The sequence below is a fragment of the Paenibacillus sp. YN15 genome (assembly GCF_003285005.1).
GTDB lineage: Bacteria > Bacillota > Bacilli > Paenibacillales > NBRC-103111 > Paenibacillus_AR.
In genome coordinates, this window is the sequence record NZ_QMFA01000052.1 from 1 (window position 1) to 49,221 (window position 49,221).

Sequence of the window (49,221 nt, forward strand, 5' to 3'; positions counted from 1 at the left end):
TTTGGCTACTCTTTTTTTATTCTCATGTACACGGATTTCCCGTGGTAAGCTCGATGCAACGCTAGTGTCCTACGATTCGTTAGATTTTAAACAGGCTCACCTATACTCAAATAACGATGCATAGATTCGTTAGAGCTCAGCCTCGTTTTACTTTATTCCTCTCCCTTTTCCACAAATGCCTGCAGGAGAGACAGCTTTTCGTCCCAATAGGCTTCAAAGAAAACCAGCCACTCCCTGACTTCCGCCAGGGGCTCCGGCCGGAGCCGGTAGCGCGTCTCCCTTCCGGCCCTCCGGGAGCGGACAAGCCCCGCATCGGACAAAACATGCAGATGCTTGTTCACCGCCGTGCGGGACATGGGAAAATGCTCCGTAATGGCGGCAATGGGCATTTCCTCATTAGCCAGCAGCTTCAGCAGCCTGCGGCGGGTGGGGTCCGCAATGGCCTGGAAGACATCATGCCGCAGAGCGGGTGCAGGCACCGTCAGGCCTCCACATACTCAACAAGATTCTTCTTGACAATGCTCTCCCAACCGCCATCCATAATGCCGCGGATAACCGGATGCGGCTGGCCGAACTCGGTAAGCTTGTCCGCCTCCCAACCCGAATGGACCAGAGTAAACTCGGTTTTCCCATCCTCCAAGGCCTTCAGCAAAAACTCCAAATGCCAGTCCTTCCCCCAATCAAAGCCCAACCGGTTAGGCGGATCAAGCTCCGTCACCTTGCAGGGCGAATCGCCAAACTGACCCGACTTGAGCACAAATTCATGCCCCACCACCGGCTCGAAGGTATTGTCCATCCACCAGGCCGCAATACCCCGGGAAGTAGCCACAGCCTTCCACACCTTCTCGACAGACGCGTTCAAAATAACCGTTTTACGAACTTCCGGCAATGTTCCCTGACGCTGCATATATGCTCCTCCTCTAATTATGACACCTTTTGGTTTCACAAACATAATAACACCTTTTGGTTTCATATTGCAAACGGCGGATTAATTTTATTTTCCGCTGGACATTTTATGAAGGTACCTTTATAATTCATAATTGTAAGGTACCTTACTATCATAAAACGAAAAGGAGAAGATGGCAATGAACACAAACTCAACTGATTTATTCGAGCTGTTTACCAGGCTGAATTGGCTGCTGCACCGGTATCACCAGCGGAATCACCGGCACTTCGGCCCCATGGGCGACCCCCACCGCGGACAAGGGCGCATTCTCGCGCTGCTGAAGCTGAAGCCGGAAATCAGCCAGAAGGAGCTCTCCGAGATTCTTGATATGCGCTCCCAATCCCTGGGGGAAATGCTGGGCAAGCTGGAGAAAAGCGGCTACATCACCCGGGCCCCCTCCGAGGCCGACCGCCGTGTAATGGAGATCAAGCTGACAGAAGCAGGCAAAGCCGCCTCCTTTCAAAAAGACCAGCATCTGGATAAGGAAGCGCTGTTTACCGGCCTGAGCGAAGAGGAGCAGGAGAAGCTGGGTGAATATTTAAGCCGGGTCATTTCCACACTGGAGCAGCTTTTGGGCAACAGCGGCAGCGAGTCCGATTTCCCGGAACGCCCGTCCTTCGATCCCCATTCCTTCGGTCCCCACGGCGGCAAACACGGCCATCACCGCCATTTCGGCGGCGAGGAATTTGGCGATCACCCCCGCAGGGGAAGAGGCGGGTTCCCGTTTGACGGCAGAGGCATGGGATGGGGCCGGGGCAAAGGCATGAAATGGGGACCCGGCAGAGGTGAGGACCCGTTCTCCGAAGCTCCCCAACAGCCTGACTCCCCTCCGGAGCCCCGGAACCAACCGGAAAATCCGGAGCAGGATTAACAACAAGGAAAGGATGTCTTCCCCATGGCCCATGCCGAAAAAGACCCCATGTACTACCTGGAACAAGCTCCTGTTCCCAAAGCCATTGCCCATATGACCATCCCGATGGTATTGGGCATGGTGGTGAATCTGATTTACAACCTGGTGGACGCTTATTTTATCGGGCGGCTGGATAACACGGCCATGCTGGCCGCCCTTTCTCTTGCCCTTCTGTTTACTGCCGTCCTGATGGCCATCGGCCAGATTTTTGGAATTGGCGGCAGGCCTCCTCGGTCAACTATTACCTTTCCCTATTGTCCGGACTGCTGTTTATGCTCCTTTGCCTTCCTTTTTTGAACCCGGTGCTGCATCTGCTGGGAGCCCGGGGAGAGGCGCTTGTTTACACCAAGGACATTTGGTCCATGCCCGTCTCCGAAGCTTGCGCCTGCCTGATCGGCCTTGGCCTCTGGCTTGGCTCCAGAAAGCAAATGTTGGGCGACGACGTTTCAGCCGCCGCCCCGTCTGCCCAGGCCGGTTAGCCCGGCCACCGGTAAGAAGGAGCATAACGAAGCATGGCCTGGAAAAGCACGCTCCATTGGCGCAAGCTCAGGGACGCCGCAGATTGGTCCCGCTCCGCCTCCGCTTCCTTCAGGGCGAGCTTCATTTGAGCCGCCGTAAAAATCACCCGCAACGGCTCATGGATAGGATGCCCCGCCGCCTTCAGGAGAAATCCGGCAAAGGTACAGAAACGCCGGTATTGCCCCTGGGGCAGCAGAGGCTGCTTCCTCCGCTCCACATAGAGAATGCTGCCATCCACTCCGGGCGGCGGCGAAAAGCAGGTCCGCTCTACCCGTCCCCTTTTCTCCATAAGATAATTCATTCTCCATGCAATGATCCGCGGGTCCGCACAGCCCGGTGCAGTAAACCGGACGGCGGCTCCTTTTTCCACGATAAACGCCCCCCGCAGCAAATTCCCGTTCCCCCATCCCAGCAGCTTGTCCAAGGCTTCGGTGGTTATGGCAAAGGGCAGATTGGCGACTGCGCAAAAAGGCTGTCCGGGCAGCTTCATGGTTCTGAAATCCCCCTGATAAACCGTGATATGGGGATAATCCGCCGTCTTTTCCCGCAATATCCGTACAAATCCCGCGTCCTGCTCAATAGCGATCACCTTGCCGGCCACGGCGGCAAGCGGCAGAGTCAGCGCCCCTTTCCCTGCGCCAATATCCAGCACCGTATCACCGGGACCAAGCCGCGGCAGACGGATCAAGGCTTCAATGGTCTTCCGGTGATGCAGAAGATGCTGCCCGGAGAAATTGGGCATGGCTTGGGCCGTGCCTTTTTGGCGTTTGTCCCGGTTCTGACTCCGACTCTGCTCCCTGTTCTGGCCCCTGCTCTGTTTCCCGCCCCTGTTCCTGTTCATCTTCATAGTAAGTCCCTCCCCGCAAATGTGTGAAAACAAAAAAAGCAGGCATCTGCCTGCTGCGGGAATAACGATGGTTTGGGCCATTGCTGAAGAAGACGTACCCGAATACACCCCACCCTATCCAATGGGTGCGGCAGATGGCAGGCCAGCTACAGGATCTGCCGCTTGCCAATAAAAAAAACGCCAAAAAGAGGCAGACCTGTCGTCCCCTCTCCCGGCGTTTCATTCCTCACGGGTTATCCTCAAATGGGCAGACCGATTCCGTTTGCTCCGCGTGCAGGCAGAGCCCTTGTACATGTTTAGTTGCCGGAGCAATGTACAAAACGAAATCTTCCGTAATTTATCGCACCCATGTGAGAACAACCCTCCGTTCCTGTAGATGGTTGCAGCATACCATGCAAGCGTCCCTGCGGACAAAGGATTGTTTGATTATACTTGTTTATTCGGCCAGCTTCAGCACCTCGGTCAGCATCAGAATCGGCAGCGCCTGCCCGTAGGTCATGGGACACAGAGGGATATTGCGGTAAGCGTCCAGGGTCGCTCCCATGCCGGTTCCATAAGAGACATTCTCTACTGTTCCATCCTCGCCGATTTCCCGGATCACAGCCTCCGCCGCTTTTTTGCCCACCTCCAAAAAACGGGACTCCAGATACCCCAACCGGACAGCCTTCAGAATCCCGTAGGCAAATCCCGCCGTAGCCGAGGTTTCCACATAGCTGTTGGGATCATCCAGCAGAGTATGCCACATGCCGCCTTCATGCTGGAGCCGCTCCAGGGCAGCAGCCTGGGCTTGCAGAGCGTCCAGCAGGAACCATTTGACCCCCGAATCCAGCTGCTCGGCAATGTCCAGATAGTCCACCACCCCTGCCGTATACCAGCAATTCCCCCGGGCCCACAGCGCCTCGGCAAAATGGTGGCGGCCCTGGAAGGTCCAGCCGTGGAACCACAAACCGGTTTTGCGGTCCGTCAAATATTTGATGTGAACCAGGAATTGCCGCACGGATTCAGCCAGATAATCCTCCCGGCCAAACAGCTTGCCCGCCCTGGCCAGAAACAGCACCGTCATAAACAGAGTATCATCCCAAAGCTGCCCGTCATTGGCGACGCCGGATACAATATGCTGCAAGCCCTGATCCTCTGTGCGGGGCATACGATCCATAATCCACTGGGCCCACTCCCGGCACAATGCCAGGAAATCCTCCCGGCCGGTTTCCTCGGCAATAAAGCTCAAGGTCAGCATCGGGCACATGGTGTTCACATTCTTTTCCGGCAGCCCTCTTGCGAGATTCCCCTCAAACCAGCTGACGAGAAAATCCCGCACCTCCGTCTTGCCTGTTTCCCGGTAATACTTGTACAAGCCGTACAGCCCCACCCCCTGGGCCCATTCCCAGGTGTCCATGCTGATAATGCTGATGGGGCATTCCTCCTTGATCCCCGTTTCATTGCCCAGATGCTGCATCTTGGCGGCCACCTTATCGGTTAACGCGCAGATTGCACTTCGCTCCATCGCCATACTCCCCTTTTCCTCTTGGATGCTTCCATTATATCGGGGGACCGGATTTGAATTATTGCATTAATGGGGGATTTTCTTGCTTTTTTGTGATACGCTATAAAAGCGACGTGAGGAATGCGGAACAGGGGAGCCTATGTGAAAATGGACAAAATCAGGAACACCTACACCGAGGACATCCGGCTGGAGCATAATACAGGCGCCGATTGGACCATGGATTATTACCATTTTCATAATGTGTATGAGCTTTATCTGGTGGTCACCCCGGGGGCGGAGATGTGGGTGGGAAACAAGCAGTATCTGTTGGCTCCCCATGACCTGCTGCTGCTGGGGACCAACGATCTGCACCGCTCCATTATTCATGACCGGAGCCGCTACGAGCGTTATATTCTCTACTTCAACCCCTTCTATATCACGTCCATGAATACCGGCGCCACGAATTTGCTGGAAAGCTACGTCCGGCTGCGGGCAAGCGGCACCCACCGGATCAACCTGGGAGGTGAACATGCAGCACGGCTAACCGCCATGCTTCAGGAGCTGGGACGGCTTCTTACGGAAACGGGCTTCGGTGCCGATGTCAGAAGGCAAATCCAGCTGGCTCTTATTCTCCTTGAGCTGGAGGCCATTACCCGGCCCGCCGCTTCACGCGGGAAAAGCCCTGAGCCTTCCCCTCCCGGCTATCCTATGCTGAAGCCGGTTCTCGACTATGTGGACGCCCATTATCCCGAGGAGCTTGGCACAGAGGAAATCGGCCGGCTGTTCAGCTTTAACCGGCATCAGCTGAATGAGCTGTTCCGGGCCATGACCGGCTTGTCCTTTCATCAATACCTGGTCCAGTATCGGATTGTAAAAGCCAAGGAATTCCTTGAGGCGGGGAACGTCTCCACAACAGAGGCTTGTTTGGAAAGCGGTTTCCGGGATTATTCCCATTTTATCCGGACCTTCAAGGAGCTGGTGGGGATGCCGCCGGGAAAATACGCCAAGCAGGCCAACGCGGGAAAGCGGCAGCGGACCTGAATAGCTATGGAGACAGGCAACATACAAAAATTATGGCGGCGCAACAGCGCCGCCGGGCAAAGGAGAGGTTGGACTTGCTATATAGAGGCGTTGAACTGCCGGATATATTAGCGGATGCGGAAGGAAAGAGGATACAAAACGCAAGTGATTGGCAACAGCGAAGAAGAGGCGAGCTGCTGGAGCTGTTCCGCAAGCATGTATACGGGAGAGCGCCGATTGAAAAGCCGGACCGGATGAGTGTGGCTTTGAACAGTTCCGATTTGATGATGGACAACCGCGCGATCCGCAAATGCAGCACCATTGCAATTGAAGGTCCCGGCGGCAAGCTGGCTATTCCGTTTACCGTATTTATTCCTGCCAACGCCAACCAGCCTGTGCCCTTGTTTTTATTGATCAACAACCGCGGGCCTGATGCCGCCGATCCCAACCGGAATGTAAAAAGCGGGTTTTGGCCCGTGGAGCAAATCATCGAGCGAGGTTATGCAACGGCTGTTTTTCATGTGAGCCATCTTGATCCGGATGAGCATGACGGCTTTCAAAACGGGGTGCATGGTGTTTTTGACAACAAGGGAGAGAGATCAGGCGATGCCTGGGGGACAATCGGCGCTTGGGCTTGGGGAGCCTCCCGGGTGCTGGATGCCCTGGAGCAGGATCAGGCTGTCGATGCAAACCGGGTTGCTGTAATCGGACATTCCCGCGGGGGCAAAACAGCGTTGTGGGCGGCAGCCCAGGATGAAAGGTTCGCCATGGCCATAAGCAATAATTCAGGCTGCACAGGAGCCGCCATCTCCAGACAAAACCAGGGGGAGCAAATTGAAGCTATCAACGAAAGATTTCCCCATTGGTTTGCCGCCAACTACAAGCGGTTTAACGGAAAAGAATCCGAGCTGCCCATCGATCAGCATATGCTGCTTGGTCTGATCGCCCCGCGTTTGCTGTATGTCTCCAGCGCATCAGCGGATGCGTGGGCTGATCCTGCAGGCGAATACAGCTCGCTGTGCTTTGCGGAAGAGGTCTACAGGCTGTACGGATTCCAGGTTCAGTCTGCCGCCGAAATGCCGGAAATCGGCATGCAAGTCAGCACGGAGCGGACGGGTTATCATCTTAGAGAAGGCGGCCACGACCTGACCGAGTGGGATTGGCAACATTTTATGGACTTTGCGGACAGCCGATTGAGGAAGTGAGCGTTGAAAAATAAAGCTGGCAGGCTGTTTCAATCTCCCCCAAAACGGGTAATGAATAGGAGTTTTTTCAACCTGGAAGGAGGCGACTGAATGAAGACGTTTATTTGGCTCTTGTTAAGCTTGCTGCTGGGATTGCCCGCCACAACAGACTACAACAACGCACCGCCATCGGACATTCCGTTACCGTCCCCCTCAGCTGCCGCGCCATCCGCAGCGCCAACCGGCCCGCCCGCTCCATCCCCCAGCCCCTCGGCTAAACCGTCCGTCGGGGGAATTGTGAAGGAGGAGGTGATTTCCTCTTCTCCGGATGTGCGCAAGCTGACCTTCAAAAGCAACGCGCTGGGCAAGGACAAGCGGTTTAATATTTATCTGCCGCCCGGCTATTCCTCCGGAAGCGACGCCTATCCCGTGCTTTATATGATCCACGGCACCGGCAACAACGAGAACCAGTGGATGCCTGATCTGGGCCTGGACACAGCAGCGGACAAGCTCATCGGCGAGAACCGGATTCGGCCGCTGATTATTGTGACTCCCCAAATCGACAGCAGCTATGGCCTCAATTCCGAGGAAAAGGGCCTTTATAGCGACTATCTTACCCAGGATCTTGTCTCCTTCGTAGACAAGCATTTCCGCACCTTGCCTTCACGGGAGGACCGGTACATAGGCGGTTTGTCCATGGGCGGCTTTGCCGCATTGAACAATGCCTTCCGGCATCCTGAGCTGTTCAGCAAGGTCGGCGGCCACAGCCCCGCCCTATGGATGGACTATTGGGCGGATACGGGAGATTTGCAGGCTTGGCTCTACCCGGACGAGGAAACCCGGAAAGCCCGGGACCCGCTCAGTCTGGCTGAAACAGCCGACTTTGAGGATCTGACCGTATTTCTCGATTCCGGCAAACACGACGGCTACCGCTTCTACGAAGGCTCGGAGCTGCTTTACAACAAGCTGCTGGAAAAGGGAATCCAGGTGGAATACCACCTCTGGGACGGCGAGCATACCAAGAACTATTGGAGCAGCCACACGGAGGATTATCTGATGTTTTTTGCAAGTCCGTAAGCCAGCTGCACGGGGGAGCCTGATCTTCCGACCGACTGAAATTCCCGCAAAAAAAACGGTCCTCACCTCCTTGACCGAATCGGTTCACAGAGCGATCCTTAGCTCATCGACCGATTCGGTCTATTCTGTTTTTTAGCTCCGGAGTTAGTGTGAAGTTTTTTTACACAACTATCTTGACACCTGAGGATTAACAGCTATAATAAAACTAACAAAAGGCAATAACCTATCAACAAAAGTAATATAAACTTACATCACTTGCTTTTGTAAGGGTGTGGAGCAATGGGACTATCCGAAGGCGAGATCAAGCAGGAGATTCTGAGGATTTACAACGCGATAAATAAGCGGATATTTAACGTGGGTGTAAAACAGCAGAAGGTTGATTTCGTGGACAACAAGATTCTGATTATGTCCCTGAACAGCAGAGTTCCCATTCTTAAGCTGCTGGACAGCGGCCACTCCTTTGCCACCCGCCAGATTGACCATCTTCTGTTCCAGGAATTCAAGAAGCAGATCAAGCAGGCTTTGGAGGAGCGTTTCCAACTGAATATTCTTGCCATTCTCAAAGACTATGATCCTGAGACCGAGTTTTCCGGTACGGTTGTTGTCTTGGAGCGTGACATCAGCGCATGCCTGAACGAACCATCCGAACTCCCCTGAAGGAGAGCGGCCGGATATCGTCAGTTTAGCCCCCACGACAGGATTGTCGGAGAGGACTGGACTGGCGATTTTTTATTATCCATATATGTGTATGGATGGTGGTCCGGGAATATTTTATTACAAAAAAAGGAGTGAGGTCCGTGAGCTACAAAATCCAGATTTCCGGAGTCAGCAAAACCTTCCGCAGAGGCGGCCAGGAAATTTCCGCCATGAAGGAAACCAATCTGTCCATTGAAGAGGGACGGTTTGTCAGCATCATCGGCCCCAGCGGCTGCGGCAAATCCACGCTGTTCAACATCATTGCCGGGCTGACTCCCCCCTCCACCGGAGAGGTGATTGCAGACGGGCGCAATATTGTGGGCAAGGCCGGTTATGTGGGGTATATGCTGCAAAAGGATATGCTCCTGCCCTGGCGGACCATTCTGGACAATATTGTCCTCGGCATGGAAATCCGCGGGGTGTCCCGCAAGGAGGCCGTCAATCGCGCGCTTCCGCTGATGGAGAAATACGGGCTGAAGGGCTTCGACAAGCATTATCCCAAGGAGCTGTCAGGGGGGATGCGCCAACGGGCGGCGCTATTGCGCACCCTGCTTTACGACCGGGATATTATTCTCCTGGACGAGCCCTTCGGCGCTCTGGATGCCCAAACCCGGCTGGCCATGCAAAATTGGCTCCTGCAAATCTGGGCGGATTTCCGCAAAACGGTGCTGTTTGTCACCCACGATATCGACGAGGCCATTTATCTGTCCGACGATATTTATGTGTTCTCCTCCCGCCCCGGCCGGATCAAATCGAAGATAACCGTTACGATGGACCGCCCCCGGAAAACGGAGGATATGACCTCCCCCGCTTTTATGGATTTGAAGCATCACCTGATGGAGCTGTTGTCCGCCGGCCACGATGAGGAAGCGCAAATATCCTGATACCTTTTATTTTAGGAGGGAAGCCCATGGAAACTGTTCAAAAGAAAGCCTTTGTGATTCATCCCATTGCCCCTGCCGGGGAGCCTGCCCTCCCCGCCGCTCCTACCGCCCCCGTACTGAAGGCCGTTCCCCTCATCATTGACGAGGAAACGAAGGAGCGCCGGAAGCTGCGGATCATCCGGGTGTTGCGGCTTTTGGCCGCCGTCCTGATCTTCGTCGGGTGGGAGGTGTTCACCCGGGTCGGCCTGATGGACCCGTACTTCTGGAGCAGCCCCGGGGCCATCCTCAAAACCACCTGGACCCAAATGACGGAGGGCAAGCTGCTGGGGGATATTGCCTACACCTCCTCGGCTACCATTCTGGGCTTTATCTCCGGCACCCTGTGCGGCGCCCTGCTGGGCCTGTCCTTCTGGTGGTCGCGGACCTACGCCGGAGTCAGCGAGCCGTATCTGATTATCCTGAACGCCATGCCCAAGCTGGCCTTGGCTCCCGTTCTGGTGATTCTGCTGGGCATCGGCTTTTTCTCCAAGGTGGCCCTGGCCTTCTCCATGACGATTGTGGTCTCCGCCCTCTCCGCCTACAGCGGCGTGAAAAGCGTTGACCCGGATATGGAAAAACTCATGTATTCCCTGGGCGCCAAGCGCCGCCAGGTGTTCACCAAGGTGGTGGTGCCCTGGTCCATGCCCTGGATCATCAGCAGCCTGCGGATCAATATCGCTTTGGCCCTGGCCGGCGCCATTGTCGGCGAGTTCATCGCCTCCCGCCAGGGGGTTGGCCGGATGATTATGTATGCCGGAACCATCCTGGATATCAATCTGGTCTGGGTCGGCGTGGTGGTGCTGTCCGTATTGTCCATGGCGATGTATTGGGGCGTGGTGGTCCTGGAGAAATGGCTGGCCAAAGGACTTACCAAGCAATAAGTAATCCCCCCAAACAATCCCCCAAAAGTGACGCAAAGCCTCGTAGCGGATTCCGGGTACTTTTGGGGGGTAGCCCCGGTAAAAGCAAATTCATAAAGCAGCTCAATTCAAATTCCCTCTACTGAAAGGATGAATCCTTCTATGACCGAAAACCTCCACAAACCTGATTATTTCCGCCGTTTCCGCAAGGCTCCCCTGGTTCTGTCCCTATCCCTGCTGGTTGCCGCCGCCCTGGCCGGCTGCGGGGAAAAGGCCGCCACGCCGGTGGCGGAGGCCGGAGCAGGCAAAAGCCTGAAGAAGATTGTCATCGCCGAGCCGCTGCATCTAACCGGATACCTGCCCATGTATGTTGCACAACGGGAGGGATACTTTGCCGAGGAGGGACTGGAGGTTCAGGTGATCCAGGCGGCGGGCGGCGCCCATGTGACCGCCGTCGTCAGCGGAGACGCCTGGGGTGTGATCGGAGGGCCGGAATCCAATGCCTTGGCCAATGTAAACAGCTCGGACCCGATTGTATCCGTGGTGAATGTGGTGAACCGGGCCAATGTCTATCTGATGGCCAAAAGCGGCACCTCCCCCAAAAGCGGCTCCAAGGAGGATTTGAAGGAATTCCTGAAGGGCAAAAAAATCAACGCCAACCGCCATGGCGGAACGCCCAATCTGCTGACCCGCTACCTGCTATTGGATGTGGGGCTTGATCCCGAAAAGGATGTGCAGCTTCTGGAGCCGGCTGACGGCTCCACGGTGGTCACTATGGTCAAGCAGGGCGCGGCGGATATCGCCAACGGCGCAGAGCCGCAGATTGTGGACGGCATCAACCAGAAGGTGTGGGACGAGCCCTTTTATAAGTTCCCCAGCCTGGGCGACTTTGCCTACTCCGTGGTCAGTGTGAAAAAATCAACCATTGCCAAGGACCCGGACACTGTCCAGAAATTTACCAATGCCATGATTAAAGCCCTGAAGAAGGTTCAAGCCGACAAGGAGCTGGCCAAAGCCAATCTGAAGGCGGAATTCCCCACCCTCTCCGAGGAAGCGGTCAAGGCCTCCCTGGACCGGGCATATGAGGACAGCCTGTGGAGCCCTGACGGCATGATCTCCGAGAAGGCGTTGGAAAATGACATGAACGTGATGATTAAAACAGGCATTTTTAAAGGCACGTATACCTATGACGGTCTGGTGGATATGCAGTTTGTCAAAAAAACCAATGAAGCTGCTGCTAAGTGAGGTGCATGGACAATGAACGGATTAACGAAATTGCTTGTTGGAACCCGTCCCGCCCTGGTGATTGTGGATGTGCAGAATGATTACTGCCATCCGGAGGGGGCGCTGGGCTTAACAGGCTGCGATGTCAGCGGAGTCAAGGAAATGATGCCCCGGCTCCATGAACTGCTGGGAGCGGCAAGAGAGGAAGGCATCCCCGTTATTTTCATCCAGACCTTCCATGAGGATGCAACGGACTCGGAGGCTTGGGTTACCCGTTCCTCCGGCCGGTCGGCCCAGGTCTGCCGGAAGGACAGCTGGGGGGCGGAGTTCTTCGAGATCGCTCCCCGGCAGGGAGAGATTGTGGTGAACAAGCACCGGTACAGCGCATTTGTGAATACGCGGTTGGACTCGGTTCTGCGGACACTGAAGATCGACACGCTTCTGGTCACCGGGGTGAGCACCAATGTATGCGTGGAATCCACCGCCCGGGACGGGTTTATGCTGGATTACCACATTGTGCTGGTGGAGGATGCCTGCGCCTCCTACTCCCGGGAGGCCCATGAGATGACGCTGACGAATATTGAGGGGTATTTCGGCACGGTGGCATCAAGCGGAGAGCTGGCGGATATCTGGTCGCTGCACGGCAAAAAATCGACCCTTGCCCTTTAAGGCAGGGTAGGCAAAGCTGGTGAAAAGGCCATGGGCATAACGCAATACAAAGAATCCGGGAAGCATGTCTCCCATGCCTCAGATGTGCTGCCGCAGCAGGATTCGGAGAGTTCCAAACGAAGAGTCATTGTGCAGTACGTCATCTGCCTCGGCGCTTTCCTGTCCAATCTGTCGGCGGGGATGTTCAATATTGCCCTAGTGGATATTGCGGGCGACTATGGCGTCACCCTGCAATCCGCCCAATGGATTGTGACGGCATACCTTCTGGTTATCTCCGTCTGCCTCCCGCTTATGGGCAGGCTGGGGGATCTGGCGGGAAGGACGCGGATTCATAATGCGGGCTACTTCATCTTTATGCTGGGCGCTCTGCTGTGCGTGTTCGCCCCTTCCCTGGGCTGGCTGATCCCCTTCCGCATTCTGCAGGGGCTGGGGGCTTCCATGTACCAGGCCACCAACATGGCCCTGATTGTATCCATCTTCCCGCAGAACCAGCGGGGAAGAGCTTTGGGCTTGATGAGCACCTTCGTGGCGGCCGGGTCCATGGTGGGACCCAGCCTGGGGGGCGTGCTCATCCAGTGGTTTTCCTGGCGGACCAGCTTCGCCATGCTGGCCGCCGTGGCCGCCGCTGCGTGGGTGCTGGCGCAGCGGTTTGTTCCCCGGGAGGAGCCGCAGGGCGCCGCCCGGCTGGATTTGACGGGAGCCGGGCTGTTCGCGGCCGGACTCACGGGGCTGGTGGCCGCCCTGAACCTGGCGGGGGCCAACGGTTTTGGCTCCCTGCCGGTGCTGGCAGCGGCAACGGCATTCGGCCTGTGCCTGGGGCTCTTCATCTGGTGGTGCCTGCCCACCAGATGGAGCCCGGCGCCTGCCGGTGCCGGTACGGGGGGCGCTGCCCCGGCTGCTTCCCGCCCCCGAGGAACTGCCGGGGACTTCCGCCGCAGCCGCACCGGAGCGTCTGCGGGGAGCGTCCGCCGCGATCGGGCAGGCTCAGATACCCTGGCGCGGCGGAGGGAGCCCTTCATTCAATTGGGCCTGTTCCGGAACGCAGGGGTGAATACTGGCATTCTGATTACCATCGTCACCTATATGGCGGCCTTTTCGGCCCAACTGGTGCTGCCGGTTTTTCTGCGCAATGAGCTGGGGCTGTCGCCTGCGGCGACCGGGTTATTGCTCATGGCTTACCCGGCTGCGCTGATCCTGTCAGCGCCGGTGTTCGGCCGGCTGTCGGACAAGCATGGCATCATGCCGCTGCTTTCGGCAGGCCTGCAGGTGATGATCGGCACCCTGCTGGCGCTGGGCTTCCTGTCGGCGGCTTATCCCCCGGCACTGCTGGCGGCGCTCATCATCCTGCTGGGCGTCTCCATGGGGATGATCACCTCCCCAAACAACAGCCTGGTGATGCGGGAAACACCGCGGGAGCATCTGGGGATCATCAGCAGCATGCTGGCCCTCTCCCGAAACCTGGGGATGATGTTCGGAACGGTGGCAGGCAGCGGACTGCTTGCGACAGGGGCCGCAGCCGCAGCGGACGGCTCCCTCCGCGGCTACCACGCGGTGTTCATCCTGTGTGCGGCGCTGGTGGCGGCGAGCCTGGCCATCACAGCGCTGTCCCAGCGGCAGATGCGCCAAAAGCGCCAGGAGGAGACTCTCTCCTCCTGACGCCGGGCGGGGCTGCGCCGCTGTATCTCTAGTGGCGGCAGTGACGCTATTTGCCCCAAAAACGGCTTCTGCAAATCCTGATGGAAGCCAAGAGCGTGTCCAGGAACGGTGGACACTTCTAAACTCCGTCTGCGCAGAGCATTTAAGCCAGTTGTACTCGGTTTTTCGAGTACATTTGAGCCTTTTACCCACTCGGGAGCGATTTGTACTCGGTTTTTCGAGTACATTTGGGTCTTTTGCCCACTTGGGAGCCAATTGTACTCGGTTTTCCGAGTACATTCCGGTCTTTTTCCCCCTCGGGAGCCAATTGTACTCGGTTTTTCGAGCACATTTGGGCCTTTTGCCCACTCGGGAGCGATTTGTACTCGGTTTTCCGAGTACATTCCGGTCTTTTTCCCCCTCGGGAGCGATTTGTACTCGGTTTTTCGAGTGCAACTGGGCCTTTTGCCCACTTGGGAGCCAAATGTACTCGGTTTTTCGAGCACATTTGGGCTTTATATTTTGCACCCCTCACACCGCCCCGTCCACCAGCGCCAGCGGCACAAACACGGACGCGCAGTTGGCCTGGCGGAACCGGGCGATCACCTTCCGGCTCCAATCCGCCTTATACTGGGGATGATCCGCCAAAAACAGCTCCTTCAGATGCTGGAACGCCACCTCATAGGGAATGGAGGGATTGTCCCCATTCACCTCCAGCTGCGAAATATGCACATAGATGCCCCCGGGCAGCGTCAGCTGCTCCACACAGTCGGGCATCCCCTCGAAGGTGCTGACCCGTGTGCCGAAGCAGGAGCTGTACGAGCCTTTTTCGGGGCAATCGATAGGGAAGCCGTAATAATCATGCAGATAATACTTGGCCGCTTCCGTGGCAAACACCTGATCCTGCACGCCAAAATATTTGGTAATCACAAACTCCTCATCGTCCGGATGTGTCACGCTGCAGGCAATCTTCATCTCCGGCAGCGTGACCACCCTAAAGCGCAGGGATTCAAAACGCTCCCTCATATTTTCCGCAAGCTTCACAGGCTCATATTTGGTCAAAATATCCCCTGTCTCATCGTATGTATTGAAGCCGCAGCCCGTCGGGTTAAACACATACCCCGTGTCCTTGCGGAACTGGCCGACGAAATATTCATCCGCATGCATCCGCTCGTCATACCCCTTGCGGTTCTCCCGCTTGGTCTCGTTAATCAGCACCTTGGCGTACCGGCAGGGAGGCAGGGCAAGCGTCTGCGTATACTCCGGCAAATATGCGGGCACGCCGTCGAAGCTCTCCACCATATACCCGGCCACCACCTTGTAGTTGCCGTCCCCCTGGGCATCTGTACGGACCGTCACCACTTCCTCATGCAGCAGGCTGTCCCCGAGCAATCCTGCCAAAAGCGCCATATCCCCCTCTTTGACCAGCTTCTTGGTGAAAAAATAGTCATTCAGGATACAGTTGGCATGCTCGAAGCCGTAATACCCGCCGTACCCCCGGCTTTCATAATTCAGGGGCAGGGCATATCCCACGATTTTCATCTCCGGCCTGTCTACAATAGAACAAAACTCGCTCACCTGCTCCACCAGCAACTCCTGCGGCAGCGCCATCCGGTTCATCTCCTCCGCCATCTTGAGAATTTCCGGCTTCACCACCGGACTGTAGCCCTCCGAGCCTTGACCTTGCGCCGGTCTTGCCTGCTTCCTCATGTTCATTGAGCGCTCCACCTTCCTCTCTCCAGCACCAGCTTGCATCCCACAAAATAAATCGGCTCACCCTTCTCATCCCGGGCAAAAGAAGCCTGGCTGGTTTCCGTCACCACCATCCCCAGCTCCAGCAGCGGGGCAATCTGCGGCGCGCAATCCAGCGGATTATAGGCAAAAACACCATCGCCCTCCAGAACCTCAAAGGAATATTGCACCATGAGGGAAAGCGCCTCCGTATCCAAACCGCCGCCCCAGTATTGGGTGTGCCAGACATGGCCCACATCCATCATATTCCGTTCGTCCACCGTGTTGAACACCACCATCCCGATCAGCCGGCAATCCGGTTTAAGGCATACGGCCCACATGTTTTCCTGGCTGGAAAACCATTTTGTCGCCTCCCTGCAGCCCTGCTCATCCGTCGGCCACAGATGATCCCGGTTCCTCATCTCGGAATGGTGACGGTCAATGGCCAGCTCCTGCACCGCAGGGGCATCCTCCGGGACAAACCGCCGGATAACCAGCTTCTCGATTTCGAACAGCACCGGCCTTGCCGTCCCTTGGCGGTAAACCACAGCCTCCTGCCTGTTCAGTTCTCCGGCCAGCCTGACGATCTCCGGCAGCCGCCTGGGCGAATAGTCCTGGGGCATTTCCTGAAAAAGCAGCTTCTTAATCGCGTTCGTCCCGCTCATCCTGTCTCCCTCCTTTTCATATCTCCACTTTACCAGTCTTCCCCCGGGATGTATTATCCGTTTTTAACAGGTTCAAGCTGTATCCAGCATGTGGTGGCAATATGCTCGGCGGCGAAGCCTCCGTTAGCCTCATGCAGGGCAAAAGCGGAACGCCGGCTCCGGCGCAGGCCATTGTCCCGCACCCACGCATGAAGGCGGGCCTCCAGCACCCGGCCGTCTCCAGTGCAGCCTGTCTCTATCACGGCATAGTCTCCGGCCGGAAGCTCCAAAAGCTCCAGGCCGCTGCCCGCCGGAAGCAGAAGCGGTTCAGCCAGCTTCACCCCGCAGGTGCAGTTCCCGCTGCTATGGGCTACATAGAAGGTCGTAGCCGACCGAATGGCTGAGGGCCTATAAACAGCAAGAAAGTCCATCACGGCCCGGGCGGCCTCCTTTTCTCCATAGGGCCCCTCCCGGGTGGCAGCCAAAAAAACCATCCTTGGACTGCGGATCAGGGAAATTCTGTCGTAATCCGTCCGTTTGGTTACCGGCACAAACAATGCCAGCCTGTTCACCCTGTTGTTCCTGGAGAGAAACTCCTCAAAGTAAGGCTGCCTGTCCTGTTCAAACATGCTGGACTTCAGCCAGTCCGTGTACAGGTAATTCCACGCCTGCCCAATCTCCTGCTCCTCATTCCGGACGATGGTTTTGGCGGCGGTCAGGCTTAGCTCCGGGTGGATTTCCACCTCCCGAAACACCTTGCTGCGCAAGAGGGACTCCGCTGCTGCGGGCACATTTTCCAACCACAGCTCATAGCAAAACCGGTTGCCCTGCTGACGGCCGTTTCTGCCGAACAGCCTGCCTCTGTAATCGGGCAGCTCCGCCCGCAGTGCGGCAATGGCCAGCTCCTCGATGCCGGACAGACGGGGATGATAAAATGCGGTGCGGACAGTCGGAGGGATGGTCTCCGCCGCCACCGTCACTTGCCTTGCTCCTATGCTGTCAAATCTGGGAAAGTAATAGGAGATTTCGCTGCGTTTATATTCCAGGGGAGTCATGGAGATGGCGGATTTGACACATTTGCATAAGGCCTGCTGGGAGCTGTAGCCGCTGGTATAGGCGATCTCCGCCAGAGGCATATCCGAACAACGGATCAGGCTGAGGGCATTGGACAAGCGCCTTTTGCGGATGTATTCCTTGACGGAATGGCCGGTATACGCATAAAAATCCCGGTACAGCTGCATCAGCGAGGTAAACCCCGCCTGTGCCGCCTGCTCCAGGGAAATTTCACCGTGAAGATGGTCTTCGATATGCTGGATGGACTTTTTGAAGCGCAGCAGCTTGTCCATGGTATTTCCTCCGTTATTGCCGGTATCCTTTATGGAATATTATATGGAAACCAGGAAAAAACCGCCAGACTTTTATAACGGGAGGGCTGCCTAAGCTGGCATATGACTGATCCATCCCGCGGGCTTTGCGTATCCTCCAGTTCGTCATTCTTCCCGGGCGCAGGATTATCTTTACAATGTAAAGATAGCATGATATGATCTTTACAGCGTAAAGTTTAAGCGGGAAAGGAAGGCCGCTAATGAAGGAAAAACCCTATCACCACGGAAACCTGCGCAATGAGCTGATTGAGGCGGGAATCCGGCTGATTAATGAGGAGGGTCTGAAAAGCTTCTCCCTGCGCAAGGTAGCCGCCCGGTGCCAGGTGAGCCATACGGCTCCCTACAGCCATTTCAAGGATGTGGATGCCCTGATTTCCGCCATGGGGGAGTATGTCACAGAGCAATTTATGCACAAGCTCCGCTCCTCTATCCAGGGCAAGGAGGAGAGCCGCTGGGCAATGGCGCTGCTGGGGCAGGCCTATATTGATTTTTTCATTGAGCATCCGCCGTACTTTCAATTCCTGTATTACTATTCCGGGCTGACCATTGATCTGGATCAGGCGCAGCCGGAGGATTATCCGCCCTTTGCCCTGTTCCGCTCCACCGCCTACGGGCTGTTCCGCAAATTGGGATTGCCGGAAGAGGCGGATTCCACGAATCTGATTTCCGCCTGGTCCATGGTTCACGGCATCGCATCCCTGTCCACCACCAGCGGCATCAAGTATTCCGGGAACTGGACGGAGATTTTTATGGCGACACTGGCCCAAAAGGAGAACCCGCAATGAAAATGATTATTCATGACCTGCCGCGGCAGGAGGATACCCCCAACGGGCATTTGGAGAACCAGGGGACCAGAATCATCTCCGACAACGGCACCATCCGCAAATGCGTTGGCTGCTTCGACTGCTGGACCAGAACGCCGGGGGTCTGCATAATGAGGGATGACTATCAGCAGATGGGAGAATGGCTGGCCGGCTCCGATGAGGTAGTGATTATCAGCAAATGCACATATGGCGGTTACAGCCCTTTTGTCAAAAATGTCCTTGACCGCAGCATTTCCTATTTGCTCCCTTACTTTGCCATGGTTAATGGGGAAACCCACCACCAGCGGCGCTATCCCGGCAGCTTTAAGCTGACGGTCCATTTCTACGGCAGCGACCTTACCTCCGCGGAGCAGGATACCGCCCGGGCCTTGGTGGCGGCCAATGCGCTGAATCTTCACAGCACCGGCAACGGGGTTCATTTTCACCGGAGCGCGGATTCCGTTTGGGAGGGATTGCAATGAAGATTGCCTTGATTAACGGGAGTCCCAAAGCCGGAAAAAACAACTCCGGCCGGCTGCTCCAATTTCTGGAGCCGCTGATCGGCCAGGAGCATGAGCTGCTCCGCTGCCATATCGGCCGGAAGCCTTTGTCCGAAGCGGAATACTGGGCACTCTGCCACATGGACGCGCTGGTTCTGGCCTTCCCCTTGTATGTGGATTCCCTCCCCTCCCACTTGCTCCGGATGCTGGTTGAGCTGGAGGAATACATGAAGGCGGAACGGACAAAGGAAATTATGCTGTATGCCATTGTGAATAACGGCTTTTTTGAGGGGACGCAGAACCGGATCGCCATCAGCATTCTGCAAAACTGGTGCGCCCGGACCGGTGTCCGCTTCGGCCAGGCGATTGGGCAAGGGGCCGGGGAGATGCTGCAATTTGTGGAGAAGGTGCCCCGCGGCCACGGTCCGATGAAAAATCTGGCCCAGGCGATGGAGGTTTTCGCGGCCAACCTCCAGTCCCGAAGGAGCGGCGAAACCATTCTGCTCAGCCCAAATTTCCCCCGGTTCGCCTGGAGGATTTCGGGCACCCGGTTCTTTAACTCCGCCGCCAGACAGAACGGCCTGAAGAAGAAGGATATCAAGAGAAGGCTGATATAGAATCATGGGCAGAAATTTGGCTAGTGTGAGCTATAGCGGAACTTAGCGGCGCTTACAGGGCAAAATCGGGGGCGTTTTGGTTTTAGCGGAACTCAGGAGCGCTTATTGGAGCGGAATGGGCGAAAATGTTCATAAAATCCAGCTTTCCCCTCATTAAGCGTTGCTGTGTTCCGTTATTTTCGCCGGGAGCCGATTTTTTGGCCGTAAGGTCCTTATATTTCCGTTAGGGACAGTCCCTAAGCGATGCTCCCCCGCGGCAAAAGCAAAGCAAACCATCCCCATCCCGGCACTCCCGTCACAGGGGGCCGCCAGAATGGGGATGGTTGTTTTAGACTGCCTTTTGGCTTACCAGGCCAGCTTGCTCTCCAGGAAGCTCTTCAGCTCGCTCACGGGCATACGGGTTTGTTCCATGGTATCCCGGTCGCGCACGGTGACTTGGCCGTCGGTTTCGGATTCGAAATCATAGGTGATACAGAACGGCGTGCCGATTTCGTCGTGGCGGCGGTAGCGTTTGCCGATGGAGCCGGAGTCGTCGTAATCCACCATGAAATCCTTCGCCAGATCGGCGAACACCTTCTGGGCGCTGTCGGCCAGCTTTTTGGACAACGGGAAGATGGCCGCCTTGTAAGGAGCCAAAGCCGGGTGCAGATGCAGCACGGTGCGGCTGTCTTCGCCCTCCAGAGCCTGCTCCTCGAAGCTGTCAATCAGGAAGGCCAGGGTGACCCGGTCTGCGCCCAGGGAGGGCTCGATGCAGTACGGGATGTAGCGCTCCTTGTTGTCCTGGTCGATATAGTTGAAGTCCTCGCCGGAATGCTCCATATGCTGCTTCAGGTCATAGTCCGTGCGGTCCGCAATGCCCCACAGCTCGCCCCAGCCGAAGGGGAAGCGGTATTCGATGTCCGTAGTGCCGTTGGAATAGTGGGACAGCTCATCCGCGGAGTGGTCGCGCAGGCGGATGCTGTCCTCCTTGATGCCCAGGGAGAGCAGCCACTCCTTGCAGAAGCTGCGCCAGTATTCGAACCATTGCAGATCCTCGCCCGGCTTGCAGAAAAATTCCAGCTCCATCTGCTCAAACTCGCGGGTCCGGAAGGTGAAGTTGCCCGGGGTGATTTCATTCCGGAAGCTTTTGCCGATCTGGCCGATGCCGAAGGGCAGCTTCTTGCGCATGGTCCGCTGCACATTCTTGAAGTTGACGAAGATACCCTGGGCGGTTTCCGGACGCAGATAAATTTCGTTAGCGCTGGAGACGGTGACACCCTGATGGGTTTTGAACATCAGGTTGAACTGGCGGATGTCCGTATAGTCGAAGGCGCCGCAGTCCGGGCAGACAATATTGTGCTCGCGGATCAGGTCCATCATCTGGTCGAAGGAGAGACCGTCCACCACCATCTCGATGCCTTTCTCGTTCAGGGCGTTCTCAATAATTTTGTCGGCGCGGTGGCGGGCTTTACATTGCTTGCAGTCCACCATCGGGTCATTGAAGTTGCCTACATGGCCGGAGGCCACCCACGCTTGCGGATTCATCAGAATCGCCGCGTCCAAGCCCACATTGTAGGGGGATTCCTGGATGAACTTTTTCCACCAGGCCTTCTTCACATTGTTCTTCAGCTCTACGCCCAGCGGGCCGTAGTCCCAGGTGTTGGCGAGACCGCCGTAGATTTCGGAGCCGGGAAAAATAAAACCCCGGTGCTTGGCAATGGCGACAACCTGATCCATCGAAACTTCCTTCATGATCCATTCTCCTTTGTATGATTGTTGGCGCCCGGCGGCCGTGTGCCCAATCGAAAAAGCCCCCGTCCCCGGACATGAATCATGTCCGGGGACGAGAGCTGTATACTCCCGCGGTTCCACCCCAGTTGATGCGCTCTTGTCCGGCAAAGGGACAATCCCCGCATCCGCTTTCTTGTCACCGGCTCGGGAGCGCCTGTTTTGCGGCTGCTGTACCGGGCTTTCACCGTCCCCGGTTCGCTTCAACAGCAGGCTGCCGCAAAATTTTCTCCGTCACAGCCGAATCTTCGATTTGCTTATCATAGTATCCATAATGAAGGTGTTTGTCAAGCTGCGGATGTCCCGGGGCATGGCCGCTTATACGGGACCACCAGGGGAGCCGCGGATAAACGGCGTCAACCCTCCTTTTGCACAAATATGGCATCGTACATATCTTTGAACCCCATATAAGACATCACCAGCACCAGCGGATAAACAGGGAAGAGATAACGGGACTTGATTTCCCACAGCAGATAAAACCCGATAAAGCCCAGAATCACCAGCACCAGCGGGGTTTCCGCGAACCGTCCCGATTTGAGCCCGCCGATGAGCCTGACCAGCATAAAGCCGTACATGAGAATGTTCAGAGCATACATGACCCAAACGAGACCTACTCTGGCGTTGGAGTCCCCCTTGAACAGCTCCGTTGCCCAGGTGGCGTAGCCGTATTTGTCCCCCACCCCGCCCATGCCCCGGCCGAAGGTGGAGGAGCCGTTGCCAATGCCGTAGCGCTCCATCTGGTAGGTGCCCTCGGTCCAGGTCCACACCAGCTTCTTGGTGTACATCTTGAGCAGATCGCCGGCGCTTGCTTCGGACAGCTTGCGGCTGATTTCCTCCTTGAACAATTCCGTGCTTTTTTGCTTATTGTAGCCGGCCTGACGCTGATAGATGCTGTAGCTTTGGCGGTTGTCCCAGAAGCCGAAGGTCTTCGTGTTGATACCCATGTTCAGCCACATGTGGACGGGAGCGGAGTTGGCGTTTACCGATCCCTCCACCTTGCCTGTCGCCTGAAGCAGAACATTTTGCGTCCAGCCCGGAGCCATAAAGAACAATACCGTCACGGCAAGCGCGAGAGCAGATTTTTTGATGCCAATTTTCCGGATATGAAGCAGGATACTGATCACAATCGCCACCAGAAAGATGGCGCCGATGCTCCGGAAATAGTTCCCCACCGCCAGCAAAACCGCAGCGCCCATCATATATTTCAGCGAGGCTTCCTTCATAAACCGGACGGCAAAATAAAGGGCGGAGGTGAGAAAGGCCGTAGCAATGACATCATTGTAGATAAGGTTGTTCATGAACAATGCCGGGGCGTAAACCGCAGCCAGCGCCAAAACGCCGTAATCCCGGGTTTGGGAGCGGGTGTTCAGCTCTTTGTAGAGCAGGTATACCATCAGCGTCGTGACAAGGGTGAAGCCGATATTGAAGAGCTTGATCACCGAATAACTGTCCGGGAACAGCAGCAGCAGGGTTTTTAAATAAAGCACGGTGGAAAAGTTAAACGGAAACATGTGCAGATACCCCGTAGTTTGAAAAGAGGAATAGTCCCCCCGGTACAGCATATTCTGGGCCAGAGTAAACACCGTCTGGGAGTCATCCGTAGGCAGTCTCGGCAGCAGAAATATAATGGCCGTTTGAATGGCAAAGGAGGCGAGAAGCACCGCCGGAATGACAATCTTGGGACTGAATTTATCCAGCTTACGGCACAGGGGATACAAACCAAGGCCCGCCAGCAGCAGCGCGGCGGCCACAACAATGAACAACAGAAGCTGCTGCCTCTCCAGCACCGGCGTATCTCCGTATACGGCAAACAAATATTTGGCCCGCACAAAAAAGGAGGAGGCGACGAACAGCCCCAGGAACAGCGCAAGCAGCACATACAGCGGTTTTTGAATCCCTTTGACCATGGAATCCCTCCCTTTCACATCCGCGCATTGCGGGCAGGATGCCATGATTATAACGGCCCAAGCTGAAAATCAGTTGAAAGCCGCAGGCGAAAATGGTTATACCCATTTGCCATCTGGCCCCGGGCACAGACCGGGCTTACAATAATCCTGACCATTGCAGACAGGGAGGCAGTTTTATGGCCGAAACGGCGTTTAAAAAAATCGAAATGCCAGCTTGTGAGGCGGAGAAGCTCATCCGCCTTCACTTGGGGGAGGGCGCATCGGAATTGGAGCTGCTGACCGGCGGCAATCTCAGCACCGTCTATGCGTTTACCCATCAAAACCGGGGGTATGTAGCCAAGTTCAGCCCGCTGCCGGATGATTATAAGGTGGAAAAGCTGGTCTCCGGCTTTTTGGAGGGAAGGCATGTTCCATATCCGGCTTGTGTGGGGCAAAGCACCTATGGGGCTGCCCAGTATGTTATTCAGGAGCGGATGGGCGGCAAGCCCCTTGCTTCCTATTCGGCAGAGGAAAAAAGACGGCAATTCCCCCAATTGTTCCGTATTCTCTCCCAAATTCACAGCACGGATATATCCGGTACAAGGGGCTTCGGCTGGCTCACCGCTTCCGGAGATGGGGCCTACGGGTCCTGGGAGGACTATGTGGCCGCCATGTTCGGCGAGGAACAGGAACGGGGAAGCTTCTGGCATGACTGGATGAGACTGTTTAAGACCAGCTGCCTGGAAAAGGATGTGTTCGAGGAATGCTACAATCGCCTGCTGGCTTATCTTCCATATAACGCGCCGCACCGGCATTTGCTCCATGGGGATGTGCATGCCTGGAATCTGCTGTCCGACGGAACAGGGATTACGGGCATTGTGGACGGGAATTTCCTGTACGGGGACATATGGGTGGATGTGGTGAACCTGGACCGGCATTTGGCGCAAATGAATGTGGTGGAGGCTTACCTGAACAGCCTCGGCGCAGCCGCCGATGAGATCCCGCATTTCCGGGAGCGGCTGAAGGGGGCCTACTACTTCAAGGGGGTGGATGCCCTCCGGTTCTACGCCAAAATGGGCTACCGTCAGGCCTACGAGGGGACGCGGCAGTTTCTGCTGGGGTTGGATTAGCGGCAAAAAGCTCTTTAGGGACTGTCTTCGGAGTGCTAAGACAATCCCTAGAGAGCTTTCGCTTGGTAACACCGCCGAATGTTAAGCTAGCTGTTCAAAATGAAACGCGAAATGGAGCCTTCGCTCCAAATCGTCCGTCGCGCGCACCCTCATATCCAATGCATAGTACAGCTTTTCCTGGTTAAAATGGTTCAGGAACGGCAGCGGCTCCACAACCGGCTCCATCAGCGCTTCATCATAGCTCAATACAAGCTTGAATGCAGCGCTCACAAGCTCGACCCGGCCAGCTCCCGCAACCGTAGGCTGCACCCGGCAAATGAAGCGTTCGGTTAACGCAGCACCGGCTTGTTCCGAGAACACATATTGATCCTCCAGCTCCAGCCTGGGCAAACCGACGTTTTTTCGCCAAGTCCAGCTTCGCTGCAGCTTCAGCAGCCCCGGGATATTATAGGCATCCTGCAGTTCTACGACGAACCGGTCATAGTCGGCAGTAATATCGGCCTGTCGTACGGTGGCTTTATAAGCTGCCCCAGGCTGTTGGCTAACTCCATCTATAATAGGGACAGAGTGCCCCAACGCACTGTTGCAAATAAAGGAATACCTCGTAGCGGGTGCGAAGTACGGCTTCGTATATAACCCGGCTCCCATATCAGCCAGGAACGTCTCCTCCCCGGCCAGGACGATGAAATGCCCGACATCGTTATGATTATGGGGCTCATCGTTGCAGCCGCCTTTGGCGGCAAAGCAGAACTTCCCTTCCGCCTTCTCCACCCGCGACACCATCCACTGCGCATCCGCCAGATAGATCGACTCCTCCTTCCAGCCTTCCCCCTGCGCCTTCGGCTCGTACCAAATCAATTGGCGAAACGCAGGCGCCCATCGGCCGCAATGATCGTAAACCAGCTTATCCTGAAACGTATATTCCGGAAGCTGGACTTCCGGAAACCGCCGCGCCATTTCATGGGTCAGTCCGATGTACACATCAGCTTCCTCGGGCGAATCGGAAAAATTAACCACCTTGCGGCCGTGAAGGAAGCAGTTCTGCTGAAATAATGCTGCCTGCTTCACCTTGGGAACGGCGAGCAAATCTACCGCTCCATTGGTTCTCCGGCAGAGAAGCTCTGCGAAATACGTATAGAAGCCGAATCCATATCCCCAATACATATATCCTTCCAAGCAGGCTCCGTCTTCTCCATAACCTTCCAGGAACAAATTGACCGTCGGCAGCGCTTTGTCCAATACAAGAGCCAATTCCTGCTTATCCTCGATTAAGTAGATGGCCGCTGCGCCGATCGAACCGGCGCACACCGCCGCCCAGTTATTGCGCACATGCTCCCAGAAGAAATCATTCACCAGAAAAGGCGCAAAAACGCGGCGGTACACTTCTCTGTATACACGATCGCGTATGGTCTCCGGCCAGCTATGCCCCGTCAGCATCATCACCTCAGCCAGTGCAAAAGCGGTCTCCGCAGCGAACAGATCAATCCCGATTCCCGGGTCCGGCGCATGCTGTTCATGCACGGAGTATCGAACCGTTCCGAATCCAGGCGGGGTGTCAAAATGGACCGGCACACACCAGGAAAATTCTCCGCAAATGGCCCATACCGTATCCAAAAGTCCGTCCAGGTAATCGGGGCGGTCAGGCAGCAGCCAGCTCAACAAACCAAATGTGGTTAGCCGTTGTCTCCTGGAGAAATACACGGGCTCATAGGTTTTGCGGTAGCCATCCTCCCAAACTCGGCGGAATAACGTCCAGGGCAATTCGGTAATAGGCTGGCCGAGAAATCGTTCTCCATCTGCAGCCAATCGTTCAAGAATCGGCTGGAATACAGGCTCCGACATAATTCTACTTCGCACAGCTTCCCGATCTTCCCGAAAAAGCCAATTGCCGATTCCGGGGCTGCCGTCGGCCAGTTGCTCGTAAACGGAGGGGTGAATCATAGTCTCCAATGCCTCCCTTTTTGGTAAACTGCTAGAACTAACAGGATTCACCCTCAAGTATAGGCCAGCGGTTAGGATTCCTCTATCGGGGGACGTGACGCGATTCTTGTTTTTATGACTGACCGGCCGTTATAAATTCTTAAGTAAAGAAACCGCCAGGGCCGCTTGGGCTCTGACGGTTTCTATGTGCGCGCTGAGCGGTTGCCGCCGGCGCTATGCAGGCGCTGCCATCAGCTCCGCGGCACCAGATCGCAGGCGTCCGCCGGCATCCAGTGCTCGTCCTGCCCGTCCCACTTGACGTTGCAGCCAATGGGATTGGTCAGCGGCACGGAAAGCGGCTTGCCCGCCAGATGCTCCGACAGGGCGCGGTCCAGATCATTGACCGTGGCCTTCTCCGATTCCCGGGGATTATCCAGCCCCCGGCCGGAGTAGACCAGCTTCCGCTCCTGATCGAACACGTAGAAATGCGGCGTGCGCAAAGCGCCGTAAGCCTTGGCCACGGTTTGCTCCTTGTCGCGCAGATACGTCCAGGGGAACTTCTGCTCCTCCATCCGCTTGACCATGTGGTCGAAGGAATCATCGGGTTTGGTAACCTCGCTGTTGGCGTTGATGCCGACAAATGCGACACCCTGCTCCTTGTACTTCAGCGCCGTTTGACGGGTCACCTCATCGGAACCGACAACAAAGGGACAATGGTTGCAGGTGAAGAAAATGACGAGAACGGGTGCTCCGGCAAAGTCTTGCAGCGAATAGGTTTTTCCGTCTGTGGCCGGAAGGGAAAAATCCGGCGCCTGTTCGCCCAATTGCAGCGTAAATGCCATCGTATCGCCTCCTATGGTTAAATCGGGGCCATTCCGCACAATACAGGCAACGGCCCACCCTCTATATTGTAACGGAGGCGTACCGCCCAAGACAATGCGAAGTGCCGTCAGCTCCACTCCGCCGCTATTTCAACCACCGCCTCCTGCTCAATTCCGGAGCAATCCACCTCAAACAAGCGGGCATCCAGCCGGGTTACCGGCTTCTCTTCTCCGTTGACCAGCGCCAGCGAAGGGCAATTCTCCGTGTAAAAAGCAAATCGTCCCCCTTCCCGCAGCCGGACATACTCCTTGCCCCCGCCGCTCCATTGCCCCATAATCCCATGGGGGGACACATACTTATTGACAAGCCCCAGAGGCGTCACCCTCTCTTCCACCGCAGCAAGCACGAACAGCTTGCATTGCCCCGGCTGAAGAATGAACGGAAGCTCCTCGCCCGGCTGCAGCAAGCGGCACTCTCCTGTAAAATGCTCATAGAGGATCACACGTTTGCCGTTCATTCCCGGAATGTCTCGGGCCGATACGGCCCCCTTTGCCGCCTTCGGGCCTTCCCCCAGATGGAACGCCGCGATAATGCCCGCCCTGCCGGCATAATTCCACAGCTTCAGCGGCATTGACCCGTCAAGCGGGTTCACAGTCAGGCAATCCGCAGTGGGCAGCGCCGGTTGCCGGCAGCGGATCAGCCGGCCGTCGCCGTAGACTAACGGCAGCAGCAGGGAAGGAGCGGTCCGTCCCGGAGGATCGCTGATATAGACCGGCCCGCCGCTTATAGAGCGGAGCACCGCATGCTGGAGAGCATCGGGATGGACCGTCCAGAACATATCCCAATCGCCCCAATAGAAGGAGCCGTGAAAGTACGAATTATAGGCGTTCTGCAAAGCATGTTCTCTGAAGCCCCCCGGAACCTTGGGCATAAAATCGTCGCTGTTGCGGGAAACCGCCGACTGGGGTCTATGCCAGATATTTTCGGGAGCCATCCCCATGCAATTGATGATTGTCTTGTTGAAATGAAGCGCCGCGGAAGCCTCCAGCGCCTGATGAGCCGCAGAGGCGGCCGCTCCCACCGGACGCTGGTATTGCAGGAAATTGCCGATGGCCGCCTGGCTGTCGGCTTTGACGAAATCGATGCCCTGGCGGCGGAGCCGTCCATGCCACTCGTTCCAGAAGCCGAAGCCCAGCGCCGGATCGGGATAAGGAAGCAGACTGCCGTCTGTTGCGGTGTACAGATAGCTGCCCAGCGACGACGCCAAGGGGCTGGCCGGGTGGATTCCCTCCCAATATCCGGCAATCGTATGCCACACACCGATCCAGCGCATACCGTACTGCTCCTTAAGCGCCTGGACCGTACGGGCAAGACCGCCGGGAAATTTGCGGTTGTCGGCTTCCAACGACATCAGCTTGCCCTCCTGCACACAAGACCAGCCGTCGTCGATCATCACCCAGCGCACAGGCAGGCCCAACCGGTTGAACTCCTCGGCTTTGGCCAGAACGCCGGGCTCATCCACCTGCTGATAGAAGGCGTCCCAGGTGCACCAGCCCAAATAATCCAGCACCTCCGGATACGTCTTCCGCTCTCTGGGCAGCACGGGATAAAGCAGCTCCTCCAGCGCGGCATCCATTGTCATATCCGCCAAGGCGTAAGGATCATCCCCGTATCCCAGAGCAAAAGCAAGGGCCATATTCCGCTGGTGGCCTCCCTGGTTCGACGACAAGCGGATGGAGAAGCCCTGGCCGTCCCCGCCGTTGCCCTGCAGATCGGTGCGGAAGACAGGACCGCAGACAGGAAGCAGGCGGCAATATGCCGCTCCCGCGCGCCAGAGCAGCGAGATGGTCCGGGGGGGCAGCTTCGCCGGGTCCGGATCAAAGTGGGGCCGGGTCCACCAGTCGTTATGCTGGTAGTTGGCCAGCAGGCCACCGGCATGCTCCAGCCGGTCCACTGTAACGGCAATGCTGTCCTTGGAGGCGAAGGACTTCCGGCTGACGAAAGAAGCGCCCCCGTGAAGCTGTCCATCCACAAAGCCCAGAACCATCCCTCCGCGGCATTTCAGCTTCACGCGGACGGATACTTGAGCAGGCTCCTCTTCATCCCGGTATTCCAGCATGTATACCTGGGCGCCGCTCTCCCCGGCAGCCTCTTGCTCCTGCCCGCAGGAATGGAGAGAAAGCCTTTTGGCCTGCTCCCCCTCCAGAGTGACGGTAACGCCGATTCCCCTTAATACCGGCCGGGCCAATGCCTTCTGTGCATTCGTCCCCTCTGCCAGCACCAATAGAGCATCATCTTGATAAACGAACATGGCATCCACTTCCTGACTGTTTATTCTGCTGGTTTGGCTGGTTTGGCGGAAGCTTTTCTTGACAATCCGAATGTTTGACTTACGCGCTTTAGCGTTGTAAAGAATTTAACCATTCTGATGCGATCAAAAAAATACATTAATGTTATATATTAGAATTTTCTGTCCGCAAATTATTCCTTTCTTCCTTCTCCGAGCCAGGAAGCCGGGTGTTCCTCCCCGCCCCCAGCCCGGCCCAAATGAATACCAGCACAAAGCCCGTCAGAACATAGAGAGGAGCATTCCAGCCCCCTGTCAGGTCATGGAGCCAGCCGAACAGCACCGGTCCCGTACAGGCCAGAAGATATCCGACGGATTGGGCCATGCCCGACATTTCCGCTGCTTGCCGGGCATCGGCTGTCCGCAGATTGAAAAACATCATGGACAGGCTGAAGGCAGCCGCTGCCGCACTGCCGACGAGCGCCCCTCCCAGGGCAAGCAGCGCCCCACGGTCCGTAAACAGGCAGGCGATTCCTGCCACTGTCATCACCGCGCTCACCATGACAAGAGCCCGTTGATCCTTCATCCTCACGGCAATCAAGGGGACAAAAAAATTAAACGGCAACCCGCCAAACTGCATCAGGGATACCATCCATCCGGCGGTTTCCGCCCCTATTCCTCGTTCGGCGGCAATATGGGGAAGCCAGGCCATCACAATGTAGAAGAAGAAGGATTGCAGCCCCAGATGCAGCGTCATTTGCCACGACAGCCGGAAGCGCCACAGGGACATGCGTCCGCCTGCCCGGTCCCCGGCTGCCGCCTGGGGAACCGGAGACGGCCAGGTTCTCATATAGAACAGCCAATACAAGGCAGTAATCAAGGCCACCACTCCCCATAGGGCAAGCGTCTTCTCCCAGCCCAGGCCCCATGTCCGGGCTATGGGCACGCTCATGGCCGAGGCCAAGGAGCCGATCAGGTTCATGGAGACGGTGTACATGCCTGTCATCACCCCAAGCCGTTGGGGAAAATAGCGGTTGATCAGGGCAGGAAGCAGCACGTTGCAGACGGCGATTCCCATGCCTGCCAATGCCGTTCCGGCCAGCAGCAGCCCGGAGCCCCGCCACGGACGAAGGAGCAGCCCGCAGGCCAGCAGGATCAGGGCGGCGAGAAGCACCCGCTCCATTCCATACCGGCCCGAAAGCCGGGACGACAGCAGCGAGAAGGCGGCGAAGGCCATAAGCGGCAGCGTGGTAATGGCGCCGGCCGCCGGATGAGACATCCCGAGCTTGTGGATGATCTCATCCAGAAGCGGACTGACGGAGGTCATGGGCGCCCGCAGATTAGCCGCAATAAGGATGACAGCGACAGTGAGAACAACGGCCCCGATTCCCGGAGCCGCTCTCAGCTGCTGTTGATTTTGCCTCGCACAGGTTGTTAGACTTTCCGGTTTCAAGCAGTGATCACCCTTGCTTCATCATAATGGACTCAAGCTAACCTCTACAGCCAGATGTCCATGCTGCAGCCGGCAAAAAAGCGTACGCTTAAGGAAGGAAACAGAGGGGCAAGCCAATCGGCCCCCCGTCTCATTCCCGCCTCCTCGCTGGTTCGATGCCCCAGCAGCATCATGGACTTGGCCATCCCCATGGCAGCTGCATCCTGAATATATTCATCGGTTTCCCAGGAGTGGGTCTCGCCCACCAGCAGCAGGTCGGCCTGGTGCTCCCGCAGCTTCCCGATCTGCCGCTTTCCTCCCTCCATTCCAGGGCTCAGGCAGACAGTAGCGATCTGTTGGTCCGGCCTGCCATAATATTGAATCCGGGCCAAACCCAGCTTTTGCTTCAATTCCGCCGCCAGCCGCTCTGCCGGGACAGGCGGAATCCGAATCACATGGGGATGCTTCGGGTCCGCATACTGCTGCCAGTCGAGAGCCTGCAGCAAGCCAGCCAATATACCGTCGGGGCGATAGTCATGCAGATAGTCGTGAAAACGGTAGATGGCCAGGTCGGATGTTTGGATCAGCCGCAGCTTGTTCTCGAACACCCGGTCCCCGGCCAGCCAATCCGTCTCATCGTAATGGGAATAAAAGACGGGCTCATGAACAATCAATAGATCCGCATTCCATGCTGCCGCCTGCTCAAGCGTGGCATAGGCGGGACTGAAGGCCACCGCAATCCTGCTTACCCGCTTGCCGGGGTCGCCCACAATCAAACGGTCTGTGGTCCGATCCCGCAATTGAACCGGTTGGAGCAGCTTGTCAATAATCTCTTGCACCGTAGTCATCGGCTTGCCCCTTTTCACAGGAGAGGCGGCGCCGTAAGCCGGCAGCCGCCCATCCTCCTGATTGTTCGCCAATTCTGTTATTTGTTATTGGCGGCAGCCCATTCAGTCAGCTGGGCCTGAACCTCCGCGTTAATCTTATCCATACCGGCCGCCTTAAGCTTCTCCACCATTTTGGGCAAATATTCTACGGGGTCAAGGGTGCCTGTGAGCAAGCCGGGATAAAATTCGGCAAGGGCGTTATTGTATGCGCTGATTTCGTTCTTAACCTTCTCGTTGTTGAAGATGAAGCCAAGCCCCTTGGCCTCGTCTGCATCCATATTGAACTTCTTGAACTTCTCCCACTTCTGCGGGTCCTCATTGGCCCACAGATAATCATTGAACTGGTTGCCGAACATATAGGGCGCGCCCAGGGAGTAGCCGGAGGTTTGCGCTGTCAGGCCTGCCGGGAAATCGATGACATTGTCTCCCTTTTTCACAAAATGCTTGCCCTCGATGCCGAACGCAATCATGTTCACCAAGGTTTTGTCGGTATAGAGCAGATTCAGGAACATCATAACCCGCTCAGGGTCCTTGGAGGTCCGGGAGATGGACAGCATGTTGCCCAGAGTGCTGCTGGTGGTAATCAGAGGCTTCGTCAGCTCCACCTGAACCCAGGGAAGACCGGTGGCCTGGGCTACCTCTGTATCCTTGCCCGGCTTCAGGGTATCTGCGAAGGCGAATACCTTGCCCGAGCGGTAGGTGCCGGCAAAATCGGACAGCGTCGCCGCATCCTTGTTGATATAACCGGCTTTGTACCATTTGTTGGCCAGCTTCAGAATGTCCATATAGCGGGGATCATTGTACAGATCGATAACCTTCAGTTCCTTGGTGTTGCGGTCCATAGCTCCCAGATTCGTGGCGCTGGAGCCCGCCGAAACAAACATGCCCTCTTGGATGGCGATGGAAATACCGTTGGATTTGCCGCTGAGGAAAGGAATCATGCCCGGTTCATTTTTCTTGATCACCTCGAAGAACGGCTCCATATCCTCCGGCTTCTTGACGGTGCTCAAGTCAAACTTGTACTTATCCACCAGATCCTTGCGCACCAGGAAGCCCTTGTTGGCGGCAAACTCCTTGTTGGTGGGCATTCCATAGGTCTTGCCGTTGTACTTGATACCGTTCAGCACCTTGGGGTCGATGATCTGTACAGCTTCCTTGGCATGTTTGGCCATCAGGTCGTCAATGGGGATAATGGATTTGTTGTTGATTTTGCCGACCCAGTTGTCCCAGGAGGTAGTCCAGGTAATATCGAACACTTCGTTGGACGCGTATTTCAGATTCATCTTGTCTGCCCAGCTGCCCCAATCAATAACCTGCATGTCGAGGGTAACATTGATCTTATCCTTCAGGTACTTGCTGATCTCCTCGTTGACCAGCGCTTGCTCCTTCTGCGGGACACCGGGCACAAACATCTTGATGGTATACGGCTCCAGCTTGGGTTGAGCCGGCTGTGCAGAGGCTGATGCAGCCGGGCTGGCGCTTGCCGCAGGAGAGCTTGCGCCTTCAGAGTTGGAATCAGACCCGCATGCCGAAAGCGCCAGGGCGGCGCCGACAGCAAGACCGAGTACGGCAGTTATCTTTCCGCAAGTCGATTTCATGGATGAACCCCTCCAGAAATAATATTCATTCTATATGCTTGAACCGGCTTAAACCGGATGAAGCCTAACCTTTGACCGCTCCCACCGTAAGCCCCTTGACAAAGTATTTCTGAAAAAAGGGATACGCCATTACAATGGGGCCCATGCCGATGATTGCCATAGCCATCCGTGCCGTCTCACTGGGAAGCTTGGCCGCCTGGCCGTCCAATCCGCTCTCTGCGCCAATGGAATTCAGGAATTGCAAATTCCGCATCGCCTTGTACATCAGGTATTGAAGACTGATCAGCTTGTCATTGTTCATGAACACCAGACTGTTGAACCAGTCGTTCCAATAGCTAAGGGTGTAGAACAGGCCGATTGTAGCAAGAACCGGAAGGGATAGAGGCAGTACAATCCGGGCGAAAATCCGAATTTCTCCCGCCCCGTCAATCTTGGCGGACTCGAGAATGGACGGGTGAATGCTTGTGGTGAAGAAGGTTCTCATAATAATGACATAAAAGGCGCTGAGCAGATGATTGGGAATAATCAAGGCCCACAGAGTATCCCGGATATCCATTACATAAGTATAGACCAGATACCAGGGAACAAGACCGCCTCCGAAGATCATGGTGAAGAACACGAAGAAGGAGAAAAAGTTGCGGAAGGCAAAATCCTGTCTGGACAATGGATAAGCGACCAGGGCTGTGATGAAAAGAGCGACGACGGTGCCCGTGCAGGTCACAAAAATGGAGATGAGGTAAGCATCCTTAATCGCGGTTGCATCGCGAAACAAATACTCGTAAGCGGTCCAGCTGAATACTTTGGGAATTATGTTGTAGCCATGCAGATAGATGGCTTCCTGATCTGTAAGCGATACTCCCAGAACAATTAAAACCGGAAACACACATGCGGCGGAGAATAAGAGAAAGAACAGATGCAGCAGATATTCTGTAACCGGCTTGATGGAATTGATTTGCCGACGGCGTTTCCGTACCGGGGCAGCTAAGGCTGCGGCGGGGGCCTTCTCTGCTGCTGCAGCTTCGTGAGTAAGTGGTTTCACAGATAATCCCTCCTAGAACAGCGCATTCTCTCTGTCGACTTTGCGGACGATATAATTGGTGGTGAGCACTAGGATAAATCCGACCAAGGCTTGATACAAACCGGCTGCAGAGGACATCCCGATATCGCCCAAGTTAAGCAGCGCCCGATAAACGTAGGTGTCGATGACCTGGGTGGTGGGGAAAAGCGCGCCGGAATCAAGCGGCACTTGGTAGAATAAGCCGAAGTCGGAATTGAATATCTTGCCGATCTGCAGAAGGATCATCACCACCAGCACCGGACGGATCAGCGGTATGGTGATTCTGGTAATCTGCTGCCATTTGCTGGCTCCATCAATAAGGGCGGCTTCGTAATATTCACTGTCAACCCCGATGATGGCAGCCAGATAGACGATGCTGTAATACCCCACATGCTTCCATAGATTCACCAGCGGCAGGATAAACGGCCAATACTTTGCTTCGCTGTACCAGGATACCGGCGGAAAGCCCAGGGGCTCCAGAACAGATTTGTTAATAAAGCCGAACTCGCTGCTCAGAAGGGAATACCCCAGATAGCTCACTACGATCATGGACAGAAAGTGCGGAAGGAACATCACACTTTGGTAGAAGCGGGCGGCCAGGCGGGCCCGAAGCTCGTTAAGCGCAATGGCAAACGCTACGGCCACCACCAGATTAAGGGCAATAAAAACCGTATTGTACAGCACCGTATTCCGGGTAATGATCCAGGCATCCCTCGTCTGGAACAGAAACTCGAAGTTTTTCAGGCCTACCCAGTCGCTTCCGAGAATGCCCTTGGAATAATCAATGCTCTTAAAGGCAATCACCACGCCGAACATGGGAAGATAGTTGTTCAGAATCAGGTAAAGCACTCCCGGCAGCAGGAGCAGGAGCAGAGCTTTGTCCCGTTTCACATTGCGCCCCAGTCTGATGGCCAATTTCCATGCCTTACCCTTTGTCAGCCCCATCGTTGTCACACCTTTCGTTCATTTCCTATACACAGTATAGCGTCCCCCGGACCGGAACTCTATGGGGTGGCGTGACCTGCCTATTGATTTTGTGACTGCTTCCTGACGCCCGGCAAAATAAAAAGGCCCCTCATCTGTCTGGAGCCCTCCATAGAAACCCCGCTATTGCTGGGCATTGGGATTTTGGAATCTCTTGCGGAATTCCGCCGGGGAAATGCCCACTTTTTTCTTGAATGCCTGCCCGAAATGGGAATAATTCTCGTAGCCGATCTCCTCGCAGATATCCGTGATTTTCATCTGGGTCTCCGTCAGCAGAATCTTGGCCCGGTCCATCTTGGCATTGATGATGAAATCGATCAGAGACTGCCCCGTTTCCCGCTTGAAGATGCGGGAGAGGTAGGCGGGGTTCAGATAAACATAACCTGCCGCTTTTTCCCGGGTGACATCCTGCAGATTGGCTTTGATGAATTTCTTCGTCTTCTCGATCAGCATGGAGCTTTCGTTGCGCTGCATATCCAGGTAGCGGAATGCCGCGTCCAGCAGACGCTCCGACCAGATCTTCAGCTGGGAAATGGAGCGAATGGCCGCAAGCTCCCCGCCCCGGTCGCGCAAGCCGGACCATTCCTTGACGGAGAGGCCGTGCTTGTGGGCCACGTGGTAGATCATATAGATTAGGGCATGATACAACGCGCTGGCCGACTCCGTGTTGGCTTGGGCCTCCTGCATATCCGCAAACAATTGGTCAAGCCGCTTGAGCAGCTCGGATTTATTGCCGGTCTCGAAGAGAACCACCCAATCCGACCAAGGAATGGCATGGGGATGCTTTCTGGTGTCGGCTTGGCTCACAGGCTCATCCAGCTGCTGGATGGACAGAGGCTGGGACAGATTCTCCTGCTCCCGTTCAATTAAGCGGTGGCAGATCTCTGTCAGCTTGTGCAACGGCACCGCAGGTCCGATATAGCAGGATACGGTGCAATAGAAATAACGGTTGCAGGCATCGGCGAATATACGGCAGGCATCGGCCACAGAGTCCGAATGGAGCAGCTGGCCGGGAGCGATGTACATCAGCGCAAATAAAATTCCGTTGTCATCCTTGATAATATCTCCTGGGCAATCGCCCAATATCAGCTCGGACGCCGCCTTGCGCAGCGCATATTCCAAGGTGTCTTCGTCGCGGAGGCTGAATTCCTGATGCCATTGCTCAATGCTGATCAGAATCGGAAGAATGCTGGCGTTAAGATCAACAGCCAGGTTAACATCCCGCAGATTCTCCTCCGTAGGCACTATTTTTCCGGCCAGCAGGTTCTGCCAATAATGCTCCACCACAACTGAGCGCTGCCGTTCCCACAGGCTCTGATACCTCCGTCCAGCCTCCATGATGCCGGCCGCGCTCCGGTTCTCGATGATGTGGTCCCGGGCCTTCTCAATAGCCGACACCAGCTCCTCCGTCTTGACCGGCTTCAGCAAATACTCAGAGCCGCCCAGCTGCATGGCCTTTTGCGCGTATGTGAATTCGGCGTGCCCGGTAAGGAAGATGGTCTCTGTCTGGGGGTAACGCTCATTCACCCATTCGATGAGCTTGAGGCCGCTGACGCCGGGCATTTCGATATCGCAGATAATAAGATCGATGGAATGGACTTCCATAATTTCCTTGGCTTCGTTGGTGCCCAGTGCATGATGCACCTCGGCAAAGCCCAGCGCGGCAAAGTCAATTGACTTTCTCATGGCCCGGATCACATAAATTTCATCATCAACAATCATCAGCTTCAGCATGATTTGTCCTCCGTTTCGTGAAGCGCTTCCCCTTCGGGAATGATAAGGCGCACAATTGCTCCTTTGGGAACGGCGTTGATGAACGATACCTCCGCCCGTCCGCCGAATGCCATGCGCATTCTTTCGATAACATTCCAGATGCCCATATGGCTTCCGGTGCCGTCGCCGAATTCATGGCGGTTGAAGCGCGCCAGCGTCTCAGGCTCGAAGCCTCTGCCGTTATCCCGGATCAAAACCTGGAAGCAGCCGGGATTAGCTGCCTTGCCGTCAACGGCAATATCAATATGGAAGGGAATGCCCTCCTCCATGCCGTGGATGATGGAATTTTCCACAAAGGGCTGAATGGTCAGCGGCAAAATCGTCACTTGGCGAAGCTCCTCTTGAAGCTCGATCCGGTAAGTCAGCTTCTCGGGAAACCGGAGAGACTGAATCTCCAGGTAGTTGCGGATATGCTGCAGCTCTTCCTCAATCGTAACCGTATCCCGGTGGGAGCGGGTAATAAACCGGAAATAATCGGCAAGATGGCCGGTCATCTTATTGATCAGCTCATTCTCCCCCAACGTGGAGAGGCTGTTGATCACATTCAGGGAATTCAGGTAAAAGTGAGGGTTGATCTGGGCTTGCAGCCGCTTGAATTCCGATTGCTGCACCTTGAGCATTTCTTCATAAACGTTGATTTTCAGATGGCTGATCTGCGAGACCATGTGGTTGAAGGTGTGGATCAGAAAGCTCAGCTCCTCTGTCTGGGCATCCTTCACTCCGATCTCCAGCTCCCCCTTCATGACCCGGCGCATTCCCGCCGTCAGGGCGCTCAACGGACCAAACAGCATCTTGCGCAGAGAATTGGAGTAAAGATAGAAGCTGATGAGCAACCCTATGGGAATCAGATAAATGACCCGTTGAAAAAAAGGCAGCTGCTGCAGCAGGGATTTCTCCGATATCATCGCGGCCAGGCTGATGGGCGCCTGCTGAAAGGGCGACCGGACAAGCAGATACTTCTTGCTGTCGGCCGGATTCTCGAATACCTGAAAGGCTTGGGGATTGTCCAGCAGCTTCAGGTTCAGGGCGGACATGGTTTCCTTGGGCATGGCCGTGCGGGTCAGCGGCTGCCCGGAGGAATCCAGCAGAATCGCTTCCCATTGGTCACCGTAATCAAGGCCGCGCAGCGGCGAAATCAAATCCTCCAGCAGAATCGCCGCGCCAATGCAAACATCGCTGTTGGCTTGGAGAATACGGACCAGATAACTCTCTTGACCGTAGAAAAGCACCTGCCAGCGGCCATCCAAATCCTGTCCCTGCTCCTTCAGATATTGCTCCAGCATAAGCTTCACATTCGTCGTATCCGTATAAGAAGAACGGGAAAAAATAAAATCCTTTTTCCCCGCGGAGTAGGCAAAAAACGAATGCAGGTTCTCGAAGGCGCTGCTTCCCGCGGTTAATTCGGCATGAATTTTCAGTTTGGCCAAGGTATAATCGCCATTGCTTTCTGGAAGCGTTTCCATGGCCAGATAATCGGATTCCGAGGCAGGTGTAACAATCTGCTTCAGGAGGTAGTGGGTGATATTCTCCAAGGTTTCGTCGATCTGCATAATATGAATGGACAAAACCTGGCTGGTGGAGCTGGACACCTCCTTGCGGACAACCTTCATCGCGTAATAGTTTTCGTAATAAAGAAACAACGCCAACGGAATGATAATGAACAGAAAGCCGCGAATCAACCGGAATCGAAGTGTCGGTTTTCTCATAGCATTCCCCGCTCTGTCAACAAAGTTTTTGACCGCGCCCCTGATCGGGCTACCTAGATTGTAATACAATCTCCGCGAAAAAAATAGATAGCCGTTTTGAAGGAAGGCTTTCCTTGCTGTGCGGCTTTTCCGGCAAGCTTACTCTCTACTATCCCTGCGTTTGACTTCTCATCACCTAGCTGCGGAACCCAGGGATAGACTTACGCCTCTCTTGGTATACTATCCCTTTGGCTCAGGTTGGAGAAGCTTCCTCTGGATGGAACCTGAGCGAAGGGGATAATGGGCGGAAAGGGAGTACGACGGTATATTGAAGCCATACCCGCCGCGCCCTATTTCGCCTCCAGCGCCGAGCGGATGTCGGGGTAGAGGAAGCGGAAGCCCGCCTCCAGCGCTTTGGCAGGAAGGACCCGCTGGCCCTCCAGAAGCAGCGCGGACATTTCCCCCAGGGCAAGCTTAAGCGGCCCTCCCGGCGCGCGGAGCCAGGCGGAGCTGTGCAGGACGGCCGCCGCGGCTTTGGCGAAGTCGCGGTTTTGCACCGGCTGGGGAGCGGTTGCATTGATGACGCCGGACATGGCCTCATTCTCCAGGGCAAACAGGATCAGCCGCACCAAATCCCGGCGGTGAATCCAGGACATCCACTGCTCCCCGCTGCCCAAGGGCCCCCCGGCGAACACCCGGAAGGGAAGCAGCATCAGCGGCAGCGCGCCGCCGTCCCGGTCCAGCACAATGCCGAAGCGCAGCACCGCCCTCCGCCTGGCCGGGATGGAGGCCGCAGCCGCCTCCCAGTCCCGGACCACCGAGGAGAGAAAATCCCCCTCCCCCGTGGCGCTTTCCTCCGTAAAGGCCGCGGAGCGGGAGAAGCCGTAGGCATTGACGCCGGAGGCCTGGATCAGCACCTCCGGGAGGGCGTCCGCCGATTCCAGCAGATGGGACAGCCGGTCCGCCGTCTCCACCCGGGAATCGCGGATTTTCTCCTTGGCGGCGGCAGTCCAGCGCTGGTTGATGGTTTCCCCCGCCAGATTCACCACGGCGCCAACGTTTTTCACCTGCTGCGGAGCCGCCTCCAGCGCCTCCCAGCTCACCAAGGAGAACGCTGCTCTCCCCTCCTCCGGCAAACGGTTGGACGAAGCCGCCCCTCCCCGGCTGATTACCCAGCCGCTGTGTCCGGCAGCGGCCAGAGCCGCCGTAAGAGCGCTGCCAACAAAGCCGGTACCCCCTGTGATCAGGATATTCATCCTGCATCAAACCTCCCTTTGCGCCGATTTCGCCAACCGGCGGATTCGCCTCCATTTACCCTCTGCCCATCCGCATGGAACGGTACTGGCCCGGGGCCATTCCCGTCCGGGTGCGGAACAGCCGGATAAAATAATTCACATTCTCAATGCCCACCTGAAGACCGATCTCGGAAACGGAAAATCCTGTGCTTTCCAAAAGGGACTTGGCTTTTTTTACCTGTAAATCATGCAGATATTGCAAAGGACTCATGCCTGTATGCCGCTTCAGGCAGCGGGCCAGGTAGTCGAAATGGAAATGCAGCGCCTGTTCCATATGTTTGGCATCAAAAGGGCGGTCCAAATTCTGCTGCAGGTACATAATTACCTGGTCGCAGAGCAATCTGGAGCGCGGCGTATACCGGCTCCGGGCCGAGGCCTGCAATTCCGCCAGCAGTCCGGAGAATTGGGCTTGCAGGGGAAGAGAGTTGGCCGGGGACAGGGTCTGCTCCAGCTCCAGCATCCGCTGCAGATGCGGAAGAATGTCGGATATGTGCAATTCGACAAACTTCGGGACATACATGACCTGCGGGCAGGGGGCAATATCAAAGTCCGTTCTTTGGGATATGGGCACCGACCAGGGAATCTGGCTGCTGTCTATGGTCCGCACCGGGGCCGGATGGACGAAGTGAATCCAGTAGATTTCCGTGGTTTCCTCACAGGGACGGTGTCCGCCGTGGGTGCGCCCCGGCTCCAGCACCAGCACGGAGCCCTCACGAATATCATATTGCTGATCGTCCTCCCACATGTACAATGTGCCTTTTAGAACAATAAGCATGTCATACACATTGAAGGAACGGACAAAATGCTGCTGCCCCGGTTTCCAGAAGCCATGGCCGATCAACACCAGCTGGGGCAGCGGCGGAATTGCCAGCTCCAGGCATTGCATAGCGGGGGCCTCCTTTTGATCTGCCGAATCTTGCTTCCATTGTACCATATACGCAGCGCCAAAAGGTAGAAACTGTGCTATAAAAAGTCGTTTCCGTTCCTACCCCGCTTAGGATGCAGCCAAGTATAGTAAAGCTGTAAAAGCATTGCATCCACTTCACGGAAAGGACGAACCAATATGCGATTCCGCCAGGTTCATTTGGATTTTCACACCTCTGAGGCGATTCGGCCCATCGGAGAGAATTTCAACAAACAGCAGTTTCAGGAGATGCTGAAGCTGGGGCATGTGGATTCCATCACCGTATTCTCCAAGTGCCATCACGGCTGGGCCTATCACCCCTCGGAAGCCAACGAAATACATCCGGGGCTGTCCTTCGATCTGTTGGGGGCCATTATCGAGGCAGCCCATGAAATCGGCGTAAAGACTCCTGTTTATTTGTCGGCCGGCCTGGATGAGAAGCTGGCGCGCCGCCATCCCGAGTGGCTGATCCGGGACGCGGAGGACCGGACCAATTGGGTAAAAAGCTTTCTGGAGCCGGGTTATCACCAGTTCTGCATGAATTCCCCCTATCTGGATGTGCTTCTGGCCCAAATCCGGGAAACGCTGATCCGTTATGATGCGGACGGGCTTTTCCTGGATATTGTGGGCGTGCGCAACTGCTACTGTCACAATTGCCTGGAGAGCATCCGCAGAGAGGGCGGCGACCCCAGAGACGAAGCGGCTATGCAAAAGCTCTGGGAGCGGACCTACGCCACTTATACGGCAAGGGTGAAGGAGGAGGTGGAGGCCGTCAAGCCGGGACTGCCCATCTTCCATAACGGCGGTCATATCCGGCGGGGGCGGCGGGATCTGGCCGCCATGAATACCCATCTGGAGTTGGAATCGCTGCCCACCGGAGGCTGGGGCTATGATCATTTTCCGCTTTCGGCCCGGTATGCGCAGCAGCTGGGCTATGATTTCCTGGGCATGACAGGAAAATTCCATACCACCTGGGGAGAGTTCGGCGGGTATAAGCATCCCAACGCTCTCCGGTATGAGGCGGCCCTCAGCATCGCCAATGGCGCGCGCTGCTCCATCGGGGACCAGCTCCATCCGGACGGCCGTATGGATGAGGCTACCTACCGGCTGATCGGCGAGGCTTACCGGGAGGTGGAGAGCAAGGAGGCCTGGTGCCATCAGGTTGCCAATGTGGCGGATGTGGCCTTGCTGTCGCTGGAAGCTACAGGCATCCATCCCATGGCAACCCGTGATGCGGCGTCAGACTCGGATGCTGGGGCCGTGCGGATGCTGCTGGAGGGGAAGTTCCTGTTTGATGTGATTGACCGGGAGCAGGATTTCACTCTATACAAGGTAGTGATTCTGCCGGATTACGTGGCGGTGGATGGGGATTTGCAGAGCAAGCTGGAGCAATATGTGCAAAAGGGAGGCAAAATCCTGGCCACCGGCTGGTCCGGGCTGGCTCCCGACGGAGGCCGGTTTGCTATTGATTTGGGAGTGCGGCATGTCGGAGCGAATCCCTGCCGTCCCGACTATTTCCATCCCTTGTTTGAGTTGGGCAGCCTGGGCGAGGCCTCGTTCATCTTCTATTCCCAGGGCCAGCGGATCGAGCTTGACGGGGGTGTGGAGCTTGGCCGCCGGGAGGACCCGTACTTTAACCGGGATGCAGCTGCCTTCTGCTCCCATCAGCATACTCCCAGCAGCCATGCTTACGGGGGCCCCGGCATGGTGGAGAGCGGCAACGGAATTTATATCGCGTGGAACATCTTTGAGGATTACGCAGCCAAGGGCAGCTTGGTGCTGAAGGAAGCCTTTGTCCATGCGCTGAACCGCCTGCTTCCCAACAAGACGCTGACCACCACCCTTCCCGCCCAGGGCATAGTGACACTCCAGGATCAACAAGGGGAAAAGCGGCTGGTCAACCATCTGCTGTACGCCTCCCCTGTCCGCCGGGGCAAGACCATTGAGGTGATTGAGGACATTGTGCCGCTGTATGACGTAGAGGTATCTGTTGCCGTTCCCCAGCCGGTCAAACGGGTATACCTGGCGCCGCAGCTGACGGAGCTTCCGTTCCAACAAGAGAAGGGACGGGTTTCCTACACTGTACCGCGTCTGGAATGCCACCAGATGGTGGTTGTGGATTACGAATAAGCAGAAAATCCGGGAGATTGATTCAGGCGGTGGCTGAGCGGAAGTTGCGGCCGGGCGGGAACGGCGGTTGAGCAAAGCGGCTGAGCGGGAGCGGCTGAGCAAGAGCGGCTGAGCGGGAACGGCGGTTGAGCAAAGCGGCTGAGCGGGAGCGGCTGAGCAAGAGCGGCTGAGCGGGAGCGGCGTGGCGGGAGCGGCGTGGCGGGAGCGGCGTGGCGGGAGCGGCGGCATAGAAAAAGCAGCGGAGCGGGGCGGCGGGGCAGGAGCGGCGGACGAGCAAGGGCAGCGACAAAGCTGGAACGGCGAGGCGTGGGCTGCGAGGCGGGAACGGCGACGGGACAGTCCGGGGATGCTCCCCCAAACGGGGGAGGCTCCGGGTATTGTGCCAATATGCATAATATGCGGAATGCGGTTATAATTATTTTAATATAGGAGGTTTTATTGCCTTTAAAGCCGGGTATTAAATAAGAGGTCCGCATTCCAGCAGCCCGATCCTCAAGAAGGGAAGTGAGAATTTGCGTCAAAGCCCGCTTATTCTGACCGCAGCTCTGCTCGCCAGCGCCCTTATGCTAAGCGCATGCGGCAACGAGAAGGAAACCCAGCCCGTGTCCGCTTCTCCGGGAGCGGCAACAGCGGCTGCCGGCTTGCCTGCCAGCGCCAGCGCCATGACAAAGGCCGGCACAGAGGCGCTGCCCGAGAATCTGCCCAAGGACTTTCCGCTTCCGGCGGATGCCAGTATTTCCACCTCCCATTCAGGAACGGCAGACGGCAAAAAGTCGGCGCTTCTCGTGTTCACCACCAAGGAAAGCATGGAGACCGTTATCAAGCTCTACAAGGATTATTTCAACGCCAAACTGGGCAGCGATGCCGCACAAACGATAGATGACAAGAATCTCATCATCCAGGGCAATACCAAGGACAACAAGCAGAGCTGGTCGGTAATCGGAGGCCGTCTCGCCTCCCGGGAGGGCGTCATTGAACTGACTGTCACCTGGGCGGAGTCGTAGACCCTGGATGTGCGTCCAGAGCACTCTGAAAAACCGCAGAGAATGGGAAAAACCTGCCGGAAGAACACCGCCAGGACTTTTTTACGTTGCGGGTCCCCGTTTACCGGCCGTATCTGCATCGCCAACCGTCCCTGCACCGGAAAATGGCCTGCGCTCCCCCTCCTCTCTACATCTGGAAGAGCGTAGCGGAACTCAGCGACGCTTAAAGCGGCTTGAGCGGCTTATTCCACGCTGCAGCGGAACTGAGAAGCGCTTATGGACCCGCCGCAGCCTCATTCCGCCCCTTTTTCGCCGAGCTAAGCCGGATAAGAGTCGCTGAGTTCCGCAAAAAAACCGAATTCCCGCTTTTACCGCAATAAGAGTCGCTGAGTTCCGCAACGGTAGCGCACCTGCCTCTGCTCATTGGTAAGCTGGCCGTTGGGCGCGTAGGAGGTATACACATTGCCCTTGCGGTCGGTGAAGCGGAAGTACAGCTCGGTCTGGTGAAAAAAGAAGCTGTTGTTGATGCCGAACATTTTGCTTTCGATCACCTTTTTCCGCTCGAAGGGGTCCGTCTTGTCCGGGTCATGCATAATCTGGATCAAACTTTCATCCTGGCTCAGCATAATATTCCGGGCTGCCGCCGGTTTCCGTCTTGCTGCGCCAGTCTGCGCCGGTAGAGTAGTTGAATTCCGTATACGAGATCAGCATCTCTTCCCCCGAAGGCGAGTACGTTTTCATCCAATCCCGGATGTTGCGGATTTCATTGGAGTAGCTGATGGGCGAATTGGAATAATTATGCTTGATATAGATATCTACAATATCTTCATCCACCGTTTCTCCGCGGTAGTTGATCCGGTTGTTTTGCAGCACGCCCATGCCGAAATCGCTGGAGAAGGTCTGGGCCAGAGTGGGCGCCCCGTACTTGGGAACCAGATTCTTGCCGTAGATGTCGTTGACATCCCGCACCGCCGATTTAATCGCATCGGAAAAAACGGCGTTGATAAACACGTACTGGGCGCCGGTGGCCCGGCGTTCCTCCGCCGTGCCGGGAATGCCGCTGACCAGGTCAGGCTCATTGGTGCCCTCGAATAGGCGGACATCATAATTTTTGGCCAAATAGAAGGCTTGGGCATAGAATTGCTGCCACAGGGACCAGGCCCGCTGCCATTTGATAGCGTCGGTGGTCCATTTGGTGGTGAAGCCTCCGGCATCCTGGATTTCGGCCATAATCTCGATGCCTGCCTGCTTGAATTGATCCAGGGCGTATTTGTTGGTATACCGGACATTTTTTGACGGATCGATGAGATCGGTGTTCCGCTGGATAACATTGGCCCAGTTGATGTAGGTGCTGTCTTCGGGGTCCTGCTTCATTTTGGCGCGCAAGTCGTCTTTTTTGACATCGAAGGTAGTGAGATCCACGATTCCTTGGCTCTCCCCCGAGGAGACATTGGAGGCATTGACATACCGGCCCGGCGTTTGCCACAGGCGGACGGCATTCACCCCTCCGTATTTGTACCATGCGGCGGAATTGTTCTCCGCAGTGGGAATATTGGAATCCGCCGAGTTGGTGCCTACATGCTCCAACGATTTGCCTGTAATCTCGGAATAGACCGTTACAGAGGCCTGGTCAGTGGAGCGGTAAACGGATACCGCGTATTCCTTGCTGCTGCCGTCTTCCCCAACCAGACGGTAGATTTGCTGCTTCGTAAAGTCATTGCGGGTGACCCCGCTCACCTGCGGAGTATCCCCGATATATACTGTGCTGCCCGGGGCGGAGAAGCTGGCTGCCAGATTGGTGATGACTGCATCCGCGGAGACAGTCAGCGCCACATGATGGACCATCCGGTCGTCCAGACGGAACAGTCCGTCTCCCAGAGCCTCCACCTGCTTGTTTTGGAAAAGGGAATAGAAGGTTGCCTGGGGAGCGGGGGAGATTCCTTCCAATTGGAAGCCGGCCAGCTCAAGCAAACCTTGCTCGACGGCAACGGTAATATCCGAGGATTGCCCGTCTGCGGAATAGACCCTGTATACGACTGGCTGGGTAAAATTCTGAACCGATACGCCGCTTGTCTGCTCGGTTCCGTTCACCTGCACGCTTGTGCCGGTTGTGGTGAAGACCGGATCCAGACGGGTGACATCTGTTCCCTGCGGAACCCGCAGGAGAACCTGCTGCCCTTCTATTTTGCCTGAGGCAGGAGGGGTAATCCCGCTCAGGGTGAAGCCGGTGAATGCCCTGGCAGTGCTTATCTGCGGTTCTACCGTTACGGTCAGGGAGGTGGAGAGGGACAGATCGGCTGTGCTGTATGCATAAATTGTGGCTGTGCCGGCGGCTACGCCGGAGATTGTGCCGTCATTCCCGACAGCCGCATCCGCCGGATTGGAGCTGGCCCACATGACGCGCCGGTTCGCTCCTGCAGGGGCTGCTTGGGCCTGAAGCATTTTGCGCTCTCCGGTAAGCAGGGTCAGGCTGGTGTCGGCCAGAGTCAGCTCCGCTGCCGCAACGGGAGCATAATAAAGCTCCACTTCTGTCAGCACCACCAGATCCAGAGAGTCGTCGGCAGTAATCAGCAGTCTGACATAGCGGGCGTCCGCAGCGGGAAAATCGATGGTCGCCGACTCCCCGACGGTCCCCTCGCTCTCTGCCGTGCGGTCAACCGCAAGACGCCAGGTGAGAGAATCCGTGGAGGTATAAACGGCAAACCCCTTCACCCGGTAGCAGCCGCCGCGCAGGCCCTCCTTAATGGTAATCCGGTTGATGGTTTGCACCTTGCCCAGATCCAAGTGGGCGTATACCGGAAGCGGGTCCGAAGCGGAGCGCCGCCAATTGGAGCTGGCGGCTCCATCGATCAGGCTGCCCAGATTCCCTCCGGCCGCCCCACTCACAAAGCCGGTTACCCCGTTGTCCCGGTGAGCCAAATTCTGGGAAACTGCGGGAAGCTGCTTGTTTACTGTAACCCGGTACTGGACGCTGGACCCGTCATCCGCATAGACGCTTAACAGGACCTGGCGGGTAAAATCATTTACGGTGACGCCGCTCTCTTGTCTGACTCCGTTTACTTCCACACGGCTGCCGATAAAATCAAAGGAAGCGGCAAGGGCCGTTCTGTTCACGGCTTCAGGAACCGTCACGAAGATTTCAAGACCGGCAATCACCCCGGCAGCAGCGGGCGAAAGGGCATCGAAGCTGAAGCGGGTTATCTTCTTCTCTGTTTCATCCCTTACCTTTACCTGCACGGAATAATCCCTGAACGTGCCGTTTTGGGCATAAACCCGGTAAGTGAGCGGATTATCCCAGGACAATGCAAAGTTATTCGGGGTTATGCCGCTAAATTGCCCGGTTTCGGAGCCGTCGCTGTGCCGGATCACTACCCGTTCTCCCGTTATGGTAAACTCCGCAGCTTGATTCAGGAAGGAGCCGGAGGGGAGAATGGCGGTCACACGACCGGTTTCCTGATCAATCCCTGCCGCTACCGACTCATTGCCGGGCCCCCGCAGGGTGAAGGCGGTCAGCTCACGGGAATGCGGCGCAGCTATAACGGTAATGGCTGCTTCTGCATAATAAACACTGTCCACCACGCTGGTTGCCCGCAGGATTGCCGAGCCGACCTTTAAGGCAGTAACGGCGCCGGTTTGCGGGTCCAGACTGACAGTGTCGGGATTGTCCACACTCCAGACGACACGCTGGTCGGCATGGGACGGATAGACCGCTGCCGTGACTGTCGCCGACTGGCCCAGATTCAGCTCAAGGGATGAGGGGGTTAGCTCAACGGAGGTTACAGCGACAGGAGTATATGTAATTTTGAAATCATCGATGGCTATGAAGTTGTTGGCATCGCTGTTGGCTGTCCGCAGCCGGATTCGGACATTGGGGTTATGGTCGGCGGCTGCTCCAAAAGGAAGCTGCAGCTCCGTATAGGTGGTGGTGCTTGCATCCTCTCTGATGAAATTCCGCAGAACAGAATAGCTGGTTCCCCCGTCATAGGAGACTTCAATCCATGACTGCGCGTCTCTGGCACTGCCAACCCACTTGTACCACACGGATAAGGCCAGGTTGGAATAGGCTTCCGCGTTAAGCGGATAATAGATGGCGCTGTTGTTGCTGGACGAGGCTCCGCTTGCAACCATCTTGATGGCGCCGGTGCCGGTTTTGGCCTGGCCGCTGGTATACATCCAATTGCCGGATTCCTTGACCCAGCCGACAGCCCCCTGCCCGGCCGCATATTCACCGCTCTCAAAGCCGTTGAAGTAAATCTGGACGGGAGCGGGAGCAGCCTGGGCCACTTGCGGCCGAACGGCAGCAATCGGCGGTTGTTCCTACCTTATAGAAAGTGCAAAAAGGGCTGCTCCAAGTCATCTCCGGTGACTTTTGGAACAGCCTCTTTTTTGGACAGTGAAAATTAGTACCCTATAGCCCGTCGTGGCCACATTTCACCTCCATTTTCGTCGCTTTGCCACCGTAAATGTCGCTGAGTTCCGCAGCAGATAGGCTAAGGGAACTCAGCGACTCTTAAACCGGCTTTTAGAGCAAATTTGTGTTTTAAAGGAATTGAGGAGCCTTCAAAGTTTGCCGTGGCCCCATTTTGCCCCATTTTCGTCGCTTCTCCCCCTGTAAGAGTCGCCGAGTGCCGTTAAACCTCCAATTTGCCGATTTTGCCACTGTAAGGGTCGCTGAGTTCCGTTTTAGGGACTGCGCGGAAATGAGTATCCGCTTTTGGTGACAACCTGCCCACGGTTAGCTGATGCTTACGATGCTGCCGATGCCGACATAATCTCCGCATACGCCCAATGTCCGGCGGGCAAATCCTTGTATGCCGCTTCCGGCATAGCCGCCGCCTCACCGGGCACACCGCTGCGGCCCAGCATACGGTTCAGGAGCACAACTGTTTCCGCCCTGGTCAGTGGCTGGTCCGGACGGAAGCTTCCGTCCGGGTAACCGGAGAGAATGCCGCGGGAGGCCAGGAGGCGCACCGCTTTCTCCGCCCAATGTCCGGCTGTGTCGGCAAAG

41 protein-coding genes are annotated in these 49,221 nt (G+C 56.2%); 17 read left to right on the forward strand and 24 right to left on the reverse strand.

Annotated elements, in window-relative coordinates; translation table 11 throughout:
- Positions 1-152 precede the first annotated feature (152 nt).
- Positions 153-479: an ArsR/SmtB family transcription factor gene (locus tag DQG13_RS27155; RefSeq protein WP_113023316.1), complete on the reverse strand. Its 327-nt coding sequence runs from the start codon at positions 477-479 to the stop codon at positions 153-155.
- A gap of 2 nt (positions 480-481) precedes the next feature.
- The gene (locus DQG13_RS27160) at positions 482-907 is read right to left on the reverse strand and encodes an SRPBCC family protein (protein WP_113023317.1); all 426 of its coding nucleotides are present in this window, start codon (positions 905-907) and stop codon (positions 482-484) included.
- Positions 908-1,085: 178 nt separating this feature from the next.
- Here DQG13_RS27160 and DQG13_RS27165 point away from each other — a divergent pair, with 178 nt between their 5' ends.
- Both DQG13_RS27165 and DQG13_RS27170 read left to right on the forward strand, forming a co-directional pair.
- On the forward strand, positions 1,086-1,817 hold the full coding sequence (locus DQG13_RS27165; RefSeq protein WP_113023318.1) for a MarR family winged helix-turn-helix transcriptional regulator: 732 nt from the start codon (positions 1,086-1,088) through the stop codon (positions 1,815-1,817).
- 24 nt (positions 1,818-1,841) lie between these two features.
- Entirely contained in the window at positions 1,842-2,153 is a 312-nt protein-coding gene (locus DQG13_RS27170) for a hypothetical protein (RefSeq protein WP_113023319.1), read from the forward strand.
- Positions 2,154-2,331: 178 nt separating this feature from the next.
- Here the strand turns inward: DQG13_RS27170 and DQG13_RS27175 are convergent, their stop codons facing one another.
- A complete protein-coding gene (locus tag DQG13_RS27175) occupies positions 2,332-3,222 on the reverse strand; it encodes a ribosomal RNA small subunit methyltransferase A (protein WP_181593026.1) in 891 nt (296 codons plus the stop codon).
- Between the two features lie 436 nt (positions 3,223-3,658).
- A complete protein-coding gene (gene bglB, locus DQG13_RS27180) occupies positions 3,659-4,726 on the reverse strand; it encodes a beta-galactosidase BglB (protein WP_113023361.1) in 1,068 nt (355 codons plus the stop codon).
- 147 nt (positions 4,727-4,873) lie between these two features.
- On the opposite strand from bglB, the gene DQG13_RS27185 reads away from it, so the two are divergent.
- From DQG13_RS27185 to DQG13_RS27225, 9 genes are all read left to right on the forward strand, one after another.
- Positions 4,874-5,746, forward strand: a complete 873-nt coding sequence (locus tag DQG13_RS27185; RefSeq protein WP_181593027.1) for a helix-turn-helix domain-containing protein — start codon at positions 4,874-4,876, stop codon at positions 5,744-5,746.
- A 74-nt stretch (positions 5,747-5,820) separates the two neighbouring features.
- Complete coding sequence (locus DQG13_RS27190) at positions 5,821-6,930, forward strand: alpha/beta hydrolase family protein (RefSeq protein WP_258525887.1); 1,110 nt, start codon at positions 5,821-5,823, stop codon at positions 6,928-6,930.
- A 90-nt stretch (positions 6,931-7,020) separates the two neighbouring features.
- Positions 7,021-7,986: an alpha/beta hydrolase gene (locus DQG13_RS27195; RefSeq protein ID WP_309472259.1), complete on the forward strand. Its 966-nt coding sequence runs from the start codon at positions 7,021-7,023 to the stop codon at positions 7,984-7,986.
- Positions 7,987-8,265: 279 nt separating this feature from the next.
- On the forward strand, positions 8,266-8,643 hold the full coding sequence (locus tag DQG13_RS27200; RefSeq protein WP_113023323.1) for a Na-translocating system protein MpsC family protein: 378 nt from the start codon (positions 8,266-8,268) through the stop codon (positions 8,641-8,643).
- Positions 8,644-8,783: 140 nt separating this feature from the next.
- Positions 8,784-9,566 (forward strand): ABC transporter ATP-binding protein, encoded by a 783-nt coding sequence (locus DQG13_RS27205; protein WP_113023324.1) that lies wholly within the window; start codon positions 8,784-8,786, stop codon positions 9,564-9,566.
- Positions 9,567-9,592: 26 nt separating this feature from the next.
- Positions 9,593-10,486, forward strand: coding sequence for an ABC transporter permease (locus tag DQG13_RS27210; protein WP_113023325.1), 894 nt, complete (start codon positions 9,593-9,595; stop codon positions 10,484-10,486).
- Positions 10,487-10,627: 141 nt separating this feature from the next.
- The gene (locus tag DQG13_RS27215) at positions 10,628-11,710 is read left to right on the forward strand and encodes an ABC transporter substrate-binding protein (RefSeq protein ID WP_113023326.1); all 1,083 of its coding nucleotides are present in this window, start codon (positions 10,628-10,630) and stop codon (positions 11,708-11,710) included.
- A gap of 12 nt (positions 11,711-11,722) precedes the next feature.
- The gene (locus DQG13_RS27220) at positions 11,723-12,358 is read left to right on the forward strand and encodes a cysteine hydrolase family protein (RefSeq protein WP_113023327.1); all 636 of its coding nucleotides are present in this window, start codon (positions 11,723-11,725) and stop codon (positions 12,356-12,358) included.
- Positions 12,359-12,388: 30 nt separating this feature from the next.
- Positions 12,389-14,014 (forward strand): MFS transporter, encoded by a 1,626-nt coding sequence (locus tag DQG13_RS27225; RefSeq protein ID WP_113023328.1) that lies wholly within the window; start codon positions 12,389-12,391, stop codon positions 14,012-14,014.
- Positions 14,015-14,524: 510 nt separating this feature from the next.
- On the opposite strand, the gene DQG13_RS27230 is transcribed toward DQG13_RS27225, so the two are convergent.
- From DQG13_RS27230 to DQG13_RS27240, 3 genes are read right to left on the reverse strand one after another with little or no spacing between them, the layout of a single operon-like run.
- On the reverse strand, positions 14,525-15,709 hold the full coding sequence (locus DQG13_RS27230; RefSeq protein WP_113023329.1) for a GyrI-like domain-containing protein: 1,185 nt from the start codon (positions 15,707-15,709) through the stop codon (positions 14,525-14,527).
- Positions 15,706-16,389 (reverse strand): GNAT family N-acetyltransferase, encoded by a 684-nt coding sequence (locus DQG13_RS27235; protein WP_113023330.1) that lies wholly within the window; start codon positions 16,387-16,389, stop codon positions 15,706-15,708. The genes DQG13_RS27230 and DQG13_RS27235 overlap by 4 nt, the downstream gene beginning before the upstream one ends.
- A gap of 53 nt (positions 16,390-16,442) precedes the next feature.
- Complete coding sequence (locus tag DQG13_RS27240) at positions 16,443-17,714, reverse strand: helix-turn-helix domain-containing protein (protein ID WP_113023332.1); 1,272 nt, start codon at positions 17,712-17,714, stop codon at positions 16,443-16,445.
- A gap of 239 nt (positions 17,715-17,953) precedes the next feature.
- Between DQG13_RS27240 and DQG13_RS27245 the strand changes: the two genes are divergently transcribed.
- Genes DQG13_RS27245 through DQG13_RS27255 form a run of 3 tightly spaced genes read left to right on the forward strand, consistent with a single transcriptional unit; the run spans position 17,954 to position 19,673 of the window.
- Entirely contained in the window at positions 17,954-18,538 is a 585-nt protein-coding gene (locus DQG13_RS27245; RefSeq protein ID WP_113023333.1) for a TetR/AcrR family transcriptional regulator, read from the forward strand.
- Positions 18,535-19,038, forward strand: a complete 504-nt coding sequence (locus tag DQG13_RS27250; protein ID WP_113023334.1) for a flavodoxin family protein — start codon at positions 18,535-18,537, stop codon at positions 19,036-19,038. The genes DQG13_RS27245 and DQG13_RS27250 overlap by 4 nt, the downstream gene beginning before the upstream one ends.
- Positions 19,035-19,673 (forward strand): NADPH-dependent FMN reductase family protein, encoded by a 639-nt coding sequence (locus tag DQG13_RS27255; RefSeq protein WP_113023336.1) that lies wholly within the window; start codon positions 19,035-19,037, stop codon positions 19,671-19,673. The genes DQG13_RS27250 and DQG13_RS27255 overlap by 4 nt, the downstream gene beginning before the upstream one ends.
- A gap of 345 nt (positions 19,674-20,018) precedes the next feature.
- On the opposite strand, the gene DQG13_RS27260 is transcribed toward DQG13_RS27255, so the two are convergent.
- Both DQG13_RS27260 and DQG13_RS27265 read right to left on the reverse strand, forming a co-directional pair.
- Positions 20,019-21,404, reverse strand: a complete 1,386-nt coding sequence (locus DQG13_RS27260; protein WP_113023338.1) for a glycine--tRNA ligase — start codon at positions 21,402-21,404, stop codon at positions 20,019-20,021.
- Between the two features lie 392 nt (positions 21,405-21,796).
- Positions 21,797-23,347 carry a glycosyltransferase family 39 protein gene (locus DQG13_RS27265; protein WP_113023339.1) on the reverse strand — a complete coding sequence of 517 codons (1,551 nt, stop codon included), beginning with the start codon at positions 23,345-23,347 and terminating at the stop codon, positions 21,797-21,799.
- A 176-nt stretch (positions 23,348-23,523) separates the two neighbouring features.
- On the opposite strand from DQG13_RS27265, the gene DQG13_RS27270 reads away from it, so the two are divergent.
- Positions 23,524-24,456 (forward strand): phosphotransferase family protein, encoded by a 933-nt coding sequence (locus DQG13_RS27270; protein WP_181593028.1) that lies wholly within the window; start codon positions 23,524-23,526, stop codon positions 24,454-24,456.
- Positions 24,457-24,537: 81 nt separating this feature from the next.
- On the opposite strand, the gene DQG13_RS27275 is transcribed toward DQG13_RS27270, so the two are convergent.
- The 12 genes from DQG13_RS27275 to DQG13_RS27330 all read right to left on the reverse strand — a co-directional run bounded on the left by DQG13_RS27275 (position 24,538) and on the right by DQG13_RS27330 (position 41,082).
- The gene (locus DQG13_RS27275; protein WP_113023342.1) at positions 24,538-26,397 is read right to left on the reverse strand and encodes a heparinase II/III family protein; all 1,860 of its coding nucleotides are present in this window, start codon (positions 26,395-26,397) and stop codon (positions 24,538-24,540) included.
- Positions 26,398-26,627: 230 nt separating this feature from the next.
- The gene (locus tag DQG13_RS27280) at positions 26,628-27,218 is read right to left on the reverse strand and encodes a thioredoxin family protein (RefSeq protein ID WP_113023343.1); all 591 of its coding nucleotides are present in this window, start codon (positions 27,216-27,218) and stop codon (positions 26,628-26,630) included.
- 107 nt (positions 27,219-27,325) lie between these two features.
- Positions 27,326-29,509: a Sip1-related alpha-galactosidase gene (locus DQG13_RS27285; protein WP_113023344.1), complete on the reverse strand. Its 2,184-nt coding sequence runs from the start codon at positions 29,507-29,509 to the stop codon at positions 27,326-27,328.
- A gap of 142 nt (positions 29,510-29,651) precedes the next feature.
- The gene (locus DQG13_RS27290) at positions 29,652-30,938 is read right to left on the reverse strand and encodes a CynX/NimT family MFS transporter (protein ID WP_258525888.1); all 1,287 of its coding nucleotides are present in this window, start codon (positions 30,936-30,938) and stop codon (positions 29,652-29,654) included.
- Between the two features lie 44 nt (positions 30,939-30,982).
- Entirely contained in the window at positions 30,983-31,765 is a 783-nt protein-coding gene (locus DQG13_RS27295; protein ID WP_146767216.1) for a Nif3-like dinuclear metal center hexameric protein, read from the reverse strand.
- A gap of 77 nt (positions 31,766-31,842) precedes the next feature.
- Positions 31,843-33,402 (reverse strand): ABC transporter substrate-binding protein, encoded by a 1,560-nt coding sequence (locus tag DQG13_RS27300; RefSeq protein ID WP_113023347.1) that lies wholly within the window; start codon positions 33,400-33,402, stop codon positions 31,843-31,845.
- 64 nt (positions 33,403-33,466) lie between these two features.
- A complete protein-coding gene (locus DQG13_RS27305; RefSeq protein ID WP_258525889.1) occupies positions 33,467-34,441 on the reverse strand; it encodes a carbohydrate ABC transporter permease in 975 nt (324 codons plus the stop codon).
- Positions 34,442-34,453: 12 nt separating this feature from the next.
- On the reverse strand, positions 34,454-35,404 hold the full coding sequence (locus DQG13_RS27310) for an ABC transporter permease (protein ID WP_113023348.1): 951 nt from the start codon (positions 35,402-35,404) through the stop codon (positions 34,454-34,456).
- 162 nt (positions 35,405-35,566) lie between these two features.
- Positions 35,567-37,177, reverse strand: a complete 1,611-nt coding sequence (locus tag DQG13_RS27315) for a response regulator transcription factor (RefSeq protein WP_113023350.1) — start codon at positions 37,175-37,177, stop codon at positions 35,567-35,569.
- Positions 37,171-38,922 (reverse strand): sensor histidine kinase, encoded by a 1,752-nt coding sequence (locus DQG13_RS27320; RefSeq protein WP_113023351.1) that lies wholly within the window; start codon positions 38,920-38,922, stop codon positions 37,171-37,173. Before DQG13_RS27320 ends, DQG13_RS27315 begins: the two co-directional genes overlap by 7 nt.
- A gap of 329 nt (positions 38,923-39,251) precedes the next feature.
- Positions 39,252-40,157, reverse strand: a complete 906-nt coding sequence (locus tag DQG13_RS27325) for a TIGR01777 family oxidoreductase (RefSeq protein ID WP_113023353.1) — start codon at positions 40,155-40,157, stop codon at positions 39,252-39,254.
- Positions 40,158-40,212: 55 nt separating this feature from the next.
- Complete coding sequence (locus DQG13_RS27330) at positions 40,213-41,082, reverse strand: helix-turn-helix domain-containing protein (RefSeq protein ID WP_113023354.1); 870 nt, start codon at positions 41,080-41,082, stop codon at positions 40,213-40,215.
- A gap of 177 nt (positions 41,083-41,259) precedes the next feature.
- Here DQG13_RS27330 and DQG13_RS27335 point away from each other — a divergent pair, with 177 nt between their 5' ends.
- Positions 41,260-43,230 (forward strand): alpha-amylase family protein, encoded by a 1,971-nt coding sequence (locus tag DQG13_RS27335; protein WP_113023356.1) that lies wholly within the window; start codon positions 41,260-41,262, stop codon positions 43,228-43,230.
- Positions 43,231-43,742: 512 nt separating this feature from the next.
- On the forward strand, positions 43,743-44,234 hold the full coding sequence (locus tag DQG13_RS27340; RefSeq protein ID WP_113023357.1) for a hypothetical protein: 492 nt from the start codon (positions 43,743-43,745) through the stop codon (positions 44,232-44,234).
- A 347-nt stretch (positions 44,235-44,581) separates the two neighbouring features.
- On the opposite strand, the gene DQG13_RS27345 is transcribed toward DQG13_RS27340, so the two are convergent.
- The 3 genes from DQG13_RS27345 to DQG13_RS27355 all read right to left on the reverse strand — a co-directional run.
- The gene (locus DQG13_RS27345; RefSeq protein WP_146767217.1) at positions 44,582-44,818 is read right to left on the reverse strand and encodes a hypothetical protein; all 237 of its coding nucleotides are present in this window, start codon (positions 44,816-44,818) and stop codon (positions 44,582-44,584) included.
- Between the two features lie 4 nt (positions 44,819-44,822).
- A complete protein-coding gene (locus DQG13_RS27350) occupies positions 44,823-48,497 on the reverse strand; it encodes an Ig-like domain-containing protein (protein WP_113023360.1) in 3,675 nt (1,224 codons plus the stop codon).
- 462 nt (positions 48,498-48,959) lie between these two features.
- On the reverse strand, positions 48,960-49,221 hold a 262-nt coding region (locus tag DQG13_RS27355), incomplete at its 5' end, for an S-layer homology domain-containing protein (protein WP_146767218.1).

Excerpts from the sequence above, each read along its gene's own strand:
- DQG13_RS27300 (WP_113023347.1), bottom strand. The coding sequence starts at position 33,402 with ATGAAATCGACTTGCGGAAAGATAACTGCCGTACTCGGTCTTGCTGTC.
- DQG13_RS27295 (WP_146767216.1), bottom strand. The coding sequence starts at position 31,765 with ATGACTACGGTGCAAGAGATTATTGACAAGCTGCTCCAACCGGTTCAA.
- DQG13_RS27170 (WP_113023319.1), top strand. The coding sequence starts at position 1,842 with ATGGCCCATGCCGAAAAAGACCCCATGTACTACCTGGAACAAGCTCCT.
- DQG13_RS27265 (WP_113023339.1), bottom strand. The coding sequence starts at position 23,347 with ATGGTCAAAGGGATTCAAAAACCGCTGTATGTGCTGCTTGCGCTGTTC.
- DQG13_RS27215 (WP_113023326.1), top strand. The coding sequence starts at position 10,628 with ATGACCGAAAACCTCCACAAACCTGATTATTTCCGCCGTTTCCGCAAG.
- DQG13_RS27225 (WP_113023328.1), top strand. The coding sequence starts at position 12,389 with ATGGGCATAACGCAATACAAAGAATCCGGGAAGCATGTCTCCCATGCC.
- DQG13_RS27260 (WP_113023338.1), bottom strand. The coding sequence starts at position 21,404 with ATGAAGGAAGTTTCGATGGATCAGGTTGTCGCCATTGCCAAGCACCGG.
- DQG13_RS27320 (WP_113023351.1), bottom strand. The coding sequence starts at position 38,922 with ATGAGAAAACCGACACTTCGATTCCGGTTGATTCGCGGCTTTCTGTTC.
- bglB (WP_113023361.1), bottom strand. The coding sequence starts at position 4,726 with ATGGAGCGAAGTGCAATCTGCGCGTTAACCGATAAGGTGGCCGCCAAG.
- DQG13_RS27235 (WP_113023330.1), bottom strand. The coding sequence starts at position 16,389 with ATGAGCGGGACGAACGCGATTAAGAAGCTGCTTTTTCAGGAAATGCCC.
- DQG13_RS27285 (WP_113023344.1), bottom strand. The coding sequence starts at position 29,509 with ATGTTCGTTTATCAAGATGATGCTCTATTGGTGCTGGCAGAGGGGACG.
- DQG13_RS27325 (WP_113023353.1), bottom strand. The coding sequence starts at position 40,157 with ATGAATATCCTGATCACAGGGGGTACCGGCTTTGTTGGCAGCGCTCTT.
- DQG13_RS27175 (WP_181593026.1), bottom strand. The coding sequence starts at position 3,222 with ATGAAGATGAACAGGAACAGGGGCGGGAAACAGAGCAGGGGCCAGAAC.
- DQG13_RS27220 (WP_113023327.1), top strand. The coding sequence starts at position 11,723 with ATGAACGGATTAACGAAATTGCTTGTTGGAACCCGTCCCGCCCTGGTG.
- DQG13_RS27185 (WP_181593027.1), top strand. The coding sequence starts at position 4,874 with ATGGACAAAATCAGGAACACCTACACCGAGGACATCCGGCTGGAGCAT.
- DQG13_RS27210 (WP_113023325.1), top strand. The coding sequence starts at position 9,593 with ATGGAAACTGTTCAAAAGAAAGCCTTTGTGATTCATCCCATTGCCCCT.
- DQG13_RS27160 (WP_113023317.1), bottom strand. The coding sequence starts at position 907 with ATGCAGCGTCAGGGAACATTGCCGGAAGTTCGTAAAACGGTTATTTTG.
- DQG13_RS27330 (WP_113023354.1), bottom strand. The coding sequence starts at position 41,082 with ATGCAATGCCTGGAGCTGGCAATTCCGCCGCTGCCCCAGCTGGTGTTG.
- DQG13_RS27310 (WP_113023348.1), bottom strand. The coding sequence starts at position 35,404 with ATGGGGCTGACAAAGGGTAAGGCATGGAAATTGGCCATCAGACTGGGG.
- DQG13_RS27240 (WP_113023332.1), bottom strand. The coding sequence starts at position 17,714 with ATGGACAAGCTGCTGCGCTTCAAAAAGTCCATCCAGCATATCGAAGAC.
- DQG13_RS27280 (WP_113023343.1), bottom strand. The coding sequence starts at position 27,218 with ATGGCATTTACGCTGCAATTGGGCGAACAGGCGCCGGATTTTTCCCTT.
- DQG13_RS27245 (WP_113023333.1), top strand. The coding sequence starts at position 17,954 with ATGAAGGAAAAACCCTATCACCACGGAAACCTGCGCAATGAGCTGATT.
- DQG13_RS27335 (WP_113023356.1), top strand. The coding sequence starts at position 41,260 with ATGCGATTCCGCCAGGTTCATTTGGATTTTCACACCTCTGAGGCGATT.
- DQG13_RS27165 (WP_113023318.1), top strand. The coding sequence starts at position 1,086 with ATGAACACAAACTCAACTGATTTATTCGAGCTGTTTACCAGGCTGAAT.
- DQG13_RS27195 (WP_309472259.1), top strand. The coding sequence starts at position 7,021 with ATGAAGACGTTTATTTGGCTCTTGTTAAGCTTGCTGCTGGGATTGCCC.
- DQG13_RS27230 (WP_113023329.1), bottom strand. The coding sequence starts at position 15,709 with ATGAACATGAGGAAGCAGGCAAGACCGGCGCAAGGTCAAGGCTCGGAG.
- DQG13_RS27255 (WP_113023336.1), top strand. The coding sequence starts at position 19,035 with ATGAAGATTGCCTTGATTAACGGGAGTCCCAAAGCCGGAAAAAACAAC.
- DQG13_RS27250 (WP_113023334.1), top strand. The coding sequence starts at position 18,535 with ATGAAAATGATTATTCATGACCTGCCGCGGCAGGAGGATACCCCCAAC.
- DQG13_RS27275 (WP_113023342.1), bottom strand. The coding sequence starts at position 26,397 with ATGATTCACCCCTCCGTTTACGAGCAACTGGCCGACGGCAGCCCCGGA.
- DQG13_RS27315 (WP_113023350.1), bottom strand. The coding sequence starts at position 37,177 with ATGCTGAAGCTGATGATTGTTGATGATGAAATTTATGTGATCCGGGCC.
- DQG13_RS27270 (WP_181593028.1), top strand. The coding sequence starts at position 23,524 with ATGGCCGAAACGGCGTTTAAAAAAATCGAAATGCCAGCTTGTGAGGCG.
- DQG13_RS27200 (WP_113023323.1), top strand. The coding sequence starts at position 8,266 with ATGGGACTATCCGAAGGCGAGATCAAGCAGGAGATTCTGAGGATTTAC.